We start from the raw sequence: 56,218 nt of genomic DNA, 5'->3' as shown, positions 1-56,218 counted from the left end.
GAGCGCTCACAGGGTCAGGCTGCGACGAACTCGTTCCATTTTTTGACCATGTACTCGTTCTCGTCCATCACCGCGTTCCAGCAGGCGATGCCGCCCATGCGCTGCTCGTAGCTGCCGCCGTCGCGCACCGCGCCGGTCTTGGCGAGCACGTCGCCATTGGGGCTCTTGATGTCCTGCGAGGCGGGCTTGCCTTCCATCCAGTAGGCCCACTCGTAGGCCTCCATCTTGGCCTTGGCGGTGTCGAGCACGGCGCTGTAGTAGCCCTGGCGGTTCAGGTAGGCGCCGGCCCAGCCGTCGAGGAACCAGTTGATGAATTCATAGGCGCCATCGAGCTTCTTGCCCGACAGCGTGGCCGGCAGGCCAAAGCCGGCGGCCCAGGCGCGGTAGCCTTCCTTGAGCGGCTGGAAGTTGCAGGCAATGCCCTTGGTGCGCACGGCCGTGACGGCCGGCGACCACATCGACTGGATCACCACTTCGCCCGAAGCCATCAGGTTGACCGATTCGTTGAAGTCCTTCCACAGCGCGCGGAACTGGCCGGCCTTCTTGGCTTCGATCAGGGTCTTGATCGTCAGGTCGATCTCGGCCTTGATCATGTTGCCCTTGTCCTTGTACTTGTGGATGCCCTTGGCCTCCACCACCATCGCGGCGTCCATGATGCCGATCGACGGAATGTTCAGGATCGCGGCCTTGCCCTTGAATTCCGGATTGAGAAGTTCGGCCCAGGAGCTGATCGGCCGCTTGATCAGGTCCGGACGGATGCCCAGCGTATCGGCGTTGTAGACCGTGGGAATGAGCGACATGAACTGCGTCGGCGCGGTCGCGAACTTCTTGCTCTTCTCGCCCTCGAGGTAGATCACCTTCTTGGGCGCGGTGCCCTGGTCGCCCACGGCCTTGCCGCCGACTTCGCCCTTGGTGAAGAGCGTGGTGATCTTGTCGGCATTCTTGATTTTCTTGGTGTCGATTCCCTTGAGGTTGCCGGTGGGCACGATCTTCTTGAGCGAGAAGAACTCCGTGTCGATCAGGTCGAAGCTGTTGGGCGCGGTCACGGCGCGCTTGGTCACGTCGTCGGTGGTCACGGCCACGTACTGGATCTCGATGCCGGTGTCGGCCTTGAACTTCTCGGCAATCGCCTTGTCCTGGTTCACCGCGGTGCCAAGGTAGCGCAGCACGACTTTTTCCTGTGCATGCACGAAGGGCGCGATGCCCGTGGCCAGGATGCCGGCAGTGCCTTGCAGAAGGGTGCGGCGCTGGACGCCGGCGGACGAGTCGATGGGGTCGGTCATGAAAGAGCCTCCGTATGAAAAGTGGCAGATGAAGGAACGGGGAAAAGCTGTGTGTGGTGGCGGCGCTTACGGGGCCGCGGCGAGTGCGCGCGCGTCGGCCTCGGCCCAGGCCAGGCTCACCGCCTGGCCCTGTGCATAGGGGCTCGCGAGGAAGGCGGCTTCGCCCATCAGGACCGACACGTTCTGGCGGCCGGGCGGGGCCGCTTGCAGCGCCAGCCCGAGCAGCACGTAGGTGCCCTGGTACTCGACATCGGTCACCGCCGCGGCAAGGCCGCCTGGCGCACCGCCGTCCGAAGCCGGGGCGATCCGCATGTGGTCGTTGCGCACGGCGATCGGGCCGGCGGGCGTGTCGAACACGTTGTGGCCGCCCATGAAGCGCGCCACGAATTCGTTTGCCGGGTGGTTGTAGATCTGGTGCGGAGAGCCGACCTGCTCGATCACCCCGTGGTTCATGACCACCATGGTGTCGGCCAGCGCCATTGCTTCTTCCTGCGAATGCGTGACGTGCACGAAAGTCAGCCCCAGCTCCTTCTGCCAGCGCCGCAGCTCGGCGCGCATCTGGATGCGCAGGAAGGGGTCGAGCGCCGACAGCGGCTCGTCGAGCAGCAGCACGCGCGGCTCGGTGATGAGCGCGCGCGCCAGCGCCACGCGCTGCTGCTGTCCGCCGGAGAGTTCACCGGGCTTGCGTTCGGCCAGGTGGCCCATGGCCACGCGTTCCAGCAGGTCGCGCGCACGCTTCTGGCGCTCGGCCTTGCCGACGCCTTTCATCTTGAGGCTGAAGGCCACGTTGTCCGTGGCCGACAGGTGGGGGAACAGCGCAAAACTCTGGAACATCATGGCCGTGCCGCGCGCGGCCGCGGGCAGGTTCGTGATGTTGCGGTTGTCCAGCAGGATGTCGCCGCTGGTGACCGACTCATGCCCCGCGATCATGCGCAGCGTGGTGCTCTTGCCGCAGCCCGAAGGGCCCAGCAGGCAGCAGTAGCTGCCGCTGGCAATGCGCAGGTCGATCCGGTCGACGGCGGCCGGCGTGCCTGCGGCGTAGCGCTTGCTCAGGGCAACGATTTCAACGGCGGCGGGCGGAGGCGCGGCGACGGCGTTCATGAACGGGCGCGTGGCGCTGAAAACGATCGGAAAACGGGCATGCTGGCGTTAAGCACGCTCCATGCCACATCTTGGTGCTACAGCGCGGCGTTCGGGCGCGCGATCATCTTGGGCGTGATGAACACCAGCATCTCGACCTTGTTCACCACGCGTTCCCGCGACCGGAACAGGGCGCCGAGGTAAGGCACCTCACCCAGCACCGGTACGCGCGACTCGTCGTTGGTTTCCGTCAGCTCGAAGATGCCGCCGATCACCACGGTGCCGCCGTTCTCCACCAGCACCTCCGTCTGCACGTGCTTGGTGTTGATGGCCGGCCCGGCCGACGTGGTGACGCCGCGCGCATCCTTGCTCACGTCGAGCGCCAGGATGATGTTGCCTTCGGGCGTGATCTGCGGCGTGACTTCGAGCTTCAGCACCGCCTTGCGGAACGAGATGGACGTGGCGCCGCTGGAGGTGGCCTGCTGGTAGGGAATCTCTTCACCCTGTTCGATCAGCGCCTTGGTCTGGTCGGCCGTCACCACGCGCGGGCTCGACACCAGCCGGCCCTTGCCTTCGGCTTCGAGCGCGGAGATTTCCAGGTTCAGCATGCGCGTGAAGCTCGAGTTGAAAAGCGACAGCGAGAAGGCCCCCGCGCTGCTGCCGGTGCCGCCCGCATCGCCGGCCGGCAGGTTCACGAAGTTGCTGCTGGTGTAGGAGGTAAAGGCGTTGTCCGTGCCCGTGGGGCTGGTGCCGAACGAGCTGTTCTTGCCGGAGGCCCCGCCGCCCAGCTTGACACCCAGCGACTTGCCGAAGGTGTCCGAGGCTTCGACGATGCGCGCCTCGATCAGCACCTGCCGCACCGGCACATCCAGCTTGCGGATGAGCTCGCTCACTTCGGCCAGCCGTTGCGGCGTGTCCGTGACGAAAAGCTGGTTCGTGCGCACTTCGGCGATCGCGCTGCCGCGCGTGCTCAAGATGCGCGTGGCCGACGCGCTGCCGCCGCCGCCCGAGGCGCCGCCGCCCGTCAGGCTTTGCACCACCGTGGCGGCCTTGGCGTAGTTGAGCTGGAAGGACTGGGTGCGAAGCGCGGCCAGGCTCTCCAGCGCGGCCTGCGCTTCGAGCTCCACCTTTTCCTTGGCGTTGATCTCGTCGCGCGGCGCGATCCACAGGATGCTGCCGTTCTTGCGCAGCCCCAGGTTCTTCGCCTGCAGGATGACTTCCAGCGCCTGGTCCCACGGCACCTCCTTGAGCCGCAGCGTCAGGGCGCCGGATACCGTGTCCGACGTCACCACGTTGAAGCCGGTGAAGTCCGCGATCACCTGCAGCAGCGCGCGCACGTCGACATTCTGGAAATTGAGCGTGAGCTTTTCGCCGGTGTACCCGGTGCCCTGCGTCAACTTGGACGGGTCTGTCTTGCGCGGGCGCACCTCGATGACGAACTGCTCATCGGTCTGGTAGGCACTCTGCTCCCAGTCGCCGTGCGAACTGATCGTGAGGCGAACCCTGTCGCCGAGCTGCTCCGCGTGCACCGCGTCGACCGCCGTGCCAAAGTCGGAGACGTCGAGCCGGCGCCGCAGCGCGTCGGGCAGCGAAGCGCGCATGAAATCGGCCACCAGCGCCGAGCCCTGCCGCCGCACGTCCACGCCGAGCTGGCTGCTGCCCATGGCGATGAGCACGCGGCCGGCGCCGTCGCCGCCGCGCCGGAAATCGATGTCCCGCAGCGGCGTCGCCTGGCGCTCCCTGCCTTCGGCAAAACCGGCGTTGGACGGCGTCCTGGGGGGCTGGCCCGTTCCGGGCTGCAGCGAAACCAGGAGCGAGCGGCCCTGGATCTCTGCCTGGTAGGTGGTCGCGTGTTTGAGGTTCAGCACCACGCGCGAACGCTCGCCGGCCTGCACGACATTGGCGGTGCGGAGGTTGCCCAGGTTGAACTCGATCGCCGAGCGGCCCACGGCATTGGCGACGCCCGGAAAATCCAGCGCAATGCGCGCCGGCTCCTGCACCACGAAGCCGGTGGGAAGCGCGGCCAGCGGATGCGTGAAGTCGATCCGCACCAGTTCCACGTCGCCCCTTGCAGTGCTGGTGACCGCCTCGATGGCGTTCTGTGCGTGCGCGGCAATCGAGGCCAGCGAGACGAGCGCAACACCGGTCCACCGTCGCAGGGCGCTCGGCGAGCGCGGACATATCTTCATGGTTCTCTCCGTCTTTCTTGAGCGGGGCGCGAGCGACATGCGCGCTCCGCGATGACGGGTTGAATGGTTTCGTTCAATGTGGGAGGAATCTCGCCGAACAGCGACCGATCGCAACTTGTGTTGCATGGATGCAATGGGCCGCGCCGGCGGCCTCGCGACCCCGCTGCGCCACCTCTTCGATTTCTCCGAATTTGCGGGGGACCATCGTGGCTGTCGAAATCCTCTGGAGCGCACGAATGGTGGCAAGTCGGTCAATGGTTGCGATGCTCATCGGCGCGCTGGGCATCGCGTGCGCAGGCTCCGGCGTGAGCGCGAGCCACGCCATGGCGCGCCCGTCGTTGACGCATGGCGCGGGGCAGCCCGTGGCGTCTGCCTCGCGTGCGTCGGCGGGTCCCTGGTGGCTGGCCTTCGAGAGCGAAACGCTGAATGCGCTGGTTGCGGAGGCATCGCGCGGCGCGGCTTCCGATGGCCGCCTGGACATGCAGGCGCCGGAGGTCGGCGTGTCGGCGGCGTATGTCGGGTTGCTGGTCCAGACGCTGAGCCTGACCTACATCGACAGTGCGCGTGCCGCCGCACGGCGCCAGTTGCAACTCGTCTTCGCCAGCCCCGCACCGCACGACGATTTCCGCGAGGAGTTGAAGCACCGCGAAGCCGACGCGACTTCATCGATGAAGAAGATCGATGCGCAGCGCGACGTTCAGCTCGCCTTTCTGGCTGCGCGCTCGCGCCTGTCCGCAGAGGCGCTGCAGAAGGCCATCGCCGATGAAGTCGCAGCGCGCAAGCAGCCTCGTATGGCGCTCCCGCTGCCGCAGGCCCTGCCGGCGGCATTGCTTGCCAACCGGGACGATATTCAGTTGGCCGCGGCGCTGTATGGCATCGATCCGCAAGCCGGGCTAGGCGGCACGATCGATGCCGCGGAAGACACAGGCGAGAGCGGCCAGGACGCCGACGCCGATCTCCCCGGCTACCCGCTCTTCCCGGAGGCCGTGGCGCAGGGTCGCGCTGAGGTCGCCGAGGCCCTGCGAAAGCTGCAGGCTACCAACGATGCGGCGGCGGCGGCCAACCGTCGCGTGCGCGACGCGAAGGCGTCGTTCGAGCAGGCCAAGGCGCGAATGAGCCGCGGCGAGATGTCGGAGGTCCAGGTGCTCGAGGAGTATCAGGCGCTGATGCTCGACCTGCAGCGGCTGGCCATGTCGAATGGCAACCTGGCCATCGGCTGGATCGCCCTCATGGCCAGCCTCGGAAGCCGCACGCCGATCGTGTTGCACGCGCCGCATGCGCCGGAAGCCGCGGCACTTCGTGCACGGCCCCGGATGGCCGGGGCACTCTCTTTCTGATCGCCGTTCAGGTGCCGAAGCGGCCGGCGTCCGTGCCCGCCGGCAGCGCCGCCGCGGCCAGCCCGCGCAGCACGTCGCCCACCACGATCACCGCGGGGCTCGCGAGCCCGGCCTCGGCAATGCCGGCCTGGAGCCGATCGAGCGTGGTCGCGATGTGGCGCTGCTGCGGCAGGCTCGCATGCTGCACCACGGCCACCGGCGTGTCGCCGGGCAGGCCATGGAGCAGTTCGCGTTCGATGTGGCCCGCGCCCGCCACGCCCATGTAGATGACGAGCGTGAGCCGGGCGTTGTGCGCCGTGGCCGCGAGCGCGCGCCAGTCGGTCGCGTCTTCGTGCGCGCCGGCGCCGGTCTTGGCGTGGCCGGTGACGAACACCACGCCCTGCGCATGGTCGCGGTGCGTGAGCGGCACGCCGAGCGAGGTGGCGGCCGCGAGGCCGGCCGTGATGCCGTTGATCACGGTGCACTCGATGCCGGCTTCGCGCAGGTGCTCGACCTCTTCGCCGCCGCGGCCGAAGATGAACGGGTCGCCGCCCTTGAGCCGGACCACCGTTTCGCCTTCATGTGCCGCGGTGATCATGAGCCGCTCGATGAAAGCCTGGGGTGTGCTCTTGCAGCCGCCGCGCTTGCCCACGTGCACGATGCGCGCGCCCGGCCGGGCGTAAGAGTTCAGGATGCTTTCGCTCACGAGATCGTCCACCAGCAGCACGGTTGCGGCCTGGATGGCCTTGACGGCCTTGATGGTCAGCAGTTCGGGGTCGCCGGGGCCGGCGCCCACCAGCGTGCAGCTGCCGGTGGCAAAAGAAGAGATCGGTCTGTTCATGCGTGGGACGCCAGTTGCGTGATGTGCCTGACCTGCGTGGCGATGGCTTCAGGCACGGGAAGCTCGCCGTTCAATACGCGCCGCGTGTACTCGGCCGTGGTCGCGACGTCGATTTCTTTCGGCAGGCCGGGCACCTCGCTCGACGTGCCCGCGGCCTGGGCCTGCAGTTCGCTGCGCACGCCGCGCACGAAGCCGTCGACCTGCGCGGTGCGGCGCGGGTCGGACACCACTTCGCCTTCGAGTCCGCGCGAGAGCAAGGCGGTCATGCCCATGAGCTCGAAAGTTTCGCCCATGGTGCGCGCGTATTCCGGATGCGTATAGCTTGCCACGATCACGCACGGGCCCGTGGTCGGCTGCATCAGCTTGACCACGCTGTGGCCAGGGTTGCGCAAGCCCACCACGCGGCGCACGTCGAGCAGCCGCTTGAGGGCGGGGTTGAGCAGCTCGGTGGGTGCAAAGCCCACTTCGCCGGACGGGATTTTTCGGATGGCCGTGAGCATGGGCATGTCCAATGCCTCCAGCACGTTCGATGCCAGCACGCGCGATGTTTCTGTGGCGCTGCCGTGCACCAGCACCGGCAGCCCTTCGCGGGCGAGCAGCAGCGCCAGCAGCGGCGTGAGCACCGGCAGCTTGCGCGCGCCGTTGTAGCTCGGCAGCACGATGAGCGGGCGGTCGGCGGCGGGCAGGCGGTTGAGCCTGGCGTGCGTGGCGTCGAGGAAGCCGGCCATTTCTTCCGGCGTTTCGCCCTTGATGCGCATCGCGAGGCAAAAGCCGCCGATCTCCAGGTCGGTCACGGTGCCGTCCAGCACCTGGCCGAACAGGTCGGTGGCCTGTTCGCGCGTCAGCGGCTTGGCGCCTCGCGCGCCGCGGCCGATTTCCTTGATGTATTGGCTGATTCCCATGGGTGCACGGATTGTCCCGCAATGCTTATGCCGGAAAGCAAGGCGGCTTATGCACCCTCCACCACGGTTTCGGCCGGGGTGGCCCGCACCATGCGCTTGAGTTCGGGCAGGCAGGAGCCGCAGTTGGTGCCGCATTTGAGCGCGCCCTGCAGCGAAGCCAGCCGCTCCTCGGGCGTGCCGCTGCAGCGGCCCAGTTCGGCCCGGATCGCCAGGTCGGTCACGTTGAAGCAGGTGCACACCGGCTGGCCGCGCGACTGCACCGCCACGGGCGCGCGAGCGCCAGGCGACAGCAGCAGGCGGCCGTAGCTCTGCGCCGGGATTTCCTCGCGCAGCAGGGTGCCGATCCAGGCCTCGGCGCTGGTGTCGCCGCCCAGCAGGAAGGCCTCGAGGCCGGCGTTGCCGTCGGCGCGCCGCACCAGCCGTGCCACGCGGCGCTGGCCGCGGCGGCGGTCGGCGTAGCGCAGCGCATCGCTGCTGCCGAGGCCGAGCAGGCCTTCGATGCGGTCGATGAGTTCGTCTGCCGGTGCGTCGTGCGCGGCGGCGCGAAACAGGATGCCGCTGCGTTCCTCGCCCGGCGTGTTGCCCGAGAACGGCACGCAGGTGGCAAACGGGAACATTGCCATCAGCGGCTTGAGCGCCTGATGCGCGGCAAGCGCCGCGTCGGGCGGCAGCCACGCCATGGCGAGCAGCGACCACGGCAGCTCGGCCTTGAGGATCTTGACCGGCGTGTGCTTGAGCTCGGGTTGCTTCGAGGTGGGGCAGTAGGCCGGGGAGGTCAGCGCATTGATGCCTGCCAGCGGCGTGCCGGTGGACGAGCATCCGCTCAGGTATTCCTCGCCCCAGTGCATGGCGACGAAGGCCTGGCTCAGCCCGATCTCGGCGCTGGCGCGCGCCGGCAGCAGGATGGAGCCGCGCTTCGAGGTGAGATGCACGAGGTCGCCGTCTTGCAGCTGGCGGCGCGCCATGTCTTGCGCATTCATCTGCACCGCCGGTTCAGCCACGTGGCCGAAGAGCCGGCCGACCGTGCCCGTGCGGCTCATGCCGTGCCACTGGTCGCGCAGGCGGCCGGTGTTGAGCGAGAACGGATAGCGCGCCTCGCGCGCCTCGGCCACCGGCTTGTAGACCGTGTCCGCGAAACGCGCTCGGCCGTCCGGCGTCGGGAAGATGCCGTCTTCATACAGGCGGGCGCGGCCGGTGGTTTCGCCTTCTTTCAGCGGCCATTGCTGCGGGCCCGCGGTGTCGAGCATGGCGTAGCTCATGCCGGTGATGTCGAGGTCGCGGCCGCGCGTGGATTCGCGGTGCTCGTTCCACACGCGCTCGGCGCTTTCATAGGGAAACAGGGTGGCCGTGCGGCCGAGCCGCTGTTCGAGCCGGCGTGCGAAGTCCACGGCAATCGACCAGTCGTGGCGCGCCTCGCCGGGCCCCGGTACCGCGGGGCGCACGCGCGAGATGCGGCGCTCGCTGTTGGTCACGGTGCCTTCCTTCTCGCCCCAGGTGGTGGCGGGCAGCAGCAGGTCGGCAAAGGCGCAGGTCGACGTGGTCGAAAAGGCTTCCTGCACCACGACGAATTCGGCGCGCTCCAGCGCGCGGCGCACCGTGGCCTGGTCGGGCATCGACTGGGCGGGGTTGGTGCAGGCGATCCACAGCGCGCGGATCTCGCCATCGGCCGCGGCCTGGAACATCTCGACTGCGGTCTTGCCGGGTTTTTCCGGCACGGAGGGCAGGTTCCACAGCGCCGCCACTTCGGCCCGATGCGCCGGATTGGCCAGGTCGCGGTGCGCGCTCAGCAGATTGGCGAGGCCACCCACTTCGCGCCCGCCCATGGCGTTGGGTTGGCCGGTGAGCGAGAACGGGCCGGCGCCGGGCTTGCCGATCTGGCCGGTCGCCAGATGCAGGTTGATCAGCGCAGCATTTTTTGCGGTGCCGCTCGACGACTGGTTGAGGCCCTGGCAGTAGAGGCTCAGCGTGGCCGGCGAAGTCGCGAACATGCGCGCCGCGGTGAGCAGGTCTTCCTTCGAGATGCCGCAGATCTGCGCCACCTTGTCGGGCGTGCATTCGCGCACCGTGGCCTTCAGCGCATCGAAGCCGTTGGTGTGGGCCGCGATGTAGCCGTTATCGGTCCAGCCTTCCCACAGCATCAGGTGCAGCATGCCGTTGAACAGCATCACGTCGGTGCCGGGCTGGATTGGCAGGAACAGGTCGGCGATTTCCACCGTGTCGGTGCGGCGCGGATCGGCCACGATGATCTTCATCCCGGGGTTCGCGGCCTTCGCATCCTCGATGCGGCGGAACAGGATCGGGTGCGCCCATGCAGCGTTGCTGCCCACGATGAAAAGGCACTCGGCATGCTTCAGGTCGTCGTAGCAGGCCGGCGGCGCGTCGGCGCCCAGCGTCTGCTTGTAGCCGGCCACCGCGCTGCTCATGCACAGGCGCGAGTTGGTGTCGATGTTGTTGGTGCCGATCAGCCCCTTGGCGAGCTTGTTGAAGACGTAATAGTCCTCGGTGAGCAGTTGGCCCGAGACGTAGAAGCCCACGGCGTCGGGGCCGTGGTCGCGGATGACCTGTTCGAACTTGTCGACGGCGCCGTCGAGCGCGGTGTCCCATGCGATGGGCGCCGGCTCGGCGCCGCGCGCGGCGCGCCGCATGGGTTGCAGCAGCCGTGTCTGGCGCGTGACCGTGGCCGTGGCCGTGAGATGCAGTGTCGAGCCCTTGGTGCAGAGGCGCCCGAAGTTGGCCGGGTGGTCGGGGTCGCCGCGCACGCCGGTAATCTGGGCGCCGTCGGACTCGATGATCACACCGCAGCCCACGCCGCAGTAGGGGCAGGTGGAGCGAGTTTCTTCCATGGGTCGATGCCTTGGTTGTGCGCCTAGCTGCCGTGCGGCGCCTGCACGTCGAAGCTCTCGTCACCCAGCTTGCCCGCCGTTGCGGCGCCGGGGCCGGCACGCGGCGGGGCCAGATCGATGGCGTGCGTCTTGAGTTCGAGCGCGTTCATCATGACCTGGCCATCTTCGACCTTCACCGCGAACTTGGGGGTGCATCCCTCATCGGGCGACTTGGCGCAGCCGTCGTCCAGGCCGATGGCCCAGTTGTGCAGCGGGCAGGCCACGCTGGTGCCGAACACGATGCCCTGCGACAGCGGCCCGCCCTTGTGCGGGCAGCGGTCGAGCAGCGCGAACACCTGGTTCTCGGCATTGCGGAACACCGCCACGTCCACGCCCACCGGGCGCGCCACGCGGCGAGCGCCCAGCACGGGGATGTCGTCGATGCGGCAGATGGTTTTCCATTCACTCATGATGGGGTCTCTAGGTTTTGAGGTCGGAATACATGCCCGTCACGCGGTCCATGATGGCCAGCATGTTTTCGCTGGTCACGAACACGTCGGACATGAGGGCGGGCGAGTGGCCGGCGCCTTCGAGGCGCTGGAGCCCGCGGTTGAAGAACATCCACTGCGCGTCGGCCAGCACCAGTTCCTGGCGGATCTGGGCGGTGGCTTCGGGCGCGTTGCGCAGGGTGTCCAGGCCGGCCAGGAATTCGGTGCGTGACTTGGCGATTTCGGCCGTGCTGCCGGCCGCGTCGATCTGCATCGCACCGGCCAGGTAGAACTTGGCCATGCGCTGCGACAGCATGCGCTGCCGGCCCGCGATGTTGACCAGCCGGCCCACGGACTTGCCCGACGCGGCTTCGTACTGCGTGGTGCCCTGGTGCGCAAGCGCGAGCACGGCGGCGTCGAGCTTGACGATCCGGGCGGCTTCTTCCTTGCCGGCCGTCGTGCCGGTGAGCTCGCGCTTGAACTCGCCCCAGGCGCCGTCGAGTGCGTCGTAGGTGCTGCGGATGGCGGGGCTCGGCGCAAAGGCCTTGAGTTCGGCCAGCTGCTTTTCGAACAGCACGATGGACTTGTCGAGCACCTGCTGGGCGTTGCGCGTTTCCACCTTCTGCGCCAGAGCGAGATAGGCCTTGCTCGCGCGCTGCGACAGCATGCGCTGGCGGCCCGCCTTGTTGATGGCGTCGTTGAGGTCGGCCACCTGCGCACGGACGCCTGCAGCGGCGAACGCCGAGGAAGCGATGAAGAGTCTTCTTTTCAAGTTTTTTCTCCGCTCTTTTCGTTTACGCCGTCAGTGGCGTGAACTGCCGCACATCCACCTGCGCCTGGCTGGACGCGAACCAGGGATCCGGCTCCCCATCCAGCGCAAACTGCAGCCGCTCCCACAGCGCCTTGCGGCCTTCGGCGTCTTCCAGGATCTTCTTCTTCACATAGTCCAGCCCGACCCGCCCGATGTAGTGCACCGTGCGCTCCAGGTACCAGCCTTCCTCGCGGTACAGCTGCAAGAATGCGCCCGAATACTCCATCACCTCGGCCGCCGTCTTCACCTTCACCAGGAACTGCGCCACCTCCGTCTTGATGCCGCCGTTGCCCCCCACGTACAGCTCCCAGCCCGAGTCCACCCCGATCACCCCCACGTCCTTGATCCCGGCCTCGGCGCAGTTGCGCGGACAGCCCGACACCGCCAGCTTGACCTTGTGCGGCGAATACATCGCCCACAGCGCCCGCTCCAGGTCCTTGCCCATCTGGGTGGAATCCTGCGTGCCGAAGCGGCACCACTCGCTGCCCACGCAGGTCTTCACCGTGCGCAGGCTCTTGGCATAGGCAAAGCCCGACGGCATGCCGATGTCCTTCCAGACCCCCTCCAGGTCCTCCTTCTTCACCCCCAGGAGGTCGATGCGCTGGCCGCCCGTGACCTTCACCGTCGGGATCTTGTACTTGTCGGCCGCGTCCGCGATGCGGCGCAGCTCGTCCGGCGTGGTGTGGCCGCCCCACATGCGCGGGATCACCGAGTAGGTGCCGTCCTTCTGGATGTTGGCGTGGCTGCGCTCGTTGATGAAGCGGCTCTGCGGATCGTCCTTGGCCTCCTTGGGCCAGGTCGAGATCAGGTAGTAGTTCACCGCCGGGCGGCAGGTCGCGCAGCCGTTGGGCGTGCGCCAGCCCAGGTTGCGGTAGACCGCATCGTGGGTCAGGTAGTGTTCCTTCCGGATGGCTTCCCGCACCTCCTGGTGGTTCGCGTCGGTGCAGCCGCACACCGCCTTCTTCTTGGGCGTGGCCGAGTAGTCGCCGCCGGCGGTGAACATCAGGATCTGCTCGACCAGGCCGGTGCAGGAACCACAGCTGGCGCTGGCCTTGGTGTGCTTCTTGACCTCGTCCAGCGTGAACAGGCCCTTGTCCTTGATCGCCTTGCAGATGGTGCCCTTGGTCACGCCGTTGCAGCCGCACACCTCGGCCTCGTCGGGCATGCTGGCGGCCTTGCTGTGGCCCTCGTGGCCGGTGTCGCCGATGTTGGATTCGCCGAACATCAGCTTGTCGCGGATGTCGTGCACGCTGCGCCCGTCGCGCAAGAGCTTGAAGTACCAGCTGCCGTCCACCGTGTCGCCGTACAGGCACGCGCCCACCAGCTTGTCGTCCTTGATCACCAGCTTCTTGTAGACCCCGCCGAAGGGGTCGCTCATGACGATCTCCTCGGTGCCTTCGCCGCCCATGAACTCGCCGGCGGAGAACAGGTCGATGCCGGTGACCTTCAGCTTGGTGGAGGTCAGCGACCCCAGGTAGCGCCCGATGCCGAACTGGGCCAGGTGGTTGGCCGCGACCTTGGCCTGCTCGAACAGGGGCGCGACCAGGCCGTAGGCGATGCCGCGGTGGGCCGCGCATTCGCCCACCGAGTAGATGCGCGCGTCGGTCACGGTCTGCAGGGTGTCGGTGACCACGATGCCGCGGTTGCAGTGCAGGCGCATCTTCTCGGCCAGCTCGGTGTTGGGGCGGATGCCGACCGCCATGACGACCAGGTCGGCGGCCACTTCGGTGCCGTCCTTGAAGCGGATGGCCTTGACGCGGCCATCGTCGCCACCGACGAGTTCCTGGGTCTGGGCGCCGATGCGGAAGGTGAGGCCGCGGTCTTCCAGGGACTTTTGCAGCAGCTTGCCGGCCACGTCGTCCAGCTGGCGCTCCATGAGCCAGGGCATGACGTGCACCACGGTGACGCTCATGCCGCGCAGCATCAGGCCGTTGGCCGCCTCCAGGCCCAGGAGGCCGCCGCCGATGACGACCGCGTGCTTGTGGGTCTTGGCGGTCTCGATCATGTAGTCGGTGTCGGCGATGTCGCGGTAGGCGATGACGCCTTGGAGGTCCTTGCCGGGGACCGGGAGCATGAAGGGGTTGGAGCCGGTGCACATGAGGAGGCGGTCGTAGGCGGCCTCGGTGATGGCGCCCTGCGCATCCACGGCGCGCACGATGCGCTTGACGCGGTCGACCTCGACGACTTTCTTGCCTGCGTGCAGGGTGATGTGGTTCTCGGTGTACCACTCCCAGCTGTTGAGCACGATCTCCTCCACGGTCTGCTCGCCGGCGAGCACGGGCGACAGGAGGATGCGGTTGTAGTTGGGGTGCGGCTCGGCACCGAAGACGGTGATGTCGTACAGCTCCGGGGCGAGCTTCAGGAGCTCCTCCAGGGTGCGCACGCCGGCCATGCCGTTGCCGACCATCACGAGTTTGAGTTTCTGCATGGGGTGGGGCCTTTCGGGGAATCAGCGGGTTCGGATCAAGCAATGGGAAGCACGCGGCGCGTGGAGAATCGCGCCATGAGCTTTGAAGTGGACATCGGCTACAGCAGCCAGCGCGGACCGCGCGAAGTGAACGAAGACTTTGCCGGCGCCGTGAACGCGCCGCCCGGCGACGAGGCGCGCGGGCTCATCGCGGCCATTGCGGATGGCGTGTCCACCGGCGGCCGCGGGCTGGAGGCCTCGCAGACCACCGTGATGGGCCTCTTGGCCGATTACTTCGCCACGCCGGACACCTGGGAGCCGACCGCCGCGCTCGACCGCCTGGTCGCCGCGCAGAACGCCTGGCTTGCCGACCACAACCGTCGTCGGCAGGGCGGGGGCACCGCGCTCACCACCTTGACGGCCCTGGTGCTGCATGGGCAGAGCTACACGCTGGCGCACGTGGGCGATACGCGCGCATGGCGCGTGCGCACAGACGGCGAGCCCGCCATGCTGCTGACGCAGGACCATGCCTTCGAGCATCCCGACATGCGCAGCCGGTTGACGCGTGCCATCGGCCTGGACGACCAGGTGCGCGTCGACTACGTGCAGGGCGACGTGCGGGTGGGCGACTGCTTCGTGCTCACGTCCGACGGCGTGCACGGCGTGCTCAAGCCGCAGCGCCTGGCCGAGCTCGCCTTGCAGGGCGGTGCCGAGGACGCGAGCGAGGCGCTGGTGCGGGCGGCGCTCGATGCAGGCACGCGCGACAACGCGACGGCGCTGGTCATTCGCGTGGTCGGCCTGGACGCGCGGCAACTGGACGACGAGCTCGGCGACGGCCGCCGTCTGGCGCCGCCGCCCTTCTTGAAAGTGGGCGATGCACTCGACGGCTACGTCATCACCGGGCTGGTGGCCGACACCGGCGTGCATCTGCTGTACCAGGCGCGCAATGCAGCCACGCGACAGCTGGTGGCGCTCAAGACGCTGCACCCCTCGCGCGCCAGCGATCCGCAGGAGCGAGCCATGCTCGCGCACGAGGCCTGGCTGGGCCAGCGCGTGGGGAGCGGCGGATTCGTGCGGGTGCACGAGCGGGCCGAAAACGCCAGCGCGCTCTACATCGTGTTCGACTGGCACGGCGGGCGCACGCTGGAGCAGATGCGCAAGTCCGGCGCCCGCGGCACCGTGGCCGAAGTGGTCACGGCGGCCATCGAGGTGACCAAGGCGCTGGGCCGGCTGCACCGCCATGGCGTGGTGCATCGAGACATTAAGCCCGGCAACCTGCACCTGGGCGACGACGGACGCTGGCGCATCCTCGATCTTGGCGTGGCGCTGTCCGGACGCGAAGGCTCGGCCCAGCGGGAGCTGCATGCCGGCACGCCGAGCTACATCAATCCCGAGCAATGGGAGGGCGCCCATGCCGACCCCGGCAGCGACCTGTTCGCACTCGGCGCCACGCTGTACCAGTGGCTCGGCGGGCACTTGCCCTACGGCGAGATCGAGCCCTACCAGGTGGCGCGCTACCGGCGCGATCCGGTCGCGCTCTCGCGCCTTCGGCCCGACGTGCCCGTGTGGCTCGACCACCTGGTGCGCAAGGCCGTCGCGCGCGATCCGAGGGAGCGCTTCGAAACCGCCGAGGAAATGCTGCTCGCCCTGGAGCGGGGCGCTTCCCGCCCCGTCAGCGCGCCCGCCGCCACGCCGCTGATCCGCCGCGATCCGGCCGCGCTCTACAAGATCGCGCTGGCCGTGTCGCTGCTGTTCAACGCACTGCTCGTGGTGTGGCTTCTCTTCCTGCCACGCTGACGGCGAGCGGAAGAAGGTCATGGGCGTGCCGCTTTCCGTGGTGGGACGTATTTCTTCATTTCCGCCGGCTGGTGCGAGGTGCGCGCACGGCCGCCTTTTTCGGCCCAGGTGCGGGTCCAGCGGATCTGCATGACGCGCATCACGCCCAGCATCACCAGCGAGAGCGCGCCGAAGAACACGAAGCCCCAGACATAGCTGCCCAGGTACTGCTTCGACAGGCCCATGGCGTTGGGCACCAGGCCGCCGCCCAGCGCGCCGATCTCGCCGATCATCGAGCCGGCCACCGCCGTGCTCGTGGGCCAGCGCAGCGGCACCAGCTGGAACAGCGCGCCGTTGCCCGCGCCCAGCGCGGCAAAGCACAGGATCAGGAGCAGCGTGGTGAGCGCCAGGGAGGACGACGAGATGCCCACCAGCACCAGGCCGACAGCCACCACCAGCAGCACCACCGTGAGGGTGTTGACGCCGCCCCAGCGGTCGGAGAGCCAGCCGCCGACGATGCGCACCGCAGCGCCCATGAAGGCGGCCAGCATCGTGAGCTGTCCGGCCTGCACCTTGCTCACGCCGAACTGGTCGTAGTAGTAGGAGGGCAGGAAGGTGATGAGGCCGATGAAGCCGCCGAAGGTCACGCCGTAGATGAGGCTGAACACCCAGCCGTCTTTTTCGAACAGGCAGGCGATGTGCTCGCGGAAGCTCGCGTGGCTGTCGACGTCGGGCGGCTCCTTGGCGAACACCACCATCACGATCATCGGCACCAGGATGGCGGCGGCCGCCACGGCATACACGGCCTGCCAGCCGAGCCATTGCGCGAGCGGCGGGGCCACCAGCACCGACACCGCGGTGCCGACATTGCCCGCACCCACCAGGCCCATGGCCAGGCCCTTGTGCTGCGGCGGAAACCAGCCCGAGCCGAGCGACAGCGCCACGCCGAAACTGGCGCCGGCAATGCCCAGCAATACGCCCATGGCCAGCAGGTCGTTGAAGCTCTTCACGAAGAAGAAGCCGAACAGCATGGCCACCGCGATCATGCCCATCTCGACCAGGGTGGCATTCTTGCGACCGATGTATTGCGAGAGGATGCCGAGCGGAAAGCGCATCAGCGCGCCCGCGATGATGGGCACCGAAAGCATCAGGCCCTTCTGCGCGGGCGAGAGGTTGAAGGTCTCGCCGATGAAGGGCGCCATGGCGCCGTTCAGCACCCAGATGCAGCAGGAGAACGAGAAGTACAGAAAGGCCGAGAACAGCGTCGGGCCGTGGCCTGATTGCAAGAAGGTCCTGAAACTGGACATGGCGTTCAATCGTGCGAAATGCCGCGGCGCGGCTCTTCGAGGGCCGTGTCGACGGACGGGGTTGGGGCGGAGTGCCGGCAGCGGACGCTGTCGGCGTGGGGGTGCTTCCCGGCATGGGGAATGCCGGGACGGTTGCAGGAGCCTGCAACCTCACCAAAGCGGTGCTTCGTTACACCGCGCCCCGATTGACGCAAGAGGCGTGCCTGCGAAAACGAGCCGGCGTGGCCTATGCTTGCCCTGCCTTCAACCGCTTTGCCATGATGTCCCTTCTCGTCGTCCTGCCCAATGAATTCGCCGTACCCGCGCCGTTGCCGGAGCCGCTGGAGCAGGCCCTGGCGAGTGCCGGCACCGGCGCCGGCGAGCGGGCCACTTGCCACACGCTGGTGCAGCGGGTGGGGGCGCTTGCACCGCAACAGGCGCTGGCCTGGCTGCCGGCACCGGCGCAGCAGCTGCAGGCGCTGCTCGATGCGCTGAAGGAATGGAACGGCGCCCCGCCGTGCGCACTGAGCCTGGTGAGTGCGCCGCTCGACAGCGCGCAGCACGAAGCGCTGGTTGCGCTCGGCATGCATGCGTGGATGCCGCTCGATGCGCTCGACGGCGCTTCGCTGGCCGGGCTGACCGCCCGGGCGCAGGCCCGCTGGCAGCGCGACGCCGCATTGCGTACCGAACTCGAGGGCCTGCGCACCCGCATGGACGAGCGCAAGTGGGTTGATCGCGCCAAGGGCCTTCTGATGTCCGCACGGGGCATCGGCGAGGACGAAGCCTTCGGCCTGCTGCGCGGTGCCGCCATGCATGCCAACCTGAGGCTGGGCGAGGTGTCGCGCTCGGTGATCGAGGCCGCGCAATGGGCCGACGCCATCAACCGCGCCGGACAGCTGCGCATGCTCTCGCAGCGGCTGGTGCGCGTGGCGGCGCAGTTGCTCGCCGGCATCGACGTGCAGCGCGCGCGGGTCCTGCGCACGCAATCGACCGAGCGGGTGCAGCAGAACCTGGATCATCTGGCCACCCTCGAGCTGGGCGCGGCCGGCGTGCAGGCGCTGGGCGAAGTGCGAACGGCCTGGGACGGATTGGCCGCCTTGCTGGCCGCGCGGCCGGCGCCCGAGGGGTTGGCCGAAATCGATGCGCGCGGCGAGGCCTTGCTGTTGGCGGCCGAGGCCATGACGGATGCGTTGGAAGCCTCCGGTGCGCGGCGCGCGCTGCGCATCGTGAACATCTGCGGGCGCCAGCGCATGCGTGCGCAGCGCCTTGCGAAAGACGCATTGCTTGCATCGACCATCGCGGCAGAGGCTTCGCGCGGCCGGCTGTTGCCGACCATGAGCGAGTTCGAGGCGGCGCTGGGCGAACTGGAGCGTGCGCCCCTCAGCTCGCCCGAGATCCGCGCCGCGCTGGTTGCCGCGCGCGACGAATGGCTGCGCCTGGTGGGTGGCGTGCAGGCGCTCGACAGCGCCGAGGGCCGGGCGACGCTGGTGCGTTCCAGCGAAGCACTGGTCGACACCTTCGAGCGCCTCACGGCCTGGTACGAGCACAGCTTGCAGGTCATCATGTCCTGACGCCGCTTGTGCCGCGCTCGCTGGTTCAGGCCGCGACCTTCTCCACGTGCGCCTGGCGCGTGTAGAGAAAATCGATCACGGCCTTGCGGGCGTGCACGTAGACGGGGTCTTCGGCCAGTTCGACGCGGTTGCGCGGACGGGCGATGTCCACCGTCAGCACTTCGCCGATGGTGGCGGCCGGGCCATTGGTGAGCATCACGATGCGGTCGCTCAAGAGCACCGCCTCGTCGACGTCGTGCGTGACCATGACGACCGTGCTCTGCGTCTTTTGCACGATGGCGAGCAACTCGTCCTGCAGCTTGGCGCGCGTGAGCGCATCGAGGGCGCCGAAGGGCTCGTCCATCAGCAGCACCTTGGGTTCCATCGACAGCGCGCGTGCAATGCCCACGCGCTGCTTCATGCCGCCCGATATTTCGCCGGGGCGCTTTTGCGCGGCCGGCGTGAGGCCGACCATTGCGAGCGCCGCATCGGTGCGTGCGCGCAGTTGCGCCTTGTTCTCGGTGGCGGCAAACACGCGTTCGACCGCGAGGTACACGTTCTCGAAACAGGTGAGCCAGGGCAGCAGCGAGTGGTTCTGGAAGACCACCGCGCGCTCCGGGCCCGGGCCCTTGATTTCCCGGTTCGCGCACAGCAGCACGCCCTCGGTCGGCGTGGTCAGGCCGGCAATGAGGTTCAGCAGTGTCGACTTGCCGCAGCCCGAATGGCCGATCAGCGTGACGAACTCGCCCTTGGCCACGTTCAGGTTGACGCCCTGCAGTGCAAGGAAGCTGCCCTTGGCGGTCTTGAAGCGCTGCTCGACGCCATGGATCTCGATGTACTTCGAATCGTCGTTCATGATTTGACCTCTTCGAACGTGAATGCCGTTGCAAGCTTGATGAGCGCGAACTCCAGCACCAGGCCGACGATGCCGATGACGAAGATCGCGATGATGATGTTGGCGACGTTGAGGTTGTTCCACTCGTCCCACACCCAGAAGCCGATGCCGACGCCGCCGGTGAGCATTTCGGCCGCGACGATCACCAGCCACGCGGTGCCCACCGCCAGGCGCACGCCGGTCAGCATGTAGGGCAGCACGGCGGGGAAGAGGATCTTGGTGAAGATCTTCCATTCGCTGAGGTTCAGCACCTTGGCCACGTTCATGTAGTCGCTCGGAACCCGCTGCACGCCGACCGCGGTGTTGATCACCATCGGCCAGATCGAGCAGATGAAGATGGTCCAGATGGCCGCCGGGTTGGCGCCCTTGAACACCAGGAGGCCGATGGGCAGCCATGCGAGCGGCGACACCGGACGCAGCAGGCTGATCAGCGGGTTGAACATGCGCGAGAGAAACTCGAAGCGCCCGATCGCAAAGCCGGCCGGAATGCCGACCGCCGCGGCGAGCCCGAAGCCGAGCGCCACGCGCTGCAGCGACGAGAGCACGTTCCAGCCCACGCCCTGGTCGTTCGGGCCCTTGCTGTAGAACGGATCGCTGAACACCGTGAGCGCCTGCTGCCAGGTGGCGAGCGGCGAGGGAAAGCCGGTGGTGCTCTTCATGGCAACCAGCTCCCAGATCAGCACCAGGAGACCGAAGCCCGCGAGCGGCGGCAGAACGCGCATCCAGAAGGCGCGCAGGTCGATGGATATGCGTGGCTTTTGCTCCCTCTCCACTTTGGGGAGTGGGATGGGGAGGGGGGCAGCTTCGGCGCGGGGCGCTCCCTCACCCCGGCCCTCTCCCGCACGTGGGAGAGGGAGAGATGCGTCCATCGGCGAATGAAATACAGCGCTGACCATGGTGTGTTTCTCCTCAGGCGTCTCAGACGTGGATCTTGAAAGAGTCGGCATATTTCTTCGGGTCCTTGCCGTCCCACACGGAGCCGTCGAACAGCTTGCTGGTGCGAAGCACGTCCTTGGGAACCGGCGTCTGCGTGGCGGCGGCGGCCTGCTTGTAGATGTCGATGCGGTTGATCTCGGTAGCCACCTTCAGGTAGTCCGGATGCTCCTTGAGCAGGCCCCAGCGCTTGTGCTGCGTGAGGAACCACATGCCGTCGGACAGGTAGGGGAAGGTCACGGCGCCGCCGTTGTAGAACTTCATGTGGTTGGGGTCGTCCCAGCTCTTGCCCATGCCGTTGACGTAGCGCCCCAGGATGCGCTGGTTGATGGCGTCCACGCTGGTGTTGACGTAGCTCTTGTCGGCAATGGTCTCGGCCATCTTGTTCTTGTTCTGCAGGCCCGCATCGATCCACTTGCCCGCTTCGATGATGGCCGCGGTGACGGCGCGCGCGGTGTTGGGATACTTCTTGACGAAGTCGCCCGTGGTGCCGAGCACTTTCTCAGGGTGGTCCTTCCAGATGTCCTGCGTCGTGATGGCTGTCACGCCGATGCCGTCCATGATCGCGCGCTGGCCCCAGGGCTCGCCCACGCAGTAGCCGTCCATGTTGCCGACGCGCATGTTGGCCACCATCTGCGGAGGCGGCACCGTGATGTTCTTGACGTCCTTGAACGGGTCGATGCCCGCCGAGGCCAGCCAGTAGTAGATCCACATGGCGTGGGTGCCGGTGGGGAAGGTGTGGGCGAAGGTGTATTCGCGCTTTTCGGTGGCGATGAGCTTGGCGAGCGAGGCCGCGTCCACCGCGCCCTTGTCGGCCAGCTTCTTCGACAGCGTGATGGCCTGGCCGTTGTTGTTCAGCGTCATGAGCACGGCCATGTCCTTCTTGGGACCGCTCAGGCCCAGGTGCATGCCGTAGACCAGCCCGTAGAGCACGTGCGCCATGTCCAGATCGCCGTTGGAGAGCTTGTCGCGCACGCCGGCCCAGCTGGCTTCCTTGCTGGGCACGATCTTCACGCCGTATTTCTTGTCGATGCCCAGCACCGAGGCCATCACCACGCTGGCGCAGTCGGTCAGCGGGATGAAGCCGATCTTCACTTCCTCCTTCTCCGGCTTGTCGGAGCCCTGGGCCCAGACGGCGGCGCGCAGGGCGGGATCGATTCCCACGGCGCCAATGGCGGCGGCTTGCAGTACGCGGCGGCGGCTGAGGCGGGTTTTCAGCAGGTCGGTCATGTGACGGGCTCCGGTTGAAGGACAGACAAAAAGGAAAAGCAAAAAACAAAAAAGGCGTCCGCACCGCGCGAGGGCCGCTCGAAAACGAGCCCTTGCGGGGTGGGGACGCCTTTGTCCGATGTCGGTAGTCAAACACCCGCCGTTGGGTGCTGCCTGCCTGGGACCCGAGGGTCCATGTACTACTTCAGCAAACTGTGTGCCAGCTTTTCGGCACTCCAGCCGCTATCAAATAGGCAGCAGAAGATCGACTGCCTGTGCGCGGCACGGGGGGTTGGACCGGAAAGTCGGCTGCATGCACGATTGTTGTGCGCCGCACCAATTCGAACGCCCGTGCCCGCTTCTTCAGCGTTGGGACGCCTCGGCCACGGGAAGGTAGTCGGCCATGGCGAGCATCGACTCGGCCACGTCGACGAGCCGGCGCTTCTGGTTCATGGCTGTCTTGAGCAGCATCTTGTGGGCTTCGGCCTCGGTCATCCGGCGGTGCGCCATCAAGAGGCCCTTGGCACGCTCGACCAGCTTGCGCTCATTGAGCGAGGCCCGCACGGTCTCGAGCTCGTCGCTCATGGCCTGCAGGCGGCGCGATTGCTCCTGAACCATGTCGAGCACCGAGCGCTCCAGGTGCCGGCCGTACTGGGCGGGCTCGGTGGCCTGGGTGCCGGCGTCGTCGAAGAAGGCCGCGCCTTCGGTTTGGGGCGCCAGGGCACCAAGCACCTCCTCGTACCTCTGCAGTTCGCTGCGCGCCTGCGTGGTCTTGCGGGCGCAGAGCTCGCGCAAGTCGGTGGCCAGCCGGTCCTCGACGGTCTTCATGGTGTCGATGCGGCGCGTGCAGCTGTCGAACCACGCCTGGCTCAACCGGGAGTCGGGCACGGCCGCCGAAGCCGCCTGGGCCGACGTCACGCTCATCCGGCGCATGCGTTCGATCTCGGCCGTGGCCGCGTCGGACTGGCTGTGATGCCAGAGCGCCAGCACGCTGCTGCTGGAGAAGTCGGTGAAGACCTGGAAGCAGCGTTCCTGCAGTTCGATGAGATGCAGCCATTGCTGGCGCTGTGACTCGTCGCGGCGGCCCACGGCCAGCGAGGCGGCGCCGAAAGCGCGCTCCTGGCCCGCGAATTCCTTGCCCTGCATGAAATTGAACATCGCGACCAGGAGGCGCGAGATTTCGGGGTCGGTGGCGCCATCGGCCGCTTCGAACACCACGGCCAGCAAACCGGCGACGAGCTTGGCGAATGCCGCAGTGGCCTGCGCGGGCGTCAGCTCGAGCGCGCCGACGCGGCGGCGCAGGGCAGGCAGGCCGTCGAACCCGGGGAGCACCCAGGCAATGCGGCTGAAGAGGCGGGCGCTGTTGCCGGCGGTGGCCCCAGGACGCGCCTCGGTCTCGAGCTGGTCGAATCCGGCGCGTACCGCCTGTTCGAGTGCCAGGCATTCGGCGATCTGCGGGTCGCGCTGCTCGGCGAAGCGGACCCCTCGCGAGGCGAGAAAGACGTTCGACATGCCGCGCTCCCGCTGCAGCGCATGAACCAGACGCGCGATCAGGCCGACCAGGTCGCTGGTGCGCGCGAGCTGGTCCAGCTCGTCGATTTCGCACTTTCTGGCGGCGATCAGAAAACTCAGTCCGGATTTCATGGTGGGGAGGGGGAGCCACAGCCTCGCTGCAACATCCGTGCCGTGCGGACATTCTGCGCCGCCTACACTCGCAGCATGCTTCTCCTGGGTATCGAATCTTCTTGCGACGAAACCGGCGTGGCGCTGGTCGAATCGCACGGCAACGCGCTGCCGCTGCTGCGTGCGCACGCGCTGCACAGCCAGATCGCCATGCACCAGGCCTATGGCGGCGTGGTGCCCGAACTGGCCAGCCGCGACCACATCCGCCGCGTGCTGCCGCTGACCGAAACCGTGCTGGCCGAGGCGGGGCGCTCGCTGGCCGAAATCGACGTGGTCGCCTATACACGCGGGCCAGGCCTCGCCGGGGCCTTGCTGGTGGGCGCGGGCGTGGCCTGCGCGCTGGGCGCGGCGCTCGGCAAGCCGGTGCTCGGGGTGCATCACCTCGAAGGGCACCTGCTGTCGCCGTTCCTGAGCGCGGACCCGCCGGAATTTCCGTTCGTGGCGCTGCTGGTGTCGGGCGGGCATACGCAGCTGATGCGGGTCGATGGCGTCGGGCGCTACCAACTCCTGGGCGAAACCATCGACGACGCAGCCGGCGAGGCCTTCGACAAGAGCGCCAAGCTCATGGGCCTGCCGTATCCGGGCGGCCCCTGGCTGGCCAAGCTGGCGGAGGAGGGCAGCGCCACCGCCTTCAAACTGCCGCGGCCACTTTTGCACAGCGGCGATCTGGATTTCTCCTTCGCCGGGCTGAAGACCGCCGTGCTGACGCAGGCCAAGAAGCTCGGCACCGCGCTCGAAGCGAGCAAGGCGGACCTTGCCGCATCGACGCAGGCGGCGATCGTCGAGGTGCTGCTGAAGAAGTCGATGGCGGCGCTCGAGCAGACCGGCCTCAAGCGGCTCGTCGTGGCGGGCGGAGTGGGGGCGAACCGAAGCCTGCGCGAGCAGCTGAATGCCGCCTGTGCGAAGCGCGGCGTGCGCGTGCACTACCCGGAACTGCATCTGTGCACCGACAACGGCGCGATGATCGCCATGGCGGCCGCCATGCGGCTGCAGTCGGGGCTGGCCGAGGCCAGCGAGCGCTATGCCTTCGACGTCAAGCCGCGATGGCCCATGGCTTCGCTGATGACGCCCGAGACACCCCCGCGGGTGCTCGCCTAGCCGCAGGACGCGGCGAGCGGCCGAGCGACGGCACCGGCAGAACATCGAGCATGTTGCGCCACAGCTGGCGCCACTGCGGCCAGTCGTGGCCGCCTTCGGTCGTGAAGACGCGGCCTTCGGGCAAGGCATCGGCCAGCAGCTTGTGGTTGCTGGCAAAGCGGTCGTCCAGGCCGAAGCCGAGATAGAGCTGCGGCAGCCTCTGGGCTTGCTGGGGTTCCAGGTATTGCTTGAACCACGGCCACAGCTTGCGGTCGAGTTCTTCGTCGGGCAGGGGGCCGCTGGGTGCCTGCCACGCGCGCAGGCCGCCAGCCTTGATGATTTCGGCGCCGAGAACGCGCCGCCCCAGGTAGGGGGCCAGCGCGACGATGCCGTCGACCGAACCCGGCCTGGACAGTTCATGGATCAGCGCGCCGAAGCCGCCGATGGAAATGCCCACGAGCCAGATCGACTTGTAGCCCTTGGCCCGCTGCGGTTCGATGACGTCCGCATGCAGGCGCTCGCTGAGCGTCTGGTCGTAGTAGTAGGAAACGTCGGCGTCCACCAGCAGCGAATCGGCCGCCAGATGGCGCTCGCGCACGGCGCTGATGAAGCCTTCGCGCTCGAATTCGTCGGGTTTCAGATAGGCGCCCGGCAGGAAGACCAGGAGCGTCTCGGACCGTTCATTGTCTTTGGCTGACTTGAGGTGCGTGATCATGGTGTGCCTTGAGGGGGCACCCGAATCCGCACCGCGAGGATTCGGTGCGCTTGCGAGACGCCCACGAAGAAGAAAAATGTGAAAACGTCACATCATGTGACGTTATCCGCTGCCCTATTGTGAATAGGGAGTGCGAACAAAGTCAAAAACAAAAGTTAACGACACTTTCCTCTCGTGGGCTTTGCAAGATCAGTTGATCTGCAGCGCCGAAATCTGGCTGGCCGGCACCTTTTTGCCGAGCTTCAGCGTGAGCACGCCATTCTCGAGCTTGGCTTCGCTGGCAGCTACGTCGATGTCCAGCGGCAGCTCATACGCAGCCTTGAATTGGCGCTTGGCTTCGGCCTTGCTGTCGATGCGGACCACGGCACCTTCGATGCCGATGGCGAGGTCTTCGCGCGAGAGGCCCGGCACGTCGAGGGAAAGGGTCCAGCTCTTGTCGTCCTGTTCGACGAGCGGCGAGCGGCTTGCTCCGGCAAAGGCTTCATTGACGAAGCGCTCGAAGGCGCGGTCGTACGAACGGGGAGCGAAACGGGCCGTGCGAAGGGTGGGTGCGAAAAACATGTGAGAACTCCTGAATGAACACAATGGGGACAAGGAATGTGTGTCCCTTACACTGCGCGGCCATTCAATCCTGAGTGCCGCTTGACACCTCATCTAGGCATGGCCGCACCCGTTTCAAGACAATGACTCACCCCTTTATTTGGCGTCGCAAGGCCTTGAAATTTGCGGCGCTGGCGCTATGCGCAGCGCCCTTTGCCGCGCTGGCGCAGGCGCCGTCCGCAGCACCTGCGCCCATTCGCCTTGCGTTGATCGAAAGCATGAGCGGCCCGTTCGCCAACACGGGCGAAGCGGTCTTCCGCAACCTGCTGTGGGCCGTGGAGCGCGTGAATGCGCGCGGCGGCGTCAAGCTGCCGGGTGTGCCCGGTGGCGCGCGGCCGCTGCAGCTCGACCGCTACGACAGCAAGGGGCAGAACGAAGAAGCGCTGTCGGCATTGCGCGCGGCCATGGACGATGGCGCGCGCATCGTGCTGCAGGGCAACTCCTCGGCCACCGCCGCGGCGCTGGTCGATGCCATCGAGAAGAACAACGAACGCGATCCTTCGCGGCGCGTGATCTTTCTCAACTACGCGGCCGTCGATCCGGTGCTCACCAACGAGCGCTGCAGCTTCTGGCACTTTCGCTTCGACGCCCATGCCGACATGCGCGTGGCCGCGCTGATGGAAGTGGTGAAGGACGATGCGGCGCTCAAGCGCGCGTATCTCATCGGGCAGGACTACAGCTTCGGCCAGGCGGTGCTGCGCGAATCGAAACGCCAGCTGGGCGTGCAGCGGCCGGACGTGGAAATCGTCGGGGACGAGTTGCACCCGATGGGCCGGGTGAAGGACTTTGCGCCCTACGCCAGCAAGATCCTTGCGAGTGGCGCGCAGGCGGTGTTCACCGGCAACTGGGGCAACGATCTCACGCTGCTGGTGAAGGCGGCGCGCGAGGCCGGATTCAACGGCACCTTCTATACCTTCTATGGCAACGCGCTCGGTGCGCCCGCGGCCATCGGCGATGCCGGCATCGGCCGCGTCATCGCGGTGGCCGACTGGCTGCCCAACGTGCAGACCGCCCAGTCCGAGGCGTTCTACCGCGCCTTCCGCGCGCGCTTTCCCAAGCCGGCCGACGACTACGTGCACATGCGCATGCAGCTGCTCATGGAGTCGCTGGCGCAATCGATCGAACGCGCGGGCAGTGTCGAAGCCGTGGCCGTGGCGCGCGCGCTCGAGCAGGCCGACGTGAGCCTCTACGGACAGCGTGGCCGCATGCGCGCGGCCGACCACCAGTTTCAGCAGCAGCTCGTGGTCGGTGTGATGGACAGACAGGGCCGGCCGGGCGTGCAGTTCGATGTCGAAGGGTCGGGTTACGGCTTTCGCGTGATCAAGACCATTGCGCCCGAACGCGCCGAACTGCCGACCAGCTGCAAAATGAAAAGAATCTAGGAAACGAAAACATGCGCGAAGCCATTCACAACCTCGAAGCCTCCAAGATCCGCGAGGTTGCCAATGCCGGGCTCGGCCGCGACGACGTGCTCGCGTTCTGGTTCGGCGAAAGCGACGAGGTCACGCCCGAGGTGATCCGCCAGGCGGCCATCGACTCGCTGCAGCGCGGCGAAACCTTCTATGCGCACAACCTCGGCCTGCCTGAACTGCGCGAGGCCATTGCGCGCTACACCAGCATGCTTCATCCGGCGGTCGATGCGTCGCGCATTGCCGTCACCTCCGGCGGCGTCAGCGCGCTGATGCTCGCGGTGCAGGCGCTGGTCGATGCGGGCGACGAGGTGGTCGCGGTCACGCCGGTGTGGCCCAACCTCACGGCGCAGCCCGCCATCCTCGGCGCCCAGGTGCGCACGGTGTGGCTGGTGCCTGCCGACGGACAATGGACGCTCGACCTGGCCGCTCTGCGCAAGGCGGTCACGCCAAAGACCAAGCTCCTGATCGTCAACGCGCCCAACAACCCGACCGGCTGGACCATGACGCGCGAAGAGCAGCAGGCCGTGCTCGACCATTGCCGTGAGACCGGCACCTGGATCCTGGCCGACGAGGTGTACGAGCGCCTTTACTTCGAGCCCACGCCCAATGGCTGCGCGCCGAGCTTTCTCGACATCTCCAGGCCCGACGACCGGCTGGTGGTGACGCACAGCTTCTCCAAGAGCTTCCTCATGACCGGCTGGCGCCTGGGCTGGCTCGTGCTGCCGCCCGCGCTGGTGGAGGGCATCGGCAAGCTGATCGAGTTCAACACTTCGTGCGCCAGCGTCTTCACCCAGCGCGCCGCCGTTGCCGCCATCGAACACACCGCCGAGATCACGCCCCGCGTGGTGGCCCATCTGAAGCAGTGCCGCGACACCCTGGTGCCGCTGCTGGCCGAGCTCCCCGGCGTGCAGGTGGCTCCCGCCAAGGGCGGCATGTACGCCTTCTTCCGCCTCGAGGGCTTCGGCGATTCCCTCGACCTGGCCAAGCGCCTGGTCGTCGAAGCCGGCCTCGGTCTCGCCCCCGGCAATGCCTTTGCCCCCGAAGCCCAAGGCTGGCTGCGCTGGTGTTTTGCCTCCAAAGACCCGCAGCGACTAGTCCAAGGCGTCGAGCGCCTGAAAACCTGGCTCGCCGAGCAATAAAAAAAAGAAGAACCGCCGCGAGGCCGAAGGCGAGCCGTCCATTCCAGGGATGCCGCGGAACCGGCTTTGCCGGGCCGCTGGCGTCGCCCCCGGTAGGGGGAGGGAGGAGCGACACGAAGTGCGCGGAGCCTGGGGGCGAGCTATAATTCCATGGCTTTGCATGCCGCAAGGCGCACGGTGAGGGCAGTTCCAGCGCTCACCGCAAGTCAAACATCCCGGAACAAGGAAATTCAACATGATCGCAGCCTCCATCAAGGCCGAAGTCGTCAAAGACAACGCCCGCGCCGCCAACGACACCGGCAGCCCCGAAGTGCAAGTTGCACTGCTGACCGCCCGTATCAACGAGCTCACCCCCCACTTCAAGACGCACGCCAAGGATCACCATGGCCGTCGCGGCCTGCTGCGCATGGTGAGCCGCCGCCGCAAGCTCCTGGACTACCTCAAGTCCAAGGACGCCGACCGCTACACCGCGCTGATCGCCAAGCTGGGTCTGCGCAAGTAAACCGAATCGCATGAAAAAACGCCTGGGTTAGTCCGCTAGCTCAGGCGTTTTTTACTTCGCGATCCACTTTCGGAGTGCCAAAACAGAGCGAAGCTGTGTCATTCCAATGAAGTTCCCGCCGAGCTTCGCTGGAATGGCATCGTGTTCTGAGAAGCCTCCGTCCCTGCGGAACCTGTACCGAATACAGGTGTTTCGCTATCAAAACAGGAGCAAAACATGAGCCTCTTCAACAAAGTCACCAAGTCCTTCCAGTGGGGCGACAAGACCGTCGTCATGGAAACGGGTGAAATCGCCCGCCAAGCCAGCGGCGCCGTGGTGGTCGACATCGACGGCACCGTGATCCTCGCGACCGTGGTTGCCTCCAAGACCGCCAAGCCGGGCCAGGACTTCTTTCCGCTGACCGTCGACTACATCGAGAAGACCTACGCCGCGGGCAAGATCCCCGGCAGCTTCTTCAAGCGCGAAGCCAAGCCCAGCGAACATGAAACCCTGACCAGCCGCCTGATCGACCGTCCGATCCGCCCGCTGTTCCCCGAAGGCTTCCTGAACGAAGTGCACGTGGTCATCCACACGCTGTCGCTCAACCCCGAAGTCGACGCCGACATCGCCGCCATGATCGGCGTGAGCGCCGCGCTGTCGATTTCCGGCATTCCCTTCAGCGGCCCGATCGGCGCCGCGCGCGTGGGCTACATCAACGGCCAGTACGTGCTGAATCCGGGCCAGACCGCCCGCAAGGATTCGCAGATGGACCTCGTCGTCGCCGGCACCGAAGCGGCCGTGCTGATGGTCGAATCCGAAGCGCAGCAACTCAGCGAAGAAATCATGCTGGGCGGCGTGGTGTTTGGTCATGAACAAGCCAACATCGCGATCAACGCGATCCATGAACTCGTGCGCGACGCCGGCAAGCCGGTGTGGGACTGGCAAGCGCCGGCCGAAGACGAAGCCTTCGTTGCCAAGGTCAAGAGCCTGGCCGAAGAAAAGCTGCGCGCCGTCTACCAGATCCGCAGCAAGCAAGCCCGCACGCAAGCCCTGCGCGAAGCCAATGCCAGCGTGATGAACACGCTGAAGGAAAGCGGCGAACCCTTCGACGCCGGCAAGGTCAACGACCTGCTGTTCTCGATCGAGTCGAAGATCGTCCGCAGCCAGATTCTCTCGGGCGAACCCCGCATCGACGGCCGCGACACGCGCACCGTGCGCCCCATCGAGATCCGCAACTCCGTGCTGCCCCGCACCCACGGCTCGGCGCTGTTCACGCGCGGCGAGACGCAGGGCCTGGTCATCACCACGCTCGGCACCGAACGCGACGCACAGCGCATCGACGCGCTGGCCGGCGAGTACGAAGACCGCTTCCTGTTCCACTACAACATGCCTCCCTTCGCCACCGGTGAAGTGGGCCGCATGGGCTCGACCAAGCGCCGCGAAATCGGCCACGGCCGCCTGGCCAAGCGCGCGCTCGTCGCCGTGCTGCCGACCAAGGAAGAATTCCCGTACACCATTCGCGTGGTGTCGGAAATCACCGAATCGAACGGCTCCTCGTCGATGGCTTCGGTCTGCGGCGGCTGCCTGTCGATGATGGACGCCGGCGTGCCGATGAAGGCCCACGTGGCCGGCATTGCCATGGGCCTCATCAAGGAAGACAACCGCTTTGCGGTGCTGACCGACATCCTGGGCGACGAAGATCACCTGGGCGACATGGACTTCAAGGTGGCCGGCACGACCAACGGCATCACCGCGCTGCAGATGGACATCAAGATCCAGGGCATCACCAAGGAAATCATGCAGGTCGCACTGGCGCAAGCCAAGGAGGCGCGCATGCACATCCTGGGCAAGATGCAGGAAGCCATGGGCGAGGCCAAGACCGAGGTGTCGCAATTCGCACCGCGCCTGACCACGCTGAAGATCAACCCCGAGAAGATCCGCGACGTGATCGGCAAGGGCGGCGCGGTCATTCGCGGCCTGCAGGAAGAAACCGGCACGACGATCAACATCGACGAAGACGGCACCATCACCATCGCCTCGACCGATCCGGAAAAGGCAGAGTTCGCCAAGCGGCGCATCGAGCAGATCACCGCCGAAGTCGAAATCGGCAAGGTCTACGAAGGCCCGGTCACCAAGATCCTGGACTTCGGCGCGCTCATCAACCTCTTGCCCGGCAAGGACGGCCTGCTGCACATCAGCCAGATCGCGCACGAACGCGTCGAGAAGGTGACCGACTATCTGAGCGAAGGCCAGATCGTCAAGGTCAAGGTCCTCGAGACGGACGAAAAGGGCCGCGTCAAGCTGTCCATGAAGGCCCTGACCGAGCGTCCGGCCGGCATGGAGTTCCAGGAACGCGCGCCGCGTGAAGACCGTGGCGACCGTGGTGATCGCGGCGGCGAGCGCCGCGAGCGTTCGGACCGTGGCGACCGTGGCGGTGACCGCGGTGGCGATCGTGGCGAACGTGCGCCGCGTTTCAGCAACGAGCAGCAACAGCAGCCGCGCAACGAGCAGCCGCAGGCGCCCGTTGGCGAGCCGCAGTACGCACCGCGCGAACCGCAAGAGTAAGTAGAGAAGAAGGGCGCAACGGCGGCCATGGCTGCCGTTGCCATCTTTTTGAACAGCTAACCACGCCCGTTCCGCGGGCGTTGCAGGCCAAAGACCATGAAAGCCATTGAAATCACTTCGTACGGCGCCCCTGAGGTGCTGCGCGCCGTGGAGCGTCCCGATCCGGTGGCCGGTGCGGGCGAGTTGCTGATTCGCGTGGCGGCCAGCGGTGTGAACCGTCCGGACGTGCTGCAGCGCAAGGGGCATTATCCGGTGCCGCCGGGCGCTTCCGACCTGCCGGGCCTCGAAGTGGCCGGCGAGATCGTGTCGGGCGACGCCGCGGCCTTGGCCGAGGCGGGTTTCAAGATCGGTGACCGCGTCTGTGCGCTGATCGCGGGCGGGGGCTATGCGCAGCTGTGCGTGGCGCCCGTGGTGCAATGCCTGCCGGTGCCCAAGGGCTGGAGCGATACCGAGGCAGCCTCGCTGCCCGAGACTTTCTTCACCGTCTGGAGCAACGTGTTCGAGCGGGGCCGTCTGCAAAAGGGCGAAACCCTGCTGATCCAAGGCGGCTCGAGCGGCATCGGCGTGACGGCCATCCAGATCGCCAAGGCACTGGGTGCGACCGTGATCGTCACGGCCGGCAGCGATGACAAGTGCGAAGCCTGCAAGGCGCTGGGCGCCGACCACGCCATCAACTACCGCACGAGCGACTTCGCCGAGGAGGCAAAGAAGCTCACTGGCGGCAAGGGCGTGGACGTGATTCTCGACATGGTCGCCGGCGACTACGTGGCCCGCGAGATCGAATGCATGGCCGAAGACGGCCGGCTGGTGATCATCGCGGTGCAGGGCGGGGTCAAGAGCGACTTCAACGCGGGCCTGGTGCTGCGCAAGCGGCTGGTGATCACCGGCTCGACCCTGCGGCCCCGGCCGGTGGCCTTCAAGGGGGCCATTGCCAAGGCGCTGCGCGAGAAGGTCTGGCCGCTGCTCGAAAGCGGCGCGATCAAGCCCGTGATCCACAGCACCTTTGTGGCGGGCGGCGAACCCAGCGGCGCCGCGCAGGCGCATGCGCTGATGGAATCCAACCAGCACATCGGCAAGATCGTGCTGACATGGTGACGGGCAACAACACGATGACAACGACCAAAAAGAAGCTGATCGCGGGCAACTGGAAGATGAACGGCAGCCTTGCTGCCAACGAGTCGCTGGTGAAGGCCCTGCAGCAGGGCCTGGCCGCGGCGCCGGCCAGCTGCGATATCGCGCTTTGCGCGCCGGCCCCGTATTTCGCCCAGCTGCAATCGCTGCTGGCGGGCTCTGCGGCCATGGCGCTTGGCGCACAGGACATCTCGGCGCACCCGCAAGGTGCGTTCACGGGCGAGCAATCGGCGGCCATGCTGAAGGAATTCGGCGTGCGCTATACGATCGTCGGCCATTCGGAGCGCCGCCAGTACCACGGCGAAACCGACGAAGCGGTGGCGGCCAAGACGGCGGCTGCGCTGGCGAACGGCATCACGCCGATCGTCTGCGTGGGCGAAACGCTGGCCGAGCGCGAAGCGGGGCATACCGAAGAAGTCGTCAAGCGCCAGCTGGCGGCGGTGATCCACGTCAACGGCCACTGCATCAGCGAAATCGTGGTGGCCTACGAGCCCGTCTGGGCCATCGGCACCGGCAAGACGGCCACGCCCGAGCAGGCGCAGGCGGTGCATGCCGTGCTGCGTGCGCAGCTGCACCACGCCGCCAGCGAACACGCGGCCGGCATCTGCATTCTCTATGGCGGCAGCATGAACGCGGCCAACGCCGCAGAGCTGCTCGCGCAGCCTGACATCGACGGCGGCCTCATTGGTGGCGCGTCGCTCAAGGCCCCCGACTTTTTGCAGATCATTTCCGCCGCCGCTCGCTGAACCCGAGCCGCGGCTGTCATCAATTAGGAGTAAGAACGAATGAATGTGGTCCTCAATCTTCTGGTCGGCGTGCAGATGCTGTCGGCCCTTGCAATGATCGGGCTGATCCTGATCCAGCACGGCAAGGGCGCCGACATGGGCGCGGCCTTCGGCAGCGGCAGTGCCGGCAGCCTGTTCGGTGCCAGCGGCAGCGCGAATTTCCTTTCGCGCACCACGGCTGTCCTGGCGGCGGTGTTCTTTGCGAGCACGCTGCTGCTGGCCTACTTCAGCCATGCACGGCCCACGGGCGGCGGCAGCCTGCTGGAGCGCGCGGCCGTCGGCACGCCCGCAACCCCCGCGTCAGCCGCGGCGGGGCAAATTCCTTCGGGCACATCCGGTGCGGCGCCTGCCAAGGCACCAGCTTCGGCACCTGCCGCACCTGTTTCGGGCCCGGGTCAGATCCCGAACAAATAATCAAGTTGTTTTCATGAAGCTGCCAGCGAGAAACGGCTTCATTTCAGGGTAAACTCTAAAGCTGTTCGGAAAGCCAAACACCTTTCCAGGTACCTCATGCCATCCGAACAAAAAACCGCGGTCGTGGTGAAATTGGTAGACACGCTATCTTGAGGGGGTAGTGGCGAAAGCTGTGCGAGTTCGAGTCTCGCCGACCGCACCAAATCTCACTGGCAGAAACCTCATCCGAGTGTTTTTCTGCCGGTGGCAAGCGGTGAAAAATCTCCCGATGAACCTCGATTCCTATCTCCCCGTCCTTTTGTTCATTCTGGTCGGTGTCGGTGTAGGTGTCGCACCGCAAGTCATCGGCTACATCCTGGGTCCCAATCGGCCCGACGCAGCGAAGAACGCTCCCTACGAGTGCGGCTTCGAGGCCTTCGAGGATGCGCGCATGAAATTCGACGTGCGCTATTACCTCGTCGCCATTCTCTTCATCCTGTTCGATCTCGAGATTGCCTTTCTCTTTCCGTGGGCCATCGCGCTCAAGGAAATCGGCGCCGTCGGCTTCTGGGCCATGATGATCTTTCTCGCCATCCTCGTCGTGGGCTTTGTCTACGAGTGGAAAAAAGGCGCGCTCGACTGGGAATGACAAGGAATCGACAAAATGGCCATTGAAGGCGTCATGAAAGAGGGCTTCGTCACCACCACCTACGACTCGGTGGTGAATTGGGCGAAGACCGGATCACTCTGGCCGATGACTTTCGGTCTGGCTTGCTGTGCCGTCGAAATGATGCACGCGGGCGCGGCCCGCTACGACATCGACCGTTTCGGCATGCTGTTTCGGCCCAGCCCCCGCCAGTCCGATCTGATGATCGTGGCCGGCACGCTGTGCAACAAGATGGCGCCGGCGCTGCGCAAGGTCTACGACCAGATGCCTGAGCCGCGCTGGGTGCTCTCGATGGGCTCGTGCGCCAATGGCGGCGGCTACTACCACTACAGCTATTCGGTGGTGCGCGGCTGCGACCGCATTGTGCCTGTCGACGTCTATGTGCCGGGTTGCCCGCCCACCGCCGAAGCCCTGCTTTACGGCGTGATCCAGCTGCAGCAGAAGATTCGCCGCACCAACACCATTGCGCGCGCCTGAGGGATTGCCGACGATGACTGACTTTGCAATATCGCCGGAGGTGCTGCGCGCCACCATCGCCGAGGCGCTCGGCGCCCGCGCCAAGAGCGTGACGCTCGCATTGGGCGAGGTGACTGTGGTGGTTGCTGCAGACGCCTACATCGAGGCGGCCACGCTGCTGCGCGACGCGCCCGGCTGCCGCTTCGAGCAGTTGATCGACCTCTGCGGCATGGACTATTCCGACTATCGCGAAGGCGAGTGGCAGGGCGAGCGCTATTGCGTCGTCACGCACCTGCTTTCGGTAAGCCTCAACCAGCGCGTGCGCCTCAAGGTGTTCGCCCCCAACGAAGACCTACCGGTGGTCGATTCGCTCCAGCCCGTCTGGAACGCCGCCACGTGGTTCGAGCGCGAGGCCTTCGACCTCTACGGCATCGTGTTCGAGGGGCACGACGACCTGCGCCGCATTCTTACCGACTACGGCTTCATCGGCCATCCGTTCCGCAAGGACTTCCCGGTGTCCGGCCACGTCGAGATGCGCTACGACGAAGAGCAGAAGCGCGTCGTCTACCAGCCGGTATCGATCGAGCCCCGCGAAATCACGCCGCGCGTGATCCGCGAAGACAACTACGGCAGCGGTTTGCACTGATATGGCCGAAATCAAGAACTACACACTCAACTTCGGTCCCCAGCATCCGGCAGCGCACGGCGTGCTGCGCCTGGTGCTCGAGCTCGACGGCGAAGTGATCCAGCGCGCCGACCCGCACATCGGCCTCTTGCACCGCGCAACCGAAAAGCTCGCCGAGTCGCGCACCTTCATCCAGTCGCTGCCCTACATGGACCGTCTCGACTACGTGTCGATGATGAGCAACGAGCACGCCTACTGCCTCGCCATCGAGCGGATGATGGGCCTGGACGTGCCGATTCGCGCGCAATACATCCGCGTGATGTTCGCCGAGATCACCCGCCTGCTGAACCACCTGCTGTGGCTCGGCGCGCACGGCCTCGACTGCGGTGCGATGAACATGCTCATCTACTGCTTCCGCGAGCGCGAAGACCTGTTCGACATGTACGAAGCCGTGTCGGGCGCGCGCATGCATGCGGCGTACTTCCGTCCGGGCGGCGTCTACCGCGACCTGCCGGACTCCATGCCGCAGTACAAGGTCAGCAAGATCAAGAACGCGAAGGCGATCGAACGTCTCAACGAGAACCGCCAGGGCTCGCTGCTCGACTTCATCGACGACTTCTGCAAGCGCTTCCCGAAGATGGTCGACGAGTACGAAACGCTGCTCACCGACAACCGCATCTGGAAGCAGCGCACCGTGGGCATCGGCGTCGTGACGCCGGAGCGCGCGCTGAACCTCGGCTTCACAGGCCCCATGCTGCGCGGCTCGGGCATCGAATGGGACCTGCGCAAGAAGCAGCCCTACGACGTCTACGACCAGATGCTGTTCGACGTGCCCGTGGGCAAGACCGGCGACTGCTACGACCGCTACCTCGTGCGCGTGGAAGAAATGCGCCAGGCCAACAAGATCATCCAGCAGTGCTCGGCATGGCTGCGTGTCAACTCCGGCCCGGTGATCACCAACAACCACAAGGTCGCAGCGCCAGCGCGCGAATCGATGAAGGCGAACATGGAGGAGCTGATCCACCATTTCAAGCTCTTCACCGAAGGTTTCCACGTGCCCGAAGGCGAGGCGTATGCCGCCGTCGAGCACCCGAAGGGCGAGTTCGGCATCTATCTGGTGAGCGACGGCGCCAACAAGCCGTACCGCCTGAAGATCCGGGCCCCCGGCTTCCCGCACCTTGCCGCCCTCGACGAAATGTCGCGCGGCCACATGATCGCCGACGCTGTCGCGGTGATCGGCACGATGGACATCGTGTTCGGCGAAATCGACAGGTGAGAAAGAGCGAATGACGACTTCCTCGACCCACCATGACACGGCGCCTACGGCGCCTTCTGCTCCTCTGAAGCCTGCGATTCTCGAGCGCTTTGCGCGCGAAGTCGCCAAGTATCCTGAAGCCGGCAAGCAGTCGGCCGTGATGGCCTGCCTGGCCATCGTGCAGCAGGACGAAGGCTTCATCAGCATGCAGCGCGAGCGCGAGATCGCCGAGTACCTCGGCATGGCGCCCATCGCCGTGCACGAGGTCACGACCTTCTACAACATGTACAACCAGCACCCGGTGGGCAAGTTCAAGCTCAACGTGTGCACCAACCTGCCGTGCCAGCTGCGCGACGGCGTCACCGCACTCGTCCACCTCGAGAAGAAGCTCGGCATCAAGATGGGCGAGACCACGGCCGATGGCCTGTTCACGCTGCAGCAGAGCGAATGCCTGGGCGCCTGCGCCGATTCGCCCGTGATGCTGGTCAACGACCGCACCATGTGCAGCTTCATGAGCAACGAGAAGCTCGACCAGCTCATCGACGGATTGCGTGCCTCCACCGGCACCACCAAAGGGGAGGCCGCGTGATGTCGCCCGAACAAGTGCTCCAGCAATTCCAGGCCACGGGCGTCCAGACCTGTTTCCATGACCGCCACATCGAGCCGCAGATCTATGCCGGCCTCGACGGTACCAACTGGCGCCTGGCCGACTACGAAGCGCGCGGCGGCTACAAGGCGCTGCGCAAGATCCTGACCGAGGGCCTCACGCCCGACCAGGTCATTGCCGAAGTGAAGGCTTCGGGCCTGCGCGGCCGCGGCGGCGCGGGTTTTCCGACCGGCCTGAAGTGGAGCTTCATGCCGCGCCAGTTCCCGGGCCAGAAGTACCTCGTCTGCAACTCCGACGAAGGCGAGCCCGGCACGTGCAAGGACCGTGACATCCTGCAGTTCAACCCGCACATCGTGATCGAAGGCATGGCCATCGCCGCGTATGCGATGGGCATCAGCGTGGGCTACAACTACATCCACGGCGAGATCTTCCAGAGCTACGACCGCTTCGAGGAAGCCCTCGAAGAAGCGCGCGCCGCCGGCTACCTCGGCGACAAGATCATGGGCAGCACGTACAACTTCCAGTTGCACGCCGCCCACGGTTTCGGCGCCTACATCTGCGGCGAGGAAACCGCGCTGCTCGAATCGCTCGAAGGCAAGAAAGGCCAGCCGCGCTTCAAGCCGCCGTTCCCGGCGAGCTTTGGCCTGTACGGCAAGCCCACCACCATCAACAACACCGAGACCTTCGCGGCGGTGCCCTGGATCATCAACAACGGCGGTCCGGCCTACCTCGAATGCGGCAAGCCGAACAACGGCGGCACCAAGATCTACTCGGTGAGCGGTGACGTCGAACTGCCCGGCAACTACGAAGTGCCCATGGGCACGCCGTTCTCCAAGCTGTTGGAGCTGTGCGGCGGTGTTCGCAAGGGCCGTACGCTCAAGGCCGTGATCCCCGGCGGATCGTCGTCGCCGGTGCTGCCCGCCGCCATCATGATGGAATGCACGATGGACTACGACTCCATCGCCAAGGCCGGCTCCATGCTCGGTTCGGGCGCCGTCATCGTCATGGACGACAGCCGCTCGATGGTCGAGTCGCTTCGGCGCCTGTCGTACTTCTACATGCACGAGTCCTGCGGCCAGTGCACGCCTTGCCGCGAAGGCACGGGCTGGCTCTACCGCGTGGTCGACCGCATCCACAACGGACAGGGCAGGGCGTCGGACATGGATCTGCTCAACTCCGTGGCAGACAACATCCAGGGCCGTACGATCTGCGCCCTCGGCGACGCGGCGGCCATGCCGGTGCGCGCCATGATCAAGCACTTCCGTCACGAGTTCGAGGCCTTGATTCCGGGCTACGTCCCGAAAGCGCCCGTCAAGGCCTGAGCGCGAGAAGAAACATACTCATGATCGAAATCGAACTCGACGGCAAGAAGGTCGAAGTGACCGAAGGCAGCATGGTGATGCATGCGGCCGACAAGGCGGGCACCTACATCCCGCACTTCTGCTATCACAAGAAGCTCAGCATCGCGGCCAACTGCCGCATGTGCCTGGTCGACGTGGAAAAAGCGCCCAAGCCGATGCCGGCCTGCGCCACGCCCGTCACGCAGGGCATGATCGTTCGCACCAAGAGCGAAAAGGCCATCAAGGCGCAGCAGTCGGTCATGGAGTTCCTCCTGATCAACCACCCGCTGGATTGCCCCATTTGCGACCAGGGCGGCGAATGCCAGCTGCAAGACCTGGCCGTGGGCTACGGCGGTTCTTCTTCGCGCTACGAAGAAGAAAAACGCGTCGTCTTCCACAAGGACGTCGGTCCGCTGATCAGCATGGAAGAAATGAGCCGCTGCATTCATTGCACGCGCTGCGTCCGCTTCGGCCAGGAAGTGGCCGGTGTGATGGAGCTCGGCATGACGCAACGCGGCGAGCACTCCGAAATCGAAACCTTCCTCGGCGACTCGGTCGACTCCGAACTGTCGGGCAACATGATCGACATCTGCCCGGTCGGTGCGCTCACGAGCAAGCCGTTCCGCTACAGCGCCCGCACCTGGGAGTTGTCGCGCCGCAAGTCGGTGAGCCCGCACGATTCCACCGGTGCCAACCTGATCGTCCAGGTCAAGAACAACCGCGTGATGCGCGTGGTGCCGCTCGAGAACGAAGAAGTCAACGAATGCTGGATCGCCGACCGCGACCGCTTCTCCTACGAAGGGCTCAACGGCCCGGAACGCCTCACGCAGCCGATGCTCAAGCAGGGCGGCCAATGGCACCAGGTCGACTGGCAGACCGCGCTCGAATACGTGGCCAACGGCCTGAAGCAGATCAAGGCCGACCACGGCGCGCAGAGCATCGGCACGCTGGCGAGCCCGCACAGCACGCTCGAAGAGCTGCAGCTTGCCGCCATGCTCACGCGTGAACTCGGCAGCGACAACATCGACTATCGCCTGCGCAACGCCGAATTCACGGCGTTCGAAGGCGTGCGCTGGCTCGGCACCTCGATCGCATCGCTCACGCAGCTGCAGCGCGCGCTGGTCGTCGGTTCGAACCTGCGCAAGGACCACCCGCTGTTCGCGCAGCGCATCCGCCAGGCCGTGCGCAAGGGCGCCGCGCTGTCGGTGATTGCCTCGGCCAGCCTGATGGCCGACCGCGACGCGTGGGCCATGAACGTGGCGCAATCGACGATCGCCGAAGCCGACCAGTGGGTCGAGGCGCTGGCCGCCGTGGCCGCGGCCATCGGCCAGACCAATGGCGCCGCTGCGCCGCTGGCACCGAAGAATGCACCGGATGCCACCGCACAAGCCATCGCAGCCTCGCTGCTGAGCGGCGAGCGCAAGGCCATCCTGCTCGGCAACGCCGCTGCCCACCACGCGCAAGCCAGCAGCCTGCTGGCCCTCGCCAACTGGATCGGCGCGCAGACCGGCGCCACCGTCGGCTACCTGACCGAAGCCGCCAACACCGTGGGCGCGCAACTCGTCGGCGCGTTCCCCAGGAATGGCGGCCTCGATGCCGGCCACATGCTGGCGGCGGGTTCCGGCCTCAAGGCGGTGCTGCTGCTCAATACCGAGCCGGTGTTCGACTCGGCCGCGGGCGCCGCAGCCGCCGATGTCATCGGCAATGCGCAAATGGTCGTCACGCTGAGCCCCTTCAAGGCCAACCTCGAGTTCAGCGACGTGCTGCTGCCCATCGCGCCGTTCACCGAAACGCCGGGTACCTTCGTCAATGCCGAAGGCCGCGTGCAAAGCTTCCATGCCGTCGTGAAGCCGCACGGCGAGGCGCGTCCGGCCTGGAAGGTGCTGCGCGTGCTGGCCAACCTGCTCGGCCTGCCGGGCTTTGCCTTCGAATCGACCGCTGACGTGCTGCGCACCATCGGCGACAACGGCGCCGTGCCGGCCGATGCGCTTCGCAATACGACCGCCGCAAAAGCCGTGGCTTCCACCGGCGCGGTTCCCGCACCCGTGGTCGCGAGCATCTACCAGCTCGACTCGATCGTGCGCCGCGCACCGTCGCTGCAACTCACCGCCGATGCGCGCAACGCACTGGCAGCACCGGCCCGTGCCGAGGAGGCATTGGCATGATCGATTCACTGCATGCTTTCGGCCTGGGCCTGGTCCATGCGGGCTGGTGGACAGCCGTGGTCTGGCCCGTGATCTGGACGCTGATCAAGATCATCGTGGTCGTGCTCCCGCTGATGGGGGCCGTGGCCTACCTCACGCTGTGGGAACGCAAGGCCATCGGCTTCACGCAGATCCGCATCGGCCCGAACCGCATCGGCCCGCTGGGCCTGCTGCAGCCCATTGCCGACGCGCTCAAGCTGATGACCAAGGAAATCATCATTCCGACGGTCGCCAACAAGGGCCTGTTCCTGCTGGGCCCGATCATGACCATCATGCCGGCGCTCGCCGCGTGGGCCGTGATTCCCTTCGGCCCCGATGTGGCGCTGGCCAACATCAACGCCGGCCTGCTGTTCGTGATGGCCATCACCTCGCTCGAGGTCTATGGCGTGATCATCGCGGGCTGGGCTTCCAATTCGAAGTACGCCTTCCTGGGCGCGCTGCGCGCCTCGGCACAGATGGTGAGCTATGAAATCGCGATGGGCTTCTGCTTCGTCGTGGTGCTGATGGTCTCGGCCAGCCTGAACATGACCGACATCGTGACAGGGCAGGGCAAGGGCACCTTCGCGTCGATGGGCATCGGGTTCCTGTCGTGGAACTGGCTGTCGCTGCTGCCGATCTTCGTCGTCTACTTCATCTCGGGCCTGGCTGAAACCAACCGCCACCCCTTCGACGTGGTCGAAGGCGAGTCCGAAATCGTCGCGGGCCACATGATCGAGTACTCGGGCATGAGCTTTGCCATGTTCTTCCTGGCCGAGTACGCCAACATGTGGCTGGTCTCGATCCTGTGCGTCGTGCTGTTCCTCGGTGGATGGCTGCCGCCGTTTGAGTTCCTGAGCTTCATTCCCGGCTGGATCTGGCTCGGTGCCAAGACCTTCTGCGTCGTCACCATGTTCCTGTGGGTTCGCTCGACGTTCCCGCGCTTCCGCTACGACCAGATCATGCGTCTGGGCTGGAAGATCTTCATCCCGGTCACGCTCGTGTGGCTGGTCGTGGTCGGTGCCTGGATGCAGACCCCGTTCAATATCTGGAAATAACTGGAAGCGCCAACATCATGTCTGCTGCGCATACCGCAACAACGTCCGCTCCGTTCTCGCTCAAGGATTTTTTGGGCAGCTTCATGCTGTTCGAACTGTTCAAGGGCCTTGCCATCACCGGCAAGTACGCCTTCGCCCGCAAGATCACGGTGCAGTTTCCCGAAGAAAAGACGCCGCTGTCGCCGCGCTTTCGCGGCCTGCACGCGCTGCGCCGCTATGAAAACGGCGAAGAGCGCTGCATTGCCTGCAAGCTCTGCGAGGCCGTGTGCCCGGCGCTCGCCATCACCATCGAATCCGATGTGCGCGACGACGGTTCGCGCCGCACCACGCGCTACGACATCGACCTGACCAAGTGCATCTTCTGCGGCTTCTGCGAAGAGAGCTGCCCGGTCGACTCCATCGTCGAGACCCACATCTTCGAATACCACGGCGAAAAGCGCGGCGACCTGTACTTCACCAAGGACATGCTGCTGGCCGTGGGCGACCGCTACGAAAAAGAAATTGCAGCGAACAAGGCGGCCGACGCCAAGTACCGCTGATCCCGCTCAGCCCGAACCCCGTACCAATTCGAATTCCAAATGGACGTCAAGACCGGTCTGTTCTATCTGTTTGCCGCGGTGCTGCTGTTTGCAGCCTTCCGCGTCATCACCGCCCGCAATCCCGTATACGCCGCGCTGTACCTGGTGCTGGCCTTCTTCCAGGCCTCGGCGATCTGGCTTTTGCTGCGCGCCGAATTTTTGGCGATCTCGCTCGTGCTCGTCTATGTCGGGGCGGTGATGGTGCTGTTCCTGTTCGTCGTGATGATGCTGGACATCAACGTCGACGGCTTGCGGGAGGGCTTCTGGAAGCACTTTCCGCTGGCAGCCGGCGTGGGCGCGCTCATCGCGCTCGAAATGGCGGCCGTGCTGATGGGCGGCTTTCGTCTCGGTGAAGCGCCGCGCGCCATGGCGACCACTTCTCCCAACAGCTCGAACACGCTCGAGCTCGGCAAGCTGCTGTATTCCGAATACCTCTATCCGCTGGAAATTGCCGCGGTCATCCTGCTCGTGGCCATCGTGGCCGCCATTGCACTGACGCTGCGCACCCGCAAGGACAGCAAGTACGTCAACCCGTCGGACCAGGTGCGCGTGAAGGCACGCGACCGCGTTCGCATCGTGCAGATGGCGGTCACGCGCGCCGCCGAGCCCGTGGTGGAAGCACCGGCCGACGCCGCAGCGGCAAAGGAAAACAAGGCATGACGCTCACGCTCGGACACTTTCTATCGCTTGGCGCCATGCTCTTTGCGCTCTCGGTGATCGGCATTTTCCTGAATCGCAAGAACCTCATCGTGCTGCTGATGGCCATCGAACTGATGCTGCTCGCGGTGAATATGAACTTCGTGGCGTTCTCGTACTACCTGGGCGACATGCATGGCCAGATCTTCGTGTTCTTCATCCTGACGGTGGCCGCGGCCGAATCGGCCATCGGTCTCGCGCTGCTGGTCTTGTTGTTCCGCAACAAGTCCAACATCAACGTCGACGAACTCAACTCGCTCAAGGGTTGAAACCAGTATGAGCGCAACCCTTTCCGCATCCACCCTGCTGGCCGTGCCGCTGGCACCCCTGGTCGGCGCCGTCGTCGCCGGCCTGTTCGGCACCAAGTTCGGCGGCAACCACATCGGCCGCAAGGTCACGCATTCGCTGACCATCCTCGGCGTGTTCGTCGCCTTCATCATCTCGGCGATGACGCTGAAGTCGGTCGTCGTGGACGGCGCCCGCTTCAACGCCACCATCTATGAATGGATGGTGGTCGGCGGCCTCAAGATGGAAGTCGGCTTCCTGGTCGACGGCCTCACGGCCATGATGATGTGCGTGGTGACCTTCGTGTCGCTGATGGTGCACGTCTACACCATCGGCTACATGGAAGAAGACGAAGGCTACAACCGCTTCTTCGCCTACATCTCGCTGTTCACCTTCTCGATGCTGATGCTCGTCATGAGCAACAACATGCTCCAGCTGTTCTTCGGCTGGGAAGCGGTGGGCCTGGTGTCGTACCTGCTGATCGGTTTCTGGTTCAACAAGCCGACCGCCATCTTCGCGAACATGAAGGCCTTCCTGGTCAACCGCGTGGGCGACTTCGGCTTCATTCTCGGCATCGGCCTGATCGCGGCCTACGCCGGTACGCTGAACTACGGCGAGGCCTTTGCCAAGGCCAATACGCTGGCTGGCATCACCTTCCCCGGCACCGAGTGGATGCTGGTGACCGTGATCTGCATCTGCCTGTTCATCGGTGCCATGGGCAAGAGCGCACAGTTCCCGCTGCACGTGTGGCTGCCCGACTCGATGGAAGGCCCGACCCCCATCTCGGCGCTGATCCACGCGGCAACCATGGTGACGGCGGGCATCTTCATGGTGGCGCGCATGTCGCCGCTGTTCGAGCTCAGCGACACCGCCTTGAGCTTCATCCTGGTGATCGGTGCCATCACGGCGCTGTTCATGGGCTTCCTCGGCATCATCCAGAACGACATCAAGCGCGTGGTCGCGTACTCGACGCTCTCGCAGCTTGGCTACATGACGGTGGCGCTTGGCGCATCGGCCTATTCGGTCGCGGTGTTCCACCTGATGACGCACGCCTTCTTCAAGGCGCTGCTGTTCCTTGGCGCGGGCTCGGTGATCATCGGCATGCACCACAACCAGGACATCCGCTGGATGGGCGGCGTGCGCAAGTACATGCCGATCACCTGGATCACGTCGCTCGTGGGTTCGCTCGCGCTGATCGGTACGCCGCTCTTCGCCGGTTTCTACTCGAAGGACAGCATCATCGAAGCGGTGCACGAAAGCCACCTGTGGGGCGCGCAGTTCGCCTACTACGCGGTGCTGGCGGGCGTGTTCGTGACGGCGTTCTATTCGTTCCGCATGTACTTCCTGGTGTTCCACGGCAAGGAGCGCTACGACCAGAATCCTGACGCGCACCACCACGACGAACATGCGGAGCACGACGAGAACCATGGCCATCACGGCAAGCCGCACGAATCGCCCTGGGTGGTGTGGCTGCCGCTGGTTCTGCTGGCCATCCCGTCCGTGGTGATCGGTTTCATGACGATCGAGCCGATGCTCTTCGGCGAGTTCTTCAAGGGCGCCATCGCGGTCGACGCCAACAAGCACCATGCCATGAAGGAGCTCGGAGAAGCCTTCCACGGCCCCCTGGCCATGGCGATCCACGGCCTGACGGCGCCGCCGTTCTGGCTGGCGCTGGCCGGCGTGGTGCTCTCGTTCTACATGTACATGGTCAATCCGGCGCTGCCGGCCGCGATCAAGCGCGCCTTCGGCCCGATCTATCGCCTGCTGGACAACAAGTACTACCTCGACTGGTTCAACGAGAACGTCCTCGCCCGTGCCACGCGTGCCTTTGGCACCGGCCTGTGGAAGGGCGGCGACCAGGCGCTGATCGATGGTGCCCTGGTCAACGGTTCATGGAAGGTCGTCGGCCGCATCTCGGGTGCGGTGCGCTGGCTCCAGTCGGGCTACATCTATCACTACGCCTTCGCGATGCTGCTCGGCATCTTCATCCTGATGACGTACTTCGTCTGGTTCAAACGCTGAGCTTTAGCGCTGGAGAAAAAGAAAAATGGGTTTGTTGAGCCTTGCCATCTGGGTGCCAATCGCATTCGGTGTCGCGCTGCTGGCGTTCGGCCGTGACGAGCACGCCCGCGGCGTGCGCTGGGTCGCGCTGGTCGGCGCGATCCTGAGTTTCCTGGTGACCGTGCCGCTTTACACGGGCTTCCAGAACGGCACCGCCGCGATGCAGTTCGTCGAAAAAGCCAGCTGGATCGCGCGCTTCAATGTCCACTACCACCTGGGGATCGACGGCCTGTCGCTCTGGCTGGTGCTGTTGACCTCGTTCACGACCGTGGTGGTCGTGATCTCGGCCTGGGAAGTGATCACCGAGCGCGTCAACCAGTACATGGCCGCGTTCCTGATTCTCTCGGGCTTCATGATCGGCGTGTTCGCCGCGCTCGACGGCGTCCTGTTCTACGTGTTCTTCGAAGCCACGCTGATTCCGATGTATCTCATCATCGGCATCTGGGGCGGCCCGAACAAGATCTACGCGGCCTTCAAGTTCTTCATCTACACCTTGCTCGGCTCGCTGCTGACGCTGGTGGCGCTGATCTACCTGTACAACAAGTCGGGCGGCAGCTTCGACATCCTGAGCTGGCACAAGCTGCCGCTGGGTTCCACGGCGCAGACCTTCCTGTTCTTTGCGTTCTTTGCCGCCTTTGCGGTCAAGGTGCCGATGTGGCCGGTCCACACCTGGCTGCCCGACGTGCACGTCGAGGCGCCCACCGGCGGCTCGGCCGTGCTGGCCGCCATCATGCTGAAGCTCGGTGCCTACGGCTTCCTTCGCTTCTCGATGCCGATTGCGCCCGACGCCTCGCACGAATGGGCCTGGCTCATGATCGGGCTGTCGCTGATCGCCGTGATCTACGTCGGCCTGGTGGCGCTGGTGCAGGAAGACATGAAGAAGCTCGTGGCGTATTCGTCCGTCGCGCACATGGGCTTCGTCACACTCGGCTTCTTCATCTTCAACGAGCTCGGCGTGTCCGGCGGCATCGTGCAGATGATTGCGCACGGTTTCGTGTCGGGCGCCATGTTCCTTGGCATCGGCGTGCTGTACGACCGCGTGCATTCGCGCCAGATCGCCGACTACGGCGGCGTGGTCAATACCATGCCCAAGTTCGCCGCGTTCGCGCTGCTGTTTGCCATGGCCAACTGCGGCCTGCCGGGCACCGCCGGTTTCGTGGGCGAGTGGATGGTCATCCTCGGCGCGGTCAAAGCCAACTTCTGGCTCGGCTTCGGGGCTGCCACGGCGCTGATCTTCGGTGCGGCCTACACCCTCTGGATGTACAAGCGCGTGTACCTCGGCCCGGTCGGCAACGACCACGTCAAGGAACTCACCGACATCAATGCCCGCGAGTTCCTGATGCTGTCGCTGCTGGCCATTGCCGTGCTGTGGATGGGTATCTATCCGAAGCCGTTCACCGCTGCGATGGATGCTTCCGTGACGGAGCTCCTGCGCCACGTGGCAACTTCGAAACTCCCCTGATTCCACGCTGAAGAAGAGAACGAGATGATTGACAAACTCAGCTGGATTGCGATCTACCCCGAAGTCGTGCTGCTGGTCATGGCCTGCATCATTGCGCTGGTCGACCTGTCGAGCACCAGTGCGCAGCGCACGCGCACCTACATCCTGACGCTGCTCACGCTGGCCGTGGTCGCCGTCTTGACCGGCATCGCCGCCAACGACGGCAAGACGGTCTACGGCTTCGGCGGCATGGTCGTGAGCGACCCCATGGGCAACTGGCTCAAGTGCTTTGCGACCGTGGCCCTGATGGTCACGCTGGTCTACGGCCGGCCCTACGCGGCGGACCGCGGCATGCTGCGCGGCGGCGAAATGTTCACCATCAGCATGTTCGCGCTGCTGGGCATGTTCGTGATGATCTCGGGCAGCAACTTCCTCTTGATCTACCTGGGCCTCGAACTGCTCACGCTCTCGAGCTACGCGCTGGTGGCGCTGCGCCGCGACAACGCGGTGGCAAGCGAAGCGGCCATGAAGTACTTCGTGCTCGGCGCCATGGCCAGCGGCTTCCTGCTCTACGGCCTCTCCATGCTGTACGGCGCGACCGGTTCGCTCGACGTGAACGAAGTGTTCAAGATCATCGCAAGCGGCAAGGTGAACCACCAGGTGCTGGTGTTCGGCCTGGTGTTCATCGTCGCGGGCCTGGCCTTCAAGGTGGGGGCTGCGCCTTTCCACATGTGGGTGCCCGACGTGTACCAGGGCGCCCCGACGGCCGTCACGCTGCTGATCGGCGCGGCGCCCGAGCTGGCTGCCTTCGCCATCATCATCCGGTTGCTGGTGGAAGGGCTGCTGCCGCTGGCCATCGACTGGCAGCAGATGCTGGCCCTGCTGGCGATCGCCTCGCTTTTGGTGGGCAACCTGGCCGCCATTGCGCAGACCAACCTCAAGCGCATGCTGGCCTATTCGACCATCGCGCAGATGGGCTTCATGCTGCTTGGCCTGGTGGCGGGCGTGGTCAACGGCAACACCTACAACGCGCAGTTCGCGTACAGCGCCTCGATGTTCTACATCGTGACCTACGTGCTGACCACGCTGGCGAGCTTCGGCATCATCCTGCTGCTGGCGCGCGAGGGCTTCGAAAGCGAAGAGATCACCGACCTGGCCGGCCTGAACCAGCGCAGCCCGCTGTATGCCGGCGTGATGGCCATCGCGATGTTCTCGCTCGCGGGCCTGCCGCCACTGGTCGGCTTCTATGCCAAGCTGGCGGTCCTGCAGGCGCTGATCGCGTCGGGCCAGGCGCTCTACATCGGGTTGGCCGTGTTCGCGGTGATCACGTCGCTGATCGGCGCCTTCTACTACCTGCGCGTGGTCAAGGTCATGTATTTCGACGCGCCCGTCACGGCCAGCACCGTGTCGGCCCCGCGCGACGTGCGCACCGTGCTGTCGATCAACGGCTTGCTGATTCTCGTGCTGGGCATCGTTCCCGGCGGCCTCATGACGCTGTGCGCCAACGCCATCGTGGCGACGCTGGCCAACTGATCCCGGCCTGAGCACGGTGTCGCAAACCGCTTCGGTCTGGGTCGTGCTCGTGGTGGCGCTGCTGGCGGCCAACCTCCCGTTCCTCAACGACCGGCTGTTTGGTGCCATACCGCTGCAAGCCCACCCCAAGTCGCTGGCGATCCGCCTTGCCGAACTGGTGGTGCTGTACTTCGTTGCCGGCGGCGTGGGGCTGCTGTTCGAACGCAGGGCAGGGCAGATCGCCCCGCAGGGTTGGGAGTTCTACGCGGTGACCGGCGCGCTTTTCATCGTGCTGGCATTTCCAGGGTTTACCTGGCGCTACCTCATGAAGCACAGGCACTGACATGACTTCCACCTCCATGGCCGAATCGCATCTGAAGGAAGAACGCACCGCCAGCGAGGTGCTGGTCAAGGGCAATTTCCTCCAGGTCTGCCGCGACACCGTGCGCCTGCCCGACGGCCACACCGCCACGCGCGAGTACGTGATCCATCCGGGTGCGGTGGTGGTGATTCCGCTGCTCGACGACGGCCGCGTGGTGCTGGAGCGCCAGTACCGCTACCCGGTCGCGCACGTGATGACCGAGTTTCCGGCCGGCAAGCTCGACGCGGGCGAGGATCCGTTCCTTTGCGGCCAGCGCGAGCTGCTCGAGGAAACCGGCTACACCGCGCGCGAATGGGCATATGCCGGCGCCATGCACCTGGCGGTGGCGTATTCCACCGAGATCATCCACATCTACTTTGCGCGCGGCCTTTCGCTCGGCACGCGCCAGCTCGACCACGGCGAGTTCCTCGACGTGTTCACGGCCACGCCGCAGGAAGTGGCCGGCTGGTGCCGCGACGGCACGATCACCGATGCCAAGTCGCTCACTTGCGCGCTCTGGCTGCAAAACGTCCTTTCGGGCGCATGGGAACTCGATTGGCAGGCCCCCGCTGCGCAAGGCGGCGCGGGATAATCCGCGCATGAAGGTTCTCGATCTACGCTGCTCGCATGGCCACGGCTTCGAAGGCTGGTTTGCGTCCAACGAGGCGTTTGAAACCCAACTCTCGGCCGGCCTGGTCGAGTGCCCGATCTGTGCCGACACGCGCATCGTCAAGCTCTTGAGTGCGCCGCGCCTCAATCTCGGCAACGCCAAGGCGCCCGCGGAGGCCGCCGCACCTCCCGCCCAGGCCCCGGATACCAAGGCGCAGCTCTCCGCCGAAATGTCTCCCGAGGCACGCTGGATGCGCGCCGTGCGCGAGGTTCTCGCGAAGACCGAAGACGTCGGCGAGCGCTTTGCCGACGAGGCACGCAAGATGCACTACGGCGAAGCCGAAGAGCGCGGGATCCGCGGCCAGGCCACCCGCGAGCAGACCGAAGCGCTGCTCGAAGAAGGCATTCCGGTGATGCCGCTGCCGATACCCGCCGCGCTCAAGGAAACGCTGCAGTAGTCCGCTGCTGCCCTTGCCGCTCTCGCTGCTCCTGCAGCAGATTCAAGCCGTGAACTGAAGGGCCGCCAGGCGGGCATACACCCCGCCTTGCGCCACCAGCGCGGCATGCGTTCCATGCTCGACGATGCCGCCATGGTCCAGCACGATGATGCGGTCGGCCTTCTGCACGGTGGCCAGGCGGTGCGCAATCACCAGCGTGGTCCGGCCTTCCATCGCCGATTCGAGCGCCGCCTGCACCATGCGCTCGCTCTCCGCGTCGAGCGCGCTCGTCGCTTCGTCCAGCAACAGGAGCGGCGGATTCTTGAGAATGGCGCGCGCAATTGCGATGCGCTGGCGCTGTCCGCCCGACAAGCGCACCCCGCGCTCGCCGAGGAAGGTGTCGTAGCCCTCGGGCAGCGCCTGCAGAAAGTCGTGCGCAAAGGCCGCGCGGGCGGCGGCATGCACCTCGTCGGCGGTGGCGTCGGGGCGGCCGTACCGGATGTTCTCGAAGGCACTGGCCGAGAAGATCACGGCATCCTGCGGCACCAGGCCGATGCGGGTGCGCAGATCGGACAGCGCGAGCGAGGCCAGCGGCACGCTGTCGAGCAGCAGACGCCCCGATTGGGGGTCGTAGTAGCGCAGCAGCAGCTGGAACACCGTGCTCTTGCCCGCGCCGCTGGAGCCCACCAGCGCCACCGTTTCGCCGGGCGCGATGTCGAGACTGAAGTTCTTCAGCGCCGGTGTGCCGGGCCGCGAGGGGTAGTGAAAGGTCACGGCCTCGAACTTGACCGCGCTGCCCGCCACGGGAACGGGCGCAGCCGCCGGATCCCGTGGGGAGACGATTGCCGCCGGCGCATGAAGCAGTTCCATCAGGCGCTCCGTTGCGCCGGCCGCCCGCAGCAGGTCGCCGTAGACCTCGCCGAGCACGGCGGTCGCGCTCGCGAGAATGGCCACGTAGACCACGGTCTGGCCCAGGTGGCCGGCCGTGATGTCGCCGCGCAGCACGGCCTGCGTGCCCTGGTACAGGCCCCAGAGCAGCGCTGCCGAGGTGGCGATGATGATGAAGGCCACCAGCACCGAACGCGCCTTGGTGCGGCGCACGGCGGTCCTGAAGGCATTTTCAGTCGAGGCATTGAAGCGGCCGGCTTCGCGCGACTCGGCCGTGTAGCTCTGCACCACCGGAATGGCATTGAGCACCTCGGCCGCGATGGCGCTCGAGTCGGCCACGCGGTCCTGGCTGGCGCGCGAGAGCTTGCGCACGCGCCGGCCGAACCACATGCTCGGCAGCACCACCAGCACCAGGATGCCCAGCACCTGGACCATCACGTAGGGGTTGGTCCAGATCAGCACCGCCAGGGCGCCCACGCCCATGACCGCGTTGCGCAGGCCCATGCTCAGCGACGATCCGACCACCGTCTGAACCAACGTGGTGTCGGCCGTCAGGCGCGACAGCACTTCGCCGGTCTGCGTGGTTTCGAAGAACGCCGGGCTCTGGCGCAGCACGTGGCCGTACACCGCATTGCGCAGATCGGCCGTGACGCGCTCGCCGAGCCAGCTCACCGTGTAGAAGCGCGCGGCTGAAAAAAGACCCAGGGCCACGGCCACCGCGAAGAGAGCGCCGAAGTGCTCGCGCAGCGCCATGGTCTGGGCGCCCTTGTCGGTGCTGACGAGTCCGCCGTCGATCAGGCTGCGCAGCGCCAGCGGAAAGACCAGCGTCGTGATTGCCGCGAACACCAGAAAGATGCCCGCCAGCACGATCTGGACGCGGTATGGCCGAAGAAAAGGGCTCAAGCCCGAGAGCGACCGGGGCGAGCCCTTGGCTGGAGTAGACAGAGGGGAAGAAGCCATGGCGCGGATTCTACCGACCCTTGCCACCACAAAGGCAGCCTTGACAATAATTGCTTGGGCAATTAATAATCTGGCCATGAGCGATACAGATACTCCGAAAGTCCCGCCAGCTTCCGGCGACCCCAAGCTCCGGCCGGCGGACTTCTACCGTGCCGAGACCTACCAGGCCGAGGAAAGCATCGGGTATTTGATGCGGCGCATATTGAGCGCCGTGGCCCAGGCGGTGGAAACCCGCATGAGCGAGCCCGGCGGCCCCACCTTTCCCCAGTGGCTGCCGCTGTACAAGCTGCACGTCGGCGCGGCCACCACGGTGGCCGAACTGGCCCGCGCCTGCGAGCTCGACGCCGGCGCCATGACGCGCCTGCTCGACCGCCTCGAGGCCAAGGGCCTGTGCCGCCGTGTTCGCTCGCTCGAAGACCGCCGCGTGGTCAACATCGAACTCACCGAAGAGGGCCGCGCCGCCGCCAAGGAAGTCCCGCACGTGCTGAGCCGCGTGCAGAACGAGCACCTGGCGGGTTTCACCAACGAAGAGTGGGAACAGCTCAAGGGTTACCTGCGCCGCATCCTCGACAACGCGCAAGCCCTCGCAGCCCGTGGAGAAAAAAATGACTGAATCTCTTGCCGCGCGCGTGGTGCGCCGCACCCCCGTCGTCGCTGCTGCACTCCTTGTGGTCGCGCTGGCCGGTTGTGCCGACATGGCCGGCATCGGCTCGGAGGCCAGGCTTCGCGATGCTTCGTCACTCGGCATTGCTGCCGACAGCAGCGCCGCGGCCGTGTCCAGCGTCGACAGCCAATGGTGGCGAGCCTTCGGCGACGCGCAGCTCGACACGCTGGTCGACCAGGCCGTGGCCGGCAATCCGAATCTCCAGGTGGCACGCGCGCGCCTCGCGCGGGCGCAGGCTTCCGCGGACATCGCCGAGTCGGCCCTGAAGCCCAAGGTGAATGGCGAACTCGACCTGAGCCGACAGAAGTTCAACAGCAACTACATCTATCCCGCACCACTGGGCGGCTCGACGCAGAACATCGGCCTGCTGCAGCTCGGCGCAAGCTGGGAGCTCGACTTCTTCGGCAAGAACCGCACCGCGCTCGAAGCCGCCATCGGCAGCGCCAATGCCGCGGCGGCCGATGCCGACGCCGCGCGCGTGCTGCTGGCCAGCAACGTGGCGCGCAGCTACTTCCAGTGGGCGCGCCTGAACGAGCAGCTCGGCGTGGCCCGGCGCACGCTGGCCCAGCGCGACGAAACGCTCAAGCTCGTGCGCGACCGCGTGTCCGCAGGCCTGGACACCCGCCTCGAACTGCGCCAGAGCGAGGGCGGGCTGCCCGAAGCGCGCCAGCAGATCGAAGCGCTCAACGAGCAGATCGCGCTCCAGCAGCACGCGCTCGATGCGCTCGTGGGCCAGCCCAATGTGTCCGCATCGCTCAAGCCTCCGATGCTGGAGGCCGTCAAGCCCATCGCGCTGCAGGCCAACATTCCGGCCGACCTGCTGGGGCGCCGCGCCGATATTGCCGCCGCGCGCTGGCGCGTCGAGGCCGCCACCAGCGACGTGGCCAATGCCAGGACCCAGTTCTATCCCAACGTGAATCTCACGGCCTTCGTCGGCTTCCAGAGCCTGGGATTCGGCAAGCTGCTCAAGTCGGGCAGCGAGCAGTGGGGCGTGGGCCCGGCCATCCACCTGCCGATCTTCGAAGGCGGCCGGCTGCGCGCCAACCTGCGCGGCAAGGCGGCCGACCTGGACGGCGCGATCGAGAGCTACAACGCCACCGTTCTGGACGCGGTGCGTGACGCGGCCGACCAGGTGTCGAGCGCGCAGTCGATCGCCCGCCAGCAGGCCGAACAGCGCGCCGCGCAAACGGCGGCCGAAGGGGCTTACGACATCGCGGTGCAGCGCTACCGCGCTGGCCTCGGCAACTACCTCAACGTGCTGACGGCGGAAACCTCCGTGCTCGCGCAGCGCCGGCTGGCGGTCGATCTTGCCGCCCGCGCGCTCGACACGCAGGTGGGCCTGGCGCGCGCACTCGGCGGCGGCTGGCAGCCGCCGGCGACCGCCACCGCCGCGGCGCCCACGCCGTCCGCACTGAACTGAACTGAACCGACTTCTTCGTCTTCGGAAAGAACTTCATCATGAGCGACAACAACACTCCGACGCCCGCTGCTTCCGCAGCCTCCACCGCAGCACCCGCAGAACCCGCCGGCAACGGCAAGCGCCGCCGCGCGCTGACCGCGCTCGCCGCGGTGGTCATCGTCGCCGGTGGCGGCTGGGGCCTCTACGAATGGCTGGTTGCCAGCCACTACGAAGACACCGACAACGCCTACGTGCAGGGCAACGTCATCCAGATCACGCCACAGATCGGCGGCACCGTCATGGCCATCAACGCCGACGACACCGACTTCGTGAAGGCCGGCCAGCCGCTGGTGCAGCTGGACCCGGCCGATGCGAAGGTGGCGCTCGAGCAGGCCGAGGCCGCGCTGGCGCAGGCCGTGCGCCAGGTGCGCACGCTGTACGCCAACAACGGCTCGCTGGCCGCGCAGGTCACGCTGCGCCAGTCCGACATCGCCCGGGCACAGAGCGACATCGCCAAGGCGCAGGACGATCTGCAGCGCCGCCGCGCGCTGTCGGGCAACGGCGCGGTCTCGAAGGAAGAACTCAACCACGCCGAGACGTCGCTCGACAATGCGAAGAGCCAGCTTGCTGCGGCGCAGGCCGGCGTGGTGGCCGCGCGCGAAGCGCTGGCCAGCAACCAGTCGCTGACCGAAGGCACCAGCGTGGCCCGGCACCCGAGCGTGCTGGCCGCCGCCGCCAAGGTGCGCGAGGCCTACCTCGCCACGCAGCGCGTGGCGCTGCCGGCGCCGGTCGACGGCTACGTGGCCAAGCGCACCGTGCAGCTCGGCCAGCGCGTGGCGGCGGGCACGCCGATGATGTCGATCGTGCCGCTGAACCAGCTGTGGGTCGACGCCAACTTCAAGGAAGTGCAGCTGCGCAACATCCGCATCGACCAGCCCGTGAAGCTCAAGGCCGACGTCTACGGCAAGAAGGTGGAATACACCGGCAAGGTGGCCGGCCTGGGCGTGGGCACGGGCAGCGCATTCGCACTGCTGCCCGCGCAGAACGCCACCGGCAACTGGATCAAGGTGGTGCAGCGCGTGCCGGTCCGCATTGCGCTCGACCCGGAGCAGCTCAAGGCCAATCCGCTGCGCATCGGCCTCTCGATGGTTGCCGAGATCGACATCTCGCAGAAGGGCGGCAAGATGCTGGCCGATGCGCCGCGCGCCACCGCCATGTCGCAGACGCAGGTCTACAGCAAGCTCGACCAGGGCGCCGACGCCGAAGTCGATCGCATCGTGGCCGCGAATCTCGGGCGCGGTGCGCCGGCAGGTTCCGCGGCACCGGCAACGGGCCGCTCGGCCACGCCGGCAACCAATGCCGGGACCGCTGCGCAAGCTGCTTCGCAATCCCATCCCGGCTGATCGCCGTTAACGGTTCCCGAGGCAAAGCCAATGGCCACTGCTGCTCCCGCGTACGTTGCGCATCCGCCGCTCGAGGGCGCCGCCCGCGTCTGGGGCACGATCGCGCTTTCGGCCGCCACCTTCATGAACGTGCTCGACTCGTCGATCGCGAACGTGTCGCTGCCGGCCATCTCAGGCGACCTGGGCGTGAGCACCACGCAAGGCACCTGGGTCATCACCAGCTTCGCGGTGGCCAATGCCATCGCGGTGCCGCTCACGGGTTTCATGACCCAGCGCTTCGGCCAGGTGCGGCTGTTCATGGCCAGCGTGATCCTGTTCATGATCGCCTCGCTCTTGTGCGGCCTGGCGCCCAACATGACGACGCTGATCCTGTTCCGCGCGCTGCAGGGCTTCGTTGCCGGTCCGATGATTCCGCTGTCGCAGACGCTGCTGCTGTCGAGCTATCCGCGCGCCAAGGCGGGCCTTGCGATGGCGATGTGGTCGATGACGACGCTGGTCGCGCCGGTGATGGGGCCGCTGCTGGGCGGCTGGATCACCGACAACATCTCGTGGCCGTGGATCTTCTACATCAACATCCCGGTCGGCATCGTGGCGGCGGCCATCACGTGGGCGCTCTATCGCAAGCGTGAAAGCACCACGCACAAGGTGCCGATCGACGCCATCGGACTCGCGCTGCTGGTGCTGTGGGTCGGCTCGATGCAGCTCATGCTCGACAAGGGCAAGGAACTCGACTGGTTCCATTCGCCCGAGATCGTCACGATGGCGGTCATTGCCGTGGTCGGCTTCGCGTTCTTCCTCATCTGGGAGCTGACCGACAAGCATCCGGTGGTCGACCTGTCGCTCTTCAAGCGCCGCAACTTCTGGTCGGGCGCGGTGGCCACCGCCGTGGCCTACGGCCTGTTCTTCGGCAACGTGGTGCTGCTGCCGCTGTGGCTGCAGCAGTGGATGGGCTACACCGCCACACAGG

Annotated in this window: 50 protein-coding genes and 1 tRNA gene (2 of these 51 cut by a window edge); 33 read left to right on the top strand and 18 right to left on the bottom strand. The window is 66.2% G+C overall.

The features are described 5' to 3' along the window. The 4 genes from ACJ7Z0_RS07655 to ACJ7Z0_RS07640 all read right to left on the bottom strand — a co-directional run. A protein-coding gene (locus tag ACJ7Z0_RS07655; RefSeq protein ID WP_434789348.1) for an ABC transporter permease crosses the window boundary here: on the bottom strand, window positions 1-10 show its 5' end (the start). 908 nt of this gene lie to the left of the window's left edge; the window shows 10 of its 918 coding nt (coding positions 1-10); it begins with the start codon at window positions 8-10; its stop codon lies off the left edge, out of view. Window positions 11-14: 4 nt separating this feature from the next. Then, the gene (locus ACJ7Z0_RS07650; RefSeq protein WP_434789347.1) at window positions 15-1,283 is read right to left on the bottom strand and encodes an ABC transporter substrate-binding protein; all 1,269 of its coding nucleotides are present in this window, start codon (window positions 1,281-1,283) and stop codon (window positions 15-17) included. A gap of 66 nt (window positions 1,284-1,349) precedes the next feature. Continuing rightward, entirely contained in the window at window positions 1,350-2,384 is a 1,035-nt protein-coding gene (locus tag ACJ7Z0_RS07645; protein WP_431129777.1) for an ABC transporter ATP-binding protein, read from the bottom strand. Between the two features lie 77 nt (window positions 2,385-2,461). Continuing rightward, complete coding sequence (locus ACJ7Z0_RS07640) at window positions 2,462-4,552, bottom strand: type IV pilus secretin PilQ (RefSeq protein WP_434789346.1); 2,091 nt, start codon at window positions 4,550-4,552, stop codon at window positions 2,462-2,464. Window positions 4,553-4,806: 254 nt separating this feature from the next. On the opposite strand from ACJ7Z0_RS07640, the gene ACJ7Z0_RS07635 reads away from it, so the two are divergent. Further along, the gene (locus tag ACJ7Z0_RS07635; protein ID WP_434789345.1) at window positions 4,807-5,889 is read left to right on the top strand and encodes a hypothetical protein; all 1,083 of its coding nucleotides are present in this window, start codon (window positions 4,807-4,809) and stop codon (window positions 5,887-5,889) included. A gap of 7 nt (window positions 5,890-5,896) precedes the next feature. Here ACJ7Z0_RS07635 and cobA read toward each other — a convergent pair whose 3' ends face one another. The 6 genes from cobA to nirB are packed head-to-tail and all read right to left on the bottom strand — an operon-like array spanning window position 5,897 to window position 14,160. Next, window positions 5,897-6,709, bottom strand: a complete 813-nt coding sequence (gene cobA, locus ACJ7Z0_RS07630) for a uroporphyrinogen-III C-methyltransferase (RefSeq protein WP_434789344.1) — start codon at window positions 6,707-6,709, stop codon at window positions 5,897-5,899. Then, window positions 6,706-7,611 carry a DNA-binding protein YbiB gene (ybiB, locus tag ACJ7Z0_RS07625; RefSeq protein ID WP_434789343.1) on the bottom strand — a complete coding sequence of 302 codons (906 nt, stop codon included), beginning with the start codon at window positions 7,609-7,611 and terminating at the stop codon, window positions 6,706-6,708. The genes cobA and ybiB overlap by 4 nt, the downstream gene beginning before the upstream one ends. Before the next feature lie 47 nt (window positions 7,612-7,658). Further along, window positions 7,659-10,454: a nitrate reductase gene (locus ACJ7Z0_RS07620; RefSeq protein ID WP_434789342.1), complete on the bottom strand. Its 2,796-nt coding sequence runs from the start codon at window positions 10,452-10,454 to the stop codon at window positions 7,659-7,661. A 23-nt stretch (window positions 10,455-10,477) separates the two neighbouring features. Continuing rightward, entirely contained in the window at window positions 10,478-10,903 is a 426-nt protein-coding gene (nirD, locus tag ACJ7Z0_RS07615; protein ID WP_431129795.1) for a nitrite reductase small subunit NirD, read from the bottom strand. A 10-nt stretch (window positions 10,904-10,913) separates the two neighbouring features. Further along, window positions 10,914-11,693, bottom strand: coding sequence for a type IV pili methyl-accepting chemotaxis transducer N-terminal domain-containing protein (locus ACJ7Z0_RS07610; RefSeq protein ID WP_434789341.1), 780 nt, complete (start codon window positions 11,691-11,693; stop codon window positions 10,914-10,916). Window positions 11,694-11,715: 22 nt separating this feature from the next. Beyond that, complete coding sequence (nirB, locus tag ACJ7Z0_RS07605; protein ID WP_434789340.1) at window positions 11,716-14,160, bottom strand: nitrite reductase large subunit NirB; 2,445 nt, start codon at window positions 14,158-14,160, stop codon at window positions 11,716-11,718. Window positions 14,161-14,235: 75 nt separating this feature from the next. On the opposite strand from nirB, the gene ACJ7Z0_RS07600 reads away from it, so the two are divergent. Continuing rightward, window positions 14,236-15,936 carry a bifunctional protein-serine/threonine kinase/phosphatase gene (locus tag ACJ7Z0_RS07600; RefSeq protein WP_434789339.1) on the top strand — a complete coding sequence of 567 codons (1,701 nt, stop codon included), beginning with the start codon at window positions 14,236-14,238 and terminating at the stop codon, window positions 15,934-15,936. 17 nt (window positions 15,937-15,953) lie between these two features. Here ACJ7Z0_RS07600 and ACJ7Z0_RS07595 read toward each other — a convergent pair whose 3' ends face one another. Further along, window positions 15,954-17,222: an MFS transporter gene (locus ACJ7Z0_RS07595; RefSeq protein WP_434789338.1), complete on the bottom strand. Its 1,269-nt coding sequence runs from the start codon at window positions 17,220-17,222 to the stop codon at window positions 15,954-15,956. A 257-nt stretch (window positions 17,223-17,479) separates the two neighbouring features. Here ACJ7Z0_RS07595 and ACJ7Z0_RS07590 point away from each other — a divergent pair, with 257 nt between their 5' ends. After that, entirely contained in the window at window positions 17,480-18,772 is a 1,293-nt protein-coding gene (locus tag ACJ7Z0_RS07590) for an ANTAR domain-containing protein (protein ID WP_434789337.1), read from the top strand. A gap of 25 nt (window positions 18,773-18,797) precedes the next feature. On the opposite strand, the gene ACJ7Z0_RS07585 is transcribed toward ACJ7Z0_RS07590, so the two are convergent. From ACJ7Z0_RS07585 to ACJ7Z0_RS07570, 4 genes are all read right to left on the bottom strand, one after another. Beyond that, window positions 18,798-19,607, bottom strand: coding sequence for an ABC transporter ATP-binding protein (locus tag ACJ7Z0_RS07585; protein ID WP_434789336.1), 810 nt, complete (start codon window positions 19,605-19,607; stop codon window positions 18,798-18,800). Then, a complete protein-coding gene (ntrB, locus tag ACJ7Z0_RS07580) occupies window positions 19,604-20,542 on the bottom strand; it encodes a nitrate ABC transporter permease (protein WP_434789335.1) in 939 nt (312 codons plus the stop codon). The genes ACJ7Z0_RS07585 and ntrB overlap by 4 nt, the downstream gene beginning before the upstream one ends. Window positions 20,543-20,564: 22 nt before the next feature. Further along, complete coding sequence (locus ACJ7Z0_RS07575; RefSeq protein WP_434789334.1) at window positions 20,565-21,809, bottom strand: CmpA/NrtA family ABC transporter substrate-binding protein; 1,245 nt, start codon at window positions 21,807-21,809, stop codon at window positions 20,565-20,567. 342 nt (window positions 21,810-22,151) lie between these two features. Beyond that, window positions 22,152-23,432 carry a nitrate- and nitrite sensing domain-containing protein gene (locus ACJ7Z0_RS07570; protein ID WP_434789333.1) on the bottom strand — a complete coding sequence of 427 codons (1,281 nt, stop codon included), beginning with the start codon at window positions 23,430-23,432 and terminating at the stop codon, window positions 22,152-22,154. Between the two features lie 75 nt (window positions 23,433-23,507). Between ACJ7Z0_RS07570 and tsaD the strand changes: the two genes are divergently transcribed. After that, complete coding sequence (tsaD, locus tag ACJ7Z0_RS07565; RefSeq protein ID WP_434789332.1) at window positions 23,508-24,569, top strand: tRNA (adenosine(37)-N6)-threonylcarbamoyltransferase complex transferase subunit TsaD; 1,062 nt, start codon at window positions 23,508-23,510, stop codon at window positions 24,567-24,569. Here the strand turns inward: tsaD and ACJ7Z0_RS07560 are convergent. Together ACJ7Z0_RS07560 and ACJ7Z0_RS07555 are read right to left on the bottom strand one after the other, a co-directional pair. Then, window positions 24,505-25,263 (bottom strand): alpha/beta hydrolase-fold protein, encoded by a 759-nt coding sequence (locus ACJ7Z0_RS07560; protein ID WP_434789331.1) that lies wholly within the window; start codon window positions 25,261-25,263, stop codon window positions 24,505-24,507. The genes tsaD and ACJ7Z0_RS07560 overlap by 65 nt on opposite strands. Before the next feature lie 189 nt (window positions 25,264-25,452). After that, the gene (locus ACJ7Z0_RS07555; RefSeq protein WP_434789330.1) at window positions 25,453-25,824 is read right to left on the bottom strand and encodes an Hsp20/alpha crystallin family protein; all 372 of its coding nucleotides are present in this window, start codon (window positions 25,822-25,824) and stop codon (window positions 25,453-25,455) included. A gap of 122 nt (window positions 25,825-25,946) precedes the next feature. Here ACJ7Z0_RS07555 and ACJ7Z0_RS07550 point away from each other — a divergent pair, with 122 nt between their 5' ends. The 25 genes from ACJ7Z0_RS07550 to ACJ7Z0_RS07430 all read left to right on the top strand — a co-directional run bounded on the left by ACJ7Z0_RS07550 (window position 25,947) and on the right by ACJ7Z0_RS07430 (window position 49,958). After that, on the top strand, window positions 25,947-27,245 hold the full coding sequence (locus tag ACJ7Z0_RS07550; protein WP_434789329.1) for a branched-chain amino acid ABC transporter substrate-binding protein: 1,299 nt from the start codon (window positions 25,947-25,949) through the stop codon (window positions 27,243-27,245). 11 nt (window positions 27,246-27,256) lie between these two features. After that, a complete protein-coding gene (locus ACJ7Z0_RS07545; protein ID WP_434789328.1) occupies window positions 27,257-28,414 on the top strand; it encodes a pyridoxal phosphate-dependent aminotransferase in 1,158 nt (385 codons plus the stop codon). Window positions 28,415-28,649: 235 nt separating this feature from the next. Then, window positions 28,650-28,916, top strand: a complete 267-nt coding sequence (gene rpsO / locus ACJ7Z0_RS07540) for a 30S ribosomal protein S15 (protein WP_007837783.1) — start codon at window positions 28,650-28,652, stop codon at window positions 28,914-28,916. Between the two features lie 216 nt (window positions 28,917-29,132). After that, on the top strand, window positions 29,133-31,460 hold the full coding sequence (pnp, locus tag ACJ7Z0_RS07535; RefSeq protein ID WP_431129839.1) for a polyribonucleotide nucleotidyltransferase: 2,328 nt from the start codon (window positions 29,133-29,135) through the stop codon (window positions 31,458-31,460). Window positions 31,461-31,556: 96 nt separating this feature from the next. After that, the gene (locus ACJ7Z0_RS07530; RefSeq protein ID WP_434789327.1) at window positions 31,557-32,555 is read left to right on the top strand and encodes an NAD(P)H-quinone oxidoreductase; all 999 of its coding nucleotides are present in this window, start codon (window positions 31,557-31,559) and stop codon (window positions 32,553-32,555) included. Further along, a complete protein-coding gene (gene tpiA, locus ACJ7Z0_RS07525) occupies window positions 32,549-33,337 on the top strand; it encodes a triose-phosphate isomerase (RefSeq protein ID WP_434789326.1) in 789 nt (262 codons plus the stop codon). Before ACJ7Z0_RS07530 ends, tpiA begins: the two co-directional genes overlap by 7 nt. Before the next feature lie 39 nt (window positions 33,338-33,376). Then, window positions 33,377-33,790 (top strand): preprotein translocase subunit SecG, encoded by a 414-nt coding sequence (secG, locus tag ACJ7Z0_RS07520; protein WP_434789325.1) that lies wholly within the window; start codon window positions 33,377-33,379, stop codon window positions 33,788-33,790. Window positions 33,791-33,907: 117 nt separating this feature from the next. Continuing rightward, window positions 33,908-33,992 (top strand) — tRNA-Leu (locus tag ACJ7Z0_RS07515). Window positions 33,993-34,058: 66 nt separating this feature from the next. Continuing rightward, the gene (locus ACJ7Z0_RS07510) at window positions 34,059-34,418 is read left to right on the top strand and encodes an NADH-quinone oxidoreductase subunit A (RefSeq protein WP_055805154.1); all 360 of its coding nucleotides are present in this window, start codon (window positions 34,059-34,061) and stop codon (window positions 34,416-34,418) included. A gap of 15 nt (window positions 34,419-34,433) precedes the next feature. Continuing rightward, complete coding sequence (locus ACJ7Z0_RS07505) at window positions 34,434-34,913, top strand: NuoB/complex I 20 kDa subunit family protein (protein ID WP_012748606.1); 480 nt, start codon at window positions 34,434-34,436, stop codon at window positions 34,911-34,913. Between the two features lie 13 nt (window positions 34,914-34,926). Next, entirely contained in the window at window positions 34,927-35,538 is a 612-nt protein-coding gene (locus ACJ7Z0_RS07500; protein WP_434789324.1) for an NADH-quinone oxidoreductase subunit C, read from the top strand. Window position 35,539: 1 nt separating this feature from the next. After that, entirely contained in the window at window positions 35,540-36,793 is a 1,254-nt protein-coding gene (locus tag ACJ7Z0_RS07495; protein WP_434789323.1) for an NADH-quinone oxidoreductase subunit D, read from the top strand. Between the two features lie 10 nt (window positions 36,794-36,803). After that, complete coding sequence (locus ACJ7Z0_RS07490; RefSeq protein WP_431129857.1) at window positions 36,804-37,361, top strand: NADH-quinone oxidoreductase subunit NuoE family protein; 558 nt, start codon at window positions 36,804-36,806, stop codon at window positions 37,359-37,361. Beyond that, entirely contained in the window at window positions 37,361-38,701 is a 1,341-nt protein-coding gene (nuoF, locus tag ACJ7Z0_RS07485; RefSeq protein ID WP_434789322.1) for an NADH-quinone oxidoreductase subunit NuoF, read from the top strand. The genes ACJ7Z0_RS07490 and nuoF overlap by 1 nt, the downstream gene beginning before the upstream one ends. Before the next feature lie 20 nt (window positions 38,702-38,721). Beyond that, window positions 38,722-40,884 (top strand): NADH-quinone oxidoreductase subunit NuoG, encoded by a 2,163-nt coding sequence (gene nuoG, locus ACJ7Z0_RS07480; RefSeq protein WP_434789321.1) that lies wholly within the window; start codon window positions 38,722-38,724, stop codon window positions 40,882-40,884. Then, window positions 40,881-41,957: an NADH-quinone oxidoreductase subunit NuoH gene (gene nuoH, locus ACJ7Z0_RS07475; RefSeq protein WP_093017439.1), complete on the top strand. Its 1,077-nt coding sequence runs from the start codon at window positions 40,881-40,883 to the stop codon at window positions 41,955-41,957. Before nuoG ends, nuoH begins: the two co-directional genes overlap by 4 nt. Window positions 41,958-41,974: 17 nt before the next feature. Then, the gene (nuoI, locus tag ACJ7Z0_RS07470) at window positions 41,975-42,496 is read left to right on the top strand and encodes an NADH-quinone oxidoreductase subunit NuoI (protein WP_055805171.1); all 522 of its coding nucleotides are present in this window, start codon (window positions 41,975-41,977) and stop codon (window positions 42,494-42,496) included. Window positions 42,497-42,535: 39 nt separating this feature from the next. Then, window positions 42,536-43,195 carry an NADH-quinone oxidoreductase subunit J gene (locus ACJ7Z0_RS07465; protein ID WP_434789320.1) on the top strand — a complete coding sequence of 220 codons (660 nt, stop codon included), beginning with the start codon at window positions 42,536-42,538 and terminating at the stop codon, window positions 43,193-43,195. After that, window positions 43,192-43,500 (top strand): NADH-quinone oxidoreductase subunit NuoK, encoded by a 309-nt coding sequence (nuoK, locus tag ACJ7Z0_RS07460; protein WP_012748597.1) that lies wholly within the window; start codon window positions 43,192-43,194, stop codon window positions 43,498-43,500. Before ACJ7Z0_RS07465 ends, nuoK begins: the two co-directional genes overlap by 4 nt. A gap of 7 nt (window positions 43,501-43,507) precedes the next feature. Continuing rightward, the gene (gene nuoL, locus ACJ7Z0_RS07455; protein ID WP_434789319.1) at window positions 43,508-45,538 is read left to right on the top strand and encodes an NADH-quinone oxidoreductase subunit L; all 2,031 of its coding nucleotides are present in this window, start codon (window positions 43,508-43,510) and stop codon (window positions 45,536-45,538) included. A gap of 25 nt (window positions 45,539-45,563) precedes the next feature. Then, complete coding sequence (locus tag ACJ7Z0_RS07450) at window positions 45,564-47,039, top strand: NADH-quinone oxidoreductase subunit M (protein ID WP_431129875.1); 1,476 nt, start codon at window positions 45,564-45,566, stop codon at window positions 47,037-47,039. A 24-nt stretch (window positions 47,040-47,063) separates the two neighbouring features. Then, window positions 47,064-48,551, top strand: a complete 1,488-nt coding sequence (gene nuoN / locus ACJ7Z0_RS07445; RefSeq protein WP_434789318.1) for an NADH-quinone oxidoreductase subunit NuoN — start codon at window positions 47,064-47,066, stop codon at window positions 48,549-48,551. A gap of 16 nt (window positions 48,552-48,567) precedes the next feature. Continuing rightward, window positions 48,568-48,873 (top strand): DUF2818 family protein, encoded by a 306-nt coding sequence (locus tag ACJ7Z0_RS07440; protein WP_434789317.1) that lies wholly within the window; start codon window positions 48,568-48,570, stop codon window positions 48,871-48,873. A 1-nt stretch (window position 48,874) separates the two neighbouring features. After that, entirely contained in the window at window positions 48,875-49,483 is a 609-nt protein-coding gene (locus tag ACJ7Z0_RS07435; RefSeq protein ID WP_431129882.1) for an NUDIX domain-containing protein, read from the top strand. 7 nt (window positions 49,484-49,490) lie between these two features. Then, the gene (locus ACJ7Z0_RS07430; RefSeq protein ID WP_434789316.1) at window positions 49,491-49,958 is read left to right on the top strand and encodes a DUF1178 family protein; all 468 of its coding nucleotides are present in this window, start codon (window positions 49,491-49,493) and stop codon (window positions 49,956-49,958) included. Between the two features lie 42 nt (window positions 49,959-50,000). Here ACJ7Z0_RS07430 and ACJ7Z0_RS07425 read toward each other — a convergent pair whose 3' ends face one another. After that, window positions 50,001-51,785: an ABC transporter transmembrane domain-containing protein gene (locus tag ACJ7Z0_RS07425; protein WP_434789315.1), complete on the bottom strand. Its 1,785-nt coding sequence runs from the start codon at window positions 51,783-51,785 to the stop codon at window positions 50,001-50,003. 76 nt (window positions 51,786-51,861) lie between these two features. On the opposite strand from ACJ7Z0_RS07425, the gene ACJ7Z0_RS07420 reads away from it, so the two are divergent. The 4 genes in view from ACJ7Z0_RS07420 to ACJ7Z0_RS07405 are tightly spaced (at most 38 nt apart) and all read left to right on the top strand, a layout consistent with a single transcriptional unit that may run on beyond the window. After that, window positions 51,862-52,398, top strand: a complete 537-nt coding sequence (locus ACJ7Z0_RS07420; protein ID WP_431129890.1) for a MarR family winged helix-turn-helix transcriptional regulator — start codon at window positions 51,862-51,864, stop codon at window positions 52,396-52,398. Continuing rightward, entirely contained in the window at window positions 52,391-53,869 is a 1,479-nt protein-coding gene (locus ACJ7Z0_RS07415) for an efflux transporter outer membrane subunit (RefSeq protein WP_434789314.1), read from the top strand. The genes ACJ7Z0_RS07420 and ACJ7Z0_RS07415 overlap by 8 nt, the downstream gene beginning before the upstream one ends. A 38-nt stretch (window positions 53,870-53,907) precedes the next feature. Next, entirely contained in the window at window positions 53,908-55,251 is a 1,344-nt protein-coding gene (locus tag ACJ7Z0_RS07410; protein WP_434789313.1) for an HlyD family secretion protein, read from the top strand. Window positions 55,252-55,281: 30 nt separating this feature from the next. After that, window positions 55,282-56,218, top strand: the 5' portion of a protein-coding gene (locus ACJ7Z0_RS07405) for a DHA2 family efflux MFS transporter permease subunit (RefSeq protein ID WP_434789312.1). It continues 626 nt past the right edge of the window; 937 of the gene's 1,563 nt are visible here — the first part of the coding sequence; it begins with the start codon at window positions 55,282-55,284; the stop codon falls past the right edge of the window.

It is taken from the genome of Variovorax palleresanus, assembly GCF_051144945.1.
GTDB classification, from domain to species: Bacteria; Pseudomonadota; Gammaproteobacteria; order Burkholderiales; family Burkholderiaceae_C; genus Variovorax; species Variovorax paradoxus_S.
Note: the sequence above shows the minus strand (reverse complement) of the source record. Positions and strands in the feature narration are given on the sequence as shown.

Excerpts from the sequence above, each read along its gene's own strand:
- ACJ7Z0_RS07650 (WP_434789347.1), bottom strand. The coding sequence starts at position 1,283 with ATGACCGACCCCATCGACTCGTCCGCCGGCGTCCAGCGCCGCACCCTT.
- ACJ7Z0_RS07645 (WP_431129777.1), bottom strand. The coding sequence starts at position 2,384 with ATGAACGCCGTCGCCGCGCCTCCGCCCGCCGCCGTTGAAATCGTTGCC.
- ACJ7Z0_RS07640 (WP_434789346.1), bottom strand. The coding sequence starts at position 4,552 with ATGAAGATATGTCCGCGCTCGCCGAGCGCCCTGCGACGGTGGACCGGT.
- ACJ7Z0_RS07635 (WP_434789345.1), top strand. The coding sequence starts at position 4,807 with ATGGTTGCGATGCTCATCGGCGCGCTGGGCATCGCGTGCGCAGGCTCC.
- cobA (WP_434789344.1), bottom strand. The coding sequence starts at position 6,709 with ATGAACAGACCGATCTCTTCTTTTGCCACCGGCAGCTGCACGCTGGTG.
- ybiB (WP_434789343.1), bottom strand. The coding sequence starts at position 7,611 with ATGGGAATCAGCCAATACATCAAGGAAATCGGCCGCGGCGCGCGAGGC.
- ACJ7Z0_RS07620 (WP_434789342.1), bottom strand. The coding sequence starts at position 10,454 with ATGGAAGAAACTCGCTCCACCTGCCCCTACTGCGGCGTGGGCTGCGGT.
- nirD (WP_431129795.1), bottom strand. The coding sequence starts at position 10,903 with ATGAGTGAATGGAAAACCATCTGCCGCATCGACGACATCCCCGTGCTG.
- nirB (WP_434789340.1), bottom strand. The coding sequence starts at position 14,160 with ATGCAGAAACTCAAACTCGTGATGGTCGGCAACGGCATGGCCGGCGTG.
- ACJ7Z0_RS07600 (WP_434789339.1), top strand. The coding sequence starts at position 14,236 with ATGAGCTTTGAAGTGGACATCGGCTACAGCAGCCAGCGCGGACCGCGC.
- ACJ7Z0_RS07595 (WP_434789338.1), bottom strand. The coding sequence starts at position 17,222 with ATGTCCAGTTTCAGGACCTTCTTGCAATCAGGCCACGGCCCGACGCTG.
- ACJ7Z0_RS07590 (WP_434789337.1), top strand. The coding sequence starts at position 17,480 with ATGATGTCCCTTCTCGTCGTCCTGCCCAATGAATTCGCCGTACCCGCG.
- ACJ7Z0_RS07585 (WP_434789336.1), bottom strand. The coding sequence starts at position 19,607 with ATGAACGACGATTCGAAGTACATCGAGATCCATGGCGTCGAGCAGCGC.
- ntrB (WP_434789335.1), bottom strand. The coding sequence starts at position 20,542 with ATGGTCAGCGCTGTATTTCATTCGCCGATGGACGCATCTCTCCCTCTC.
- ACJ7Z0_RS07575 (WP_434789334.1), bottom strand. The coding sequence starts at position 21,809 with ATGACCGACCTGCTGAAAACCCGCCTCAGCCGCCGCCGCGTACTGCAA.
- ACJ7Z0_RS07570 (WP_434789333.1), bottom strand. The coding sequence starts at position 23,432 with ATGAAATCCGGACTGAGTTTTCTGATCGCCGCCAGAAAGTGCGAAATC.
- tsaD (WP_434789332.1), top strand. The coding sequence starts at position 23,508 with ATGCTTCTCCTGGGTATCGAATCTTCTTGCGACGAAACCGGCGTGGCG.
- ACJ7Z0_RS07560 (WP_434789331.1), bottom strand. The coding sequence starts at position 25,263 with ATGATCACGCACCTCAAGTCAGCCAAAGACAATGAACGGTCCGAGACG.
- ACJ7Z0_RS07555 (WP_434789330.1), bottom strand. The coding sequence starts at position 25,824 with ATGTTTTTCGCACCCACCCTTCGCACGGCCCGTTTCGCTCCCCGTTCG.
- ACJ7Z0_RS07550 (WP_434789329.1), top strand. The coding sequence starts at position 25,947 with ATGACTCACCCCTTTATTTGGCGTCGCAAGGCCTTGAAATTTGCGGCG.
- ACJ7Z0_RS07545 (WP_434789328.1), top strand. The coding sequence starts at position 27,257 with ATGCGCGAAGCCATTCACAACCTCGAAGCCTCCAAGATCCGCGAGGTT.
- rpsO (WP_007837783.1), top strand. The coding sequence starts at position 28,650 with ATGATCGCAGCCTCCATCAAGGCCGAAGTCGTCAAAGACAACGCCCGC.
- pnp (WP_431129839.1), top strand. The coding sequence starts at position 29,133 with ATGAGCCTCTTCAACAAAGTCACCAAGTCCTTCCAGTGGGGCGACAAG.
- ACJ7Z0_RS07530 (WP_434789327.1), top strand. The coding sequence starts at position 31,557 with ATGAAAGCCATTGAAATCACTTCGTACGGCGCCCCTGAGGTGCTGCGC.
- tpiA (WP_434789326.1), top strand. The coding sequence starts at position 32,549 with ATGGTGACGGGCAACAACACGATGACAACGACCAAAAAGAAGCTGATC.
- secG (WP_434789325.1), top strand. The coding sequence starts at position 33,377 with ATGAATGTGGTCCTCAATCTTCTGGTCGGCGTGCAGATGCTGTCGGCC.
- ACJ7Z0_RS07510 (WP_055805154.1), top strand. The coding sequence starts at position 34,059 with ATGAACCTCGATTCCTATCTCCCCGTCCTTTTGTTCATTCTGGTCGGT.
- ACJ7Z0_RS07505 (WP_012748606.1), top strand. The coding sequence starts at position 34,434 with ATGGCCATTGAAGGCGTCATGAAAGAGGGCTTCGTCACCACCACCTAC.
- ACJ7Z0_RS07500 (WP_434789324.1), top strand. The coding sequence starts at position 34,927 with ATGACTGACTTTGCAATATCGCCGGAGGTGCTGCGCGCCACCATCGCC.
- ACJ7Z0_RS07495 (WP_434789323.1), top strand. The coding sequence starts at position 35,540 with ATGGCCGAAATCAAGAACTACACACTCAACTTCGGTCCCCAGCATCCG.
- ACJ7Z0_RS07490 (WP_431129857.1), top strand. The coding sequence starts at position 36,804 with ATGACGACTTCCTCGACCCACCATGACACGGCGCCTACGGCGCCTTCT.
- nuoF (WP_434789322.1), top strand. The coding sequence starts at position 37,361 with ATGTCGCCCGAACAAGTGCTCCAGCAATTCCAGGCCACGGGCGTCCAG.
- nuoG (WP_434789321.1), top strand. The coding sequence starts at position 38,722 with ATGATCGAAATCGAACTCGACGGCAAGAAGGTCGAAGTGACCGAAGGC.
- nuoH (WP_093017439.1), top strand. The coding sequence starts at position 40,881 with ATGATCGATTCACTGCATGCTTTCGGCCTGGGCCTGGTCCATGCGGGC.
- nuoI (WP_055805171.1), top strand. The coding sequence starts at position 41,975 with ATGTCTGCTGCGCATACCGCAACAACGTCCGCTCCGTTCTCGCTCAAG.
- ACJ7Z0_RS07465 (WP_434789320.1), top strand. The coding sequence starts at position 42,536 with ATGGACGTCAAGACCGGTCTGTTCTATCTGTTTGCCGCGGTGCTGCTG.
- nuoK (WP_012748597.1), top strand. The coding sequence starts at position 43,192 with ATGACGCTCACGCTCGGACACTTTCTATCGCTTGGCGCCATGCTCTTT.
- nuoL (WP_434789319.1), top strand. The coding sequence starts at position 43,508 with ATGAGCGCAACCCTTTCCGCATCCACCCTGCTGGCCGTGCCGCTGGCA.
- ACJ7Z0_RS07450 (WP_431129875.1), top strand. The coding sequence starts at position 45,564 with ATGGGTTTGTTGAGCCTTGCCATCTGGGTGCCAATCGCATTCGGTGTC.
- nuoN (WP_434789318.1), top strand. The coding sequence starts at position 47,064 with ATGATTGACAAACTCAGCTGGATTGCGATCTACCCCGAAGTCGTGCTG.
- ACJ7Z0_RS07435 (WP_431129882.1), top strand. The coding sequence starts at position 48,875 with ATGACTTCCACCTCCATGGCCGAATCGCATCTGAAGGAAGAACGCACC.
- ACJ7Z0_RS07430 (WP_434789316.1), top strand. The coding sequence starts at position 49,491 with ATGAAGGTTCTCGATCTACGCTGCTCGCATGGCCACGGCTTCGAAGGC.
- ACJ7Z0_RS07425 (WP_434789315.1), bottom strand. The coding sequence starts at position 51,785 with ATGGCTTCTTCCCCTCTGTCTACTCCAGCCAAGGGCTCGCCCCGGTCG.
- ACJ7Z0_RS07420 (WP_431129890.1), top strand. The coding sequence starts at position 51,862 with ATGAGCGATACAGATACTCCGAAAGTCCCGCCAGCTTCCGGCGACCCC.
- ACJ7Z0_RS07415 (WP_434789314.1), top strand. The coding sequence starts at position 52,391 with ATGACTGAATCTCTTGCCGCGCGCGTGGTGCGCCGCACCCCCGTCGTC.
- ACJ7Z0_RS07410 (WP_434789313.1), top strand. The coding sequence starts at position 53,908 with ATGAGCGACAACAACACTCCGACGCCCGCTGCTTCCGCAGCCTCCACC.